57 protein-coding genes and 1 tRNA gene (2 of these 58 only partly in view) are annotated in these 55,732 nt (G+C 60.2%); 24 read left to right on the forward strand and 34 right to left on the reverse strand.

Features of this window, described 5'->3' with window-relative positions:
• On the forward strand, positions 1 to 161 hold the end of the coding sequence (gene lysS, locus AC13Q5_RS27875) for a lysine--tRNA ligase (RefSeq protein ID WP_488503885.1). Its footprint begins 1,336 nt before the window's first position; only the last 161 of its 1,497 coding nucleotides appear in the window; its start codon lies off the left edge, out of view; the stop codon is at positions 159 to 161.
• 37 nt (positions 162 to 198) lie between these two features.
• Positions 199 to 483: a hypothetical protein gene (locus AC13Q5_RS27880; RefSeq protein WP_457878867.1), complete on the forward strand. Its 285-nt coding sequence runs from the start codon at positions 199 to 201 to the stop codon at positions 481 to 483.
• Positions 484 to 524: 41 nt separating this feature from the next.
• Here AC13Q5_RS27880 and AC13Q5_RS27885 read toward each other — a convergent pair whose 3' ends face one another.
• Positions 525 to 1,313, reverse strand: a complete 789-nt coding sequence (locus AC13Q5_RS27885; protein ID WP_425298665.1) for a hypothetical protein — start codon at positions 1,311 to 1,313, stop codon at positions 525 to 527.
• A 243-nt stretch (positions 1,314 to 1,556) separates the two neighbouring features.
• Here AC13Q5_RS27885 and AC13Q5_RS27890 point away from each other — a divergent pair, with 243 nt between their 5' ends.
• Together AC13Q5_RS27890 and AC13Q5_RS27895 are read left to right on the forward strand one after the other, a co-directional pair.
• Complete coding sequence (locus tag AC13Q5_RS27890) at positions 1,557 to 2,465, forward strand: LysR family transcriptional regulator (RefSeq protein WP_075851713.1); 909 nt, start codon at positions 1,557 to 1,559, stop codon at positions 2,463 to 2,465.
• A 66-nt stretch (positions 2,466 to 2,531) separates the two neighbouring features.
• A complete protein-coding gene (locus AC13Q5_RS27895) occupies positions 2,532 to 3,158 on the forward strand; it encodes a 3'-5' exonuclease (RefSeq protein WP_488503886.1) in 627 nt (208 codons plus the stop codon).
• 65 nt (positions 3,159 to 3,223) lie between these two features.
• Here the strand turns inward: AC13Q5_RS27895 and AC13Q5_RS27900 are convergent, their stop codons facing one another.
• Positions 3,224 to 4,171 carry an SDR family NAD(P)-dependent oxidoreductase gene (locus AC13Q5_RS27900; RefSeq protein WP_488503887.1) on the reverse strand — a complete coding sequence of 316 codons (948 nt, stop codon included), beginning with the start codon at positions 4,169 to 4,171 and terminating at the stop codon, positions 3,224 to 3,226.
• A gap of 115 nt (positions 4,172 to 4,286) precedes the next feature.
• On the opposite strand from AC13Q5_RS27900, the gene AC13Q5_RS27905 reads away from it, so the two are divergent.
• The 7 genes from AC13Q5_RS27905 (at position 4,287) to AC13Q5_RS27935 (ending at position 10,994) form a co-directional block, all read left to right on the forward strand.
• A complete protein-coding gene (locus AC13Q5_RS27905) occupies positions 4,287 to 4,838 on the forward strand; it encodes a TetR/AcrR family transcriptional regulator (RefSeq protein ID WP_457878864.1) in 552 nt (183 codons plus the stop codon).
• Between the two features lie 134 nt (positions 4,839 to 4,972).
• On the forward strand, positions 4,973 to 6,133 hold the full coding sequence (locus tag AC13Q5_RS27910; RefSeq protein ID WP_075851716.1) for an ABC transporter substrate-binding protein: 1,161 nt from the start codon (positions 4,973 to 4,975) through the stop codon (positions 6,131 to 6,133).
• Between the two features lie 140 nt (positions 6,134 to 6,273).
• The gene (locus AC13Q5_RS27915; RefSeq protein ID WP_075851717.1) at positions 6,274 to 7,260 is read left to right on the forward strand and encodes an ABC transporter ATP-binding protein; all 987 of its coding nucleotides are present in this window, start codon (positions 6,274 to 6,276) and stop codon (positions 7,258 to 7,260) included.
• Entirely contained in the window at positions 7,257 to 8,231 is a 975-nt protein-coding gene (locus AC13Q5_RS27920) for an ABC transporter permease (RefSeq protein WP_488503888.1), read from the forward strand. Before AC13Q5_RS27915 ends, AC13Q5_RS27920 begins: the two co-directional genes overlap by 4 nt.
• On the forward strand, positions 8,221 to 9,036 hold the full coding sequence (locus tag AC13Q5_RS27925) for an ABC transporter permease (protein ID WP_488503889.1): 816 nt from the start codon (positions 8,221 to 8,223) through the stop codon (positions 9,034 to 9,036). Before AC13Q5_RS27920 ends, AC13Q5_RS27925 begins: the two co-directional genes overlap by 11 nt.
• Positions 9,037 to 9,049: 13 nt before the next feature.
• Entirely contained in the window at positions 9,050 to 10,477 is a 1,428-nt protein-coding gene (locus tag AC13Q5_RS27930; RefSeq protein ID WP_488503890.1) for a gamma-aminobutyraldehyde dehydrogenase, read from the forward strand.
• A gap of 343 nt (positions 10,478 to 10,820) precedes the next feature.
• Positions 10,821 to 10,994, forward strand: coding sequence for a DUF1328 domain-containing protein (locus AC13Q5_RS27935; RefSeq protein WP_075851721.1), 174 nt, complete (start codon positions 10,821 to 10,823; stop codon positions 10,992 to 10,994).
• 32 nt (positions 10,995 to 11,026) lie between these two features.
• On the opposite strand, the gene AC13Q5_RS27940 is transcribed toward AC13Q5_RS27935, so the two are convergent.
• The 11 genes from AC13Q5_RS27940 to AC13Q5_RS27990 all read right to left on the reverse strand — a co-directional run bounded on the left by AC13Q5_RS27940 (position 11,027) and on the right by AC13Q5_RS27990 (position 21,457).
• Entirely contained in the window at positions 11,027 to 11,701 is a 675-nt protein-coding gene (locus tag AC13Q5_RS27940; RefSeq protein ID WP_075851722.1) for a DUF1345 domain-containing protein, read from the reverse strand.
• Positions 11,702 to 11,807: 106 nt separating this feature from the next.
• Entirely contained in the window at positions 11,808 to 12,539 is a 732-nt protein-coding gene (locus tag AC13Q5_RS27945) for an SDR family oxidoreductase (RefSeq protein WP_488503891.1), read from the reverse strand.
• Between the two features lie 90 nt (positions 12,540 to 12,629).
• A complete protein-coding gene (locus AC13Q5_RS27950) occupies positions 12,630 to 13,790 on the reverse strand; it encodes an extracellular solute-binding protein (RefSeq protein WP_488503892.1) in 1,161 nt (386 codons plus the stop codon).
• Entirely contained in the window at positions 13,790 to 14,251 is a 462-nt protein-coding gene (locus AC13Q5_RS27955) for a MaoC/PaaZ C-terminal domain-containing protein (protein ID WP_488503893.1), read from the reverse strand. Before AC13Q5_RS27955 ends, AC13Q5_RS27950 begins: the two co-directional genes overlap by 1 nt.
• A gap of 3 nt (positions 14,252 to 14,254) precedes the next feature.
• Positions 14,255 to 15,328 carry a Gfo/Idh/MocA family protein gene (locus AC13Q5_RS27960; RefSeq protein WP_488503894.1) on the reverse strand — a complete coding sequence of 358 codons (1,074 nt, stop codon included), beginning with the start codon at positions 15,326 to 15,328 and terminating at the stop codon, positions 14,255 to 14,257.
• A 294-nt stretch (positions 15,329 to 15,622) separates the two neighbouring features.
• Positions 15,623 to 15,952 carry an L-rhamnose mutarotase gene (locus AC13Q5_RS27965; protein WP_488503895.1) on the reverse strand — a complete coding sequence of 110 codons (330 nt, stop codon included), beginning with the start codon at positions 15,950 to 15,952 and terminating at the stop codon, positions 15,623 to 15,625.
• A gap of 13 nt (positions 15,953 to 15,965) precedes the next feature.
• Positions 15,966 to 17,078 carry a mandelate racemase/muconate lactonizing enzyme family protein gene (locus tag AC13Q5_RS27970; RefSeq protein WP_488503896.1) on the reverse strand — a complete coding sequence of 371 codons (1,113 nt, stop codon included), beginning with the start codon at positions 17,076 to 17,078 and terminating at the stop codon, positions 15,966 to 15,968.
• A gap of 11 nt (positions 17,079 to 17,089) precedes the next feature.
• Complete coding sequence (locus tag AC13Q5_RS27975; protein ID WP_488503897.1) at positions 17,090 to 18,187, reverse strand: ABC transporter ATP-binding protein; 1,098 nt, start codon at positions 18,185 to 18,187, stop codon at positions 17,090 to 17,092.
• 5 nt (positions 18,188 to 18,192) lie between these two features.
• Positions 18,193 to 19,059, reverse strand: coding sequence for a carbohydrate ABC transporter permease (locus tag AC13Q5_RS27980; protein ID WP_488503898.1), 867 nt, complete (start codon positions 19,057 to 19,059; stop codon positions 18,193 to 18,195).
• Positions 19,060 to 19,061: 2 nt separating this feature from the next.
• Entirely contained in the window at positions 19,062 to 19,955 is an 894-nt protein-coding gene (locus AC13Q5_RS27985) for a carbohydrate ABC transporter permease (protein ID WP_488503899.1), read from the reverse strand.
• Between the two features lie 185 nt (positions 19,956 to 20,140).
• Complete coding sequence (locus AC13Q5_RS27990) at positions 20,141 to 21,457, reverse strand: type 2 periplasmic-binding domain-containing protein (RefSeq protein ID WP_488503900.1); 1,317 nt, start codon at positions 21,455 to 21,457, stop codon at positions 20,141 to 20,143.
• A gap of 180 nt (positions 21,458 to 21,637) precedes the next feature.
• On the opposite strand from AC13Q5_RS27990, the gene AC13Q5_RS27995 reads away from it, so the two are divergent.
• The 4 genes from AC13Q5_RS27995 (at position 21,638) to AC13Q5_RS28010 (ending at position 25,068) form a co-directional block, all read left to right on the forward strand.
• Complete coding sequence (locus tag AC13Q5_RS27995; protein WP_457877966.1) at positions 21,638 to 22,429, forward strand: IclR family transcriptional regulator; 792 nt, start codon at positions 21,638 to 21,640, stop codon at positions 22,427 to 22,429.
• A gap of 65 nt (positions 22,430 to 22,494) precedes the next feature.
• Entirely contained in the window at positions 22,495 to 23,331 is an 837-nt protein-coding gene (locus tag AC13Q5_RS28000) for an amidohydrolase family protein (RefSeq protein WP_488503901.1), read from the forward strand.
• A gap of 32 nt (positions 23,332 to 23,363) precedes the next feature.
• Positions 23,364 to 23,909, forward strand: a complete 546-nt coding sequence (locus AC13Q5_RS28005) for a MaoC family dehydratase (protein WP_075851734.1) — start codon at positions 23,364 to 23,366, stop codon at positions 23,907 to 23,909.
• Position 23,910: 1 nt separating this feature from the next.
• Positions 23,911 to 25,068, forward strand: a complete 1,158-nt coding sequence (locus tag AC13Q5_RS28010) for a CaiB/BaiF CoA transferase family protein (RefSeq protein WP_488503902.1) — start codon at positions 23,911 to 23,913, stop codon at positions 25,066 to 25,068.
• Positions 25,069 to 25,397: 329 nt separating this feature from the next.
• Here AC13Q5_RS28010 and tal read toward each other — a convergent pair whose 3' ends face one another.
• Positions 25,398 to 26,363 (reverse strand): transaldolase, encoded by a 966-nt coding sequence (tal, locus tag AC13Q5_RS28015; RefSeq protein WP_075851736.1) that lies wholly within the window; start codon positions 26,361 to 26,363, stop codon positions 25,398 to 25,400.
• 501 nt (positions 26,364 to 26,864) lie between these two features.
• On the opposite strand from tal, the gene AC13Q5_RS28020 reads away from it, so the two are divergent.
• Entirely contained in the window at positions 26,865 to 27,854 is a 990-nt protein-coding gene (locus tag AC13Q5_RS28020) for a sugar-binding transcriptional regulator (RefSeq protein WP_488503903.1), read from the forward strand.
• 233 nt (positions 27,855 to 28,087) lie between these two features.
• Here the strand turns inward: AC13Q5_RS28020 and AC13Q5_RS28025 are convergent, their stop codons facing one another.
• A complete protein-coding gene (locus tag AC13Q5_RS28025; protein ID WP_075851738.1) occupies positions 28,088 to 28,960 on the reverse strand; it encodes a methylated-DNA--[protein]-cysteine S-methyltransferase in 873 nt (290 codons plus the stop codon).
• A gap of 111 nt (positions 28,961 to 29,071) precedes the next feature.
• Entirely contained in the window at positions 29,072 to 29,575 is a 504-nt protein-coding gene (locus AC13Q5_RS28030; RefSeq protein ID WP_488503904.1) for a DUF2244 domain-containing protein, read from the reverse strand.
• A gap of 22 nt (positions 29,576 to 29,597) precedes the next feature.
• Here AC13Q5_RS28030 and nth point away from each other — a divergent pair, with 22 nt between their 5' ends.
• Positions 29,598 to 30,377 (forward strand): endonuclease III, encoded by a 780-nt coding sequence (gene nth, locus AC13Q5_RS28035; protein WP_488503905.1) that lies wholly within the window; start codon positions 29,598 to 29,600, stop codon positions 30,375 to 30,377.
• A gap of 2 nt (positions 30,378 to 30,379) precedes the next feature.
• On the opposite strand, the gene AC13Q5_RS28040 is transcribed toward nth, so the two are convergent.
• Positions 30,380 to 31,096 (reverse strand): sulfate transporter family protein, encoded by a 717-nt coding sequence (locus tag AC13Q5_RS28040; protein ID WP_488503906.1) that lies wholly within the window; start codon positions 31,094 to 31,096, stop codon positions 30,380 to 30,382.
• Positions 31,097 to 31,349: 253 nt separating this feature from the next.
• Between AC13Q5_RS28040 and AC13Q5_RS28045 the strand changes: the two genes are divergently transcribed.
• Complete coding sequence (locus AC13Q5_RS28045) at positions 31,350 to 32,201, forward strand: MurR/RpiR family transcriptional regulator (protein ID WP_075851740.1); 852 nt, start codon at positions 31,350 to 31,352, stop codon at positions 32,199 to 32,201.
• A 5-nt stretch (positions 32,202 to 32,206) separates the two neighbouring features.
• Here the strand turns inward: AC13Q5_RS28045 and AC13Q5_RS28050 are convergent, their stop codons facing one another.
• The 9 genes from AC13Q5_RS28050 to AC13Q5_RS28090 all read right to left on the reverse strand — a co-directional run bounded on the left by AC13Q5_RS28050 (position 32,207) and on the right by AC13Q5_RS28090 (position 42,037).
• Positions 32,207 to 33,790: an FGGY-family carbohydrate kinase gene (locus AC13Q5_RS28050; RefSeq protein ID WP_488503907.1), complete on the reverse strand. Its 1,584-nt coding sequence runs from the start codon at positions 33,788 to 33,790 to the stop codon at positions 32,207 to 32,209.
• Between the two features lie 20 nt (positions 33,791 to 33,810).
• Positions 33,811 to 34,485, reverse strand: a complete 675-nt coding sequence (locus tag AC13Q5_RS28055; protein WP_075851742.1) for an HAD family hydrolase — start codon at positions 34,483 to 34,485, stop codon at positions 33,811 to 33,813.
• Positions 34,486 to 34,583: 98 nt separating this feature from the next.
• Positions 34,584 to 36,065 (reverse strand): mannitol dehydrogenase family protein, encoded by a 1,482-nt coding sequence (locus tag AC13Q5_RS28060; RefSeq protein ID WP_488503908.1) that lies wholly within the window; start codon positions 36,063 to 36,065, stop codon positions 34,584 to 34,586.
• 146 nt (positions 36,066 to 36,211) lie between these two features.
• Complete coding sequence (locus AC13Q5_RS28065) at positions 36,212 to 37,216, reverse strand: ABC transporter ATP-binding protein (RefSeq protein WP_075851744.1); 1,005 nt, start codon at positions 37,214 to 37,216, stop codon at positions 36,212 to 36,214.
• 11 nt (positions 37,217 to 37,227) lie between these two features.
• Positions 37,228 to 38,070, reverse strand: coding sequence for a carbohydrate ABC transporter permease (locus AC13Q5_RS28070; protein WP_075851745.1), 843 nt, complete (start codon positions 38,068 to 38,070; stop codon positions 37,228 to 37,230).
• A 1-nt stretch (position 38,071) separates the two neighbouring features.
• Positions 38,072 to 38,944, reverse strand: a complete 873-nt coding sequence (locus AC13Q5_RS28075) for a carbohydrate ABC transporter permease (RefSeq protein ID WP_075851746.1) — start codon at positions 38,942 to 38,944, stop codon at positions 38,072 to 38,074.
• Positions 38,945 to 39,091: 147 nt separating this feature from the next.
• Positions 39,092 to 40,408, reverse strand: coding sequence for an ABC transporter substrate-binding protein (locus AC13Q5_RS28080; RefSeq protein WP_075851748.1), 1,317 nt, complete (start codon positions 40,406 to 40,408; stop codon positions 39,092 to 39,094).
• Positions 40,409 to 40,554: 146 nt separating this feature from the next.
• A complete protein-coding gene (locus AC13Q5_RS28085; RefSeq protein WP_075851749.1) occupies positions 40,555 to 41,508 on the reverse strand; it encodes a sugar-binding transcriptional regulator in 954 nt (317 codons plus the stop codon).
• A gap of 73 nt (positions 41,509 to 41,581) precedes the next feature.
• Positions 41,582 to 42,037, reverse strand: a complete 456-nt coding sequence (locus tag AC13Q5_RS28090) for an RbsD/FucU family protein (protein ID WP_457877955.1) — start codon at positions 42,035 to 42,037, stop codon at positions 41,582 to 41,584.
• Positions 42,038 to 42,259: 222 nt separating this feature from the next.
• Between AC13Q5_RS28090 and AC13Q5_RS28095 the strand changes: the two genes are divergently transcribed.
• The 6 genes from AC13Q5_RS28095 to AC13Q5_RS28120 all read left to right on the forward strand — a co-directional run bounded on the left by AC13Q5_RS28095 (position 42,260) and on the right by AC13Q5_RS28120 (position 48,769).
• On the forward strand, positions 42,260 to 42,919 hold the full coding sequence (locus AC13Q5_RS28095) for a response regulator (protein ID WP_075851751.1): 660 nt from the start codon (positions 42,260 to 42,262) through the stop codon (positions 42,917 to 42,919).
• Positions 42,916 to 44,268 carry an ATP-binding protein gene (locus tag AC13Q5_RS28100; protein WP_075851752.1) on the forward strand — a complete coding sequence of 451 codons (1,353 nt, stop codon included), beginning with the start codon at positions 42,916 to 42,918 and terminating at the stop codon, positions 44,266 to 44,268. Before AC13Q5_RS28095 ends, AC13Q5_RS28100 begins: the two co-directional genes overlap by 4 nt.
• A 101-nt stretch (positions 44,269 to 44,369) precedes the next feature.
• Positions 44,370 to 45,296 (forward strand): ROK family protein, encoded by a 927-nt coding sequence (locus tag AC13Q5_RS28105; protein ID WP_488503909.1) that lies wholly within the window; start codon positions 44,370 to 44,372, stop codon positions 45,294 to 45,296.
• Positions 45,286 to 45,996, forward strand: a complete 711-nt coding sequence (locus AC13Q5_RS28110; RefSeq protein WP_075851755.1) for a copper homeostasis protein CutC — start codon at positions 45,286 to 45,288, stop codon at positions 45,994 to 45,996. The genes AC13Q5_RS28105 and AC13Q5_RS28110 overlap by 11 nt, the downstream gene beginning before the upstream one ends.
• 240 nt (positions 45,997 to 46,236) lie before the next feature.
• Positions 46,237 to 47,121: a DUF6030 family protein gene (locus AC13Q5_RS28115; protein WP_488503910.1), complete on the forward strand. Its 885-nt coding sequence runs from the start codon at positions 46,237 to 46,239 to the stop codon at positions 47,119 to 47,121.
• A 196-nt stretch (positions 47,122 to 47,317) separates the two neighbouring features.
• Positions 47,318 to 48,769: a DHA2 family efflux MFS transporter permease subunit gene (locus AC13Q5_RS28120; RefSeq protein ID WP_488503946.1), complete on the forward strand. Its 1,452-nt coding sequence runs from the start codon at positions 47,318 to 47,320 to the stop codon at positions 48,767 to 48,769.
• Positions 48,770 to 48,843: 74 nt separating this feature from the next.
• Here AC13Q5_RS28120 and AC13Q5_RS28125 read toward each other — a convergent pair whose 3' ends face one another.
• The 8 genes from AC13Q5_RS28125 to AC13Q5_RS28160 all read right to left on the reverse strand — a co-directional run.
• Positions 48,844 to 50,394 carry a SpoVR family protein gene (locus tag AC13Q5_RS28125; protein WP_075851757.1) on the reverse strand — a complete coding sequence of 517 codons (1,551 nt, stop codon included), beginning with the start codon at positions 50,392 to 50,394 and terminating at the stop codon, positions 48,844 to 48,846.
• Positions 50,394 to 51,665: a YeaH/YhbH family protein gene (locus AC13Q5_RS28130; protein WP_075851758.1), complete on the reverse strand. Its 1,272-nt coding sequence runs from the start codon at positions 51,663 to 51,665 to the stop codon at positions 50,394 to 50,396. Before AC13Q5_RS28130 ends, AC13Q5_RS28125 begins: the two co-directional genes overlap by 1 nt.
• Positions 51,666 to 51,683: 18 nt before the next feature.
• Complete coding sequence (locus AC13Q5_RS28135; RefSeq protein ID WP_075851759.1) at positions 51,684 to 53,630, reverse strand: PrkA family serine protein kinase; 1,947 nt, start codon at positions 53,628 to 53,630, stop codon at positions 51,684 to 51,686.
• Between the two features lie 337 nt (positions 53,631 to 53,967).
• Positions 53,968 to 54,043 (reverse strand) — tRNA-Phe (locus AC13Q5_RS28140).
• 196 nt (positions 54,044 to 54,239) lie between these two features.
• Positions 54,240 to 54,455, reverse strand: coding sequence for a DNA gyrase inhibitor YacG (gene yacG / locus AC13Q5_RS28145; RefSeq protein WP_075851761.1), 216 nt, complete (start codon positions 54,453 to 54,455; stop codon positions 54,240 to 54,242).
• A gap of 5 nt (positions 54,456 to 54,460) precedes the next feature.
• Positions 54,461 to 55,081, reverse strand: a complete 621-nt coding sequence (locus AC13Q5_RS28150; protein ID WP_075851762.1) for a Maf-like protein — start codon at positions 55,079 to 55,081, stop codon at positions 54,461 to 54,463.
• A gap of 79 nt (positions 55,082 to 55,160) precedes the next feature.
• Entirely contained in the window at positions 55,161 to 55,379 is a 219-nt protein-coding gene (gene infA, locus AC13Q5_RS28155) for a translation initiation factor IF-1 (RefSeq protein ID WP_004117876.1), read from the reverse strand.
• A gap of 143 nt (positions 55,380 to 55,522) precedes the next feature.
• Positions 55,523 to 55,732: the final stretch of an arsenate-mycothiol transferase ArsC gene (locus tag AC13Q5_RS28160; RefSeq protein WP_457877951.1), read on the reverse strand. The gene runs 273 nt beyond the window's last position; only the last 210 of its 483 coding nucleotides appear in the window; the start codon falls outside the window, past its right edge — the gene reads right to left on this strand; it ends in the stop codon at positions 55,523 to 55,525.

Raw genomic sequence — 55,732 nt, forward strand, 5'->3', positions numbered from 1 at the left:
AGAAGGAACTGGACGAGGAATTCCTCGACGCGATCGATCAGGGCATGCCGCCGGCAGGCGGTCTCGGCATCGGTGTGGACCGCCTCATCATGCTTTTGACCAACTCGCCCTCGATCCGCGACATCATCCTCTTCCCGGCCCGTCGCAACAAGGCGGATTGAGACCGGTTCGATCCTTCGAACATAAAAGGTGCGTATCATGACGGATAAAGAGATATCGGCCGCAGATGCCGACAGCGAGCATCAGCGTCGTGCCGACCTCGCGGAGCTTGGCGACATCGATCTCTCGCAATATGCACCGGGAACGTTTGGCTGCCACGAGGCGATGCATACGGCGTCGGTCATGCTCGACATGACCGACGATCAGTTGCTGCTGCATCCGGCAATTCTGGCCAATCCCGACTTCTATCGTCTTGCGGGCGAAGTTCACGAGGCGCTCTTCGCGCTCTACCAGGCTATCGGCGAGAAACATCTGGCGGAATGAGGCTATTGCCTTTCCACCCGATAGCGCAAATCCGGTTTTGGTCAGTTGGTGACGGGCGATCGGCGGTCGGCGGCACCCGTCATGGTCGGGTCTAATCCCGGTGACGGGCTTTTTCCCTTGGCCCCGGCATCGGCTCCGATGAAATCACCGTTTGCATCATAGCCCGGCTGCACATTGCCTGTCGATTTCGGTTCCGGCAGCTGCGGCTTGGCATCGTGCCCCTCCGCCTGATTTGCGGCCGCCTTCTCTTCTGCGGCGATCGCAGCCTTCATCTTGTCCTTCTTGGCGTCGCCGCCATTGTCTGCCGCCAGCGCATTGTCGCAGTCGGCCAGATTCTTCAACCCGGCGATCGCCGCATCGATATCCTGCGGCAGCATGTTGATCTGCTCGCCATAAAACAGGCCGGCATTGCTCGCACCGCCATCATAGTAGCGTGCCGTCAGCGGTGCCTCGGAGCCGCCATCGACAAGCCGGTCGGGATGGGCCACATAGACGACATCGGCGCCAAGCGCCCGACCACGCAGATCGGAACGCAGCGTTGGGCCATTCCTGTCGAGAACCACAACCTGAACGAGATCTGGCTTCTGTTCCTGGTAAACAGCTTTGGCAACCCGGAGCGCGGTCCTGACCCGCGTCAGCCCGTCCGTCGGCTCGGTACGAATATATTTGCGAACCCAGAAACGGTTGTCCTTGCGGATCGTGACGAGATTGACGTCCGTGCACTGAAGCCCGTTGGGAGACGCGGAGGCGAGGCCGAGCAGCCTGTCCTTGCCGACATAAAGCGCCAATACGCCGGAGCAGCCTATGAGAAAGGCCACTCCGCCGATCATGACGACAAATTTCCGGGGTATCCGGAAAATGTGCAGTAAGGCGCTCACGCCAACTGCTCCAGCATAGACCACTCCAAGCCGACAAAAATGATCAACCCTCACGTTAGGGAATTGGCGTTTCGGAATACTTAAAACTGAGGTGAAACTTGTGTTGTCCTCAACATCGTTACCAAAAAAGGTCCAAACTTTCACAGCTATGACGGGCGCTTGCCTTCCGTGCCGCGAACATGCTCTAACCTTCGCATGGCCTTCACCTTGAGACAGCTGCAATACTTCGTTGCCGTGGCGGAACAGGGCTCGGTGACGCGCGCCGCGCAGAACCTGTCCATCTCGCAATCCTCCGTGACCGAAGCCCTCAAGGAGCTTGAAAGCGACCTCGGCGTCGAGCTGTTCGACCGTCATCCGCGCGGGCTGTCCATCACCCATAACGGCCACCAGTTCCTGCGCCATGCGACGAAGATTCTTGCAACCGTTTCGGACGCGCGTACCAGTTTTTCCGGCAAGCAGAATGAGGCCGGCGGTACGCTGAATATCGGGGTAACTTCGCTCGTCGCCGGTTATGTGCTGTCCGATCTGCTGGCGCGCTATCGTCGTGCCTGCCCCGGCGTCGAAGTCAGCGCCATCGAGGACAATGGCGGCTATCTGGAACATCTTCTGGTTGGTGGTGAACTCGACGTCGCCGTCATGGTCATCTCCAACCTGCGGGACCGCATGGCCCTACAGGCCGAGATTCTGGAGACCTCGCCCTATCGTCTCTGGCTGCCGATGGGCCATCCCCTCGTCTCGGCCGATATCATCAGCGTCGCCGACATCAGCCGCGAGCCGCTGATCATGCTCACCATCGACGAAATCGAGGAAAATACCGGCAAGCTTTTGACCGCCCTTGGTGCCCGCCCGCATGTCGCCTTCCGCACGCGCTCAGTCGAAGCGGTGCGCAGCCTGGTTGCGACCGGCGCCGGCGTCGCGCTGCTGCCGGATCTCGTCTACCGTCCCTGGTCGCTGGAAGGCGACCGCATCGAAAGCCGCGACGTCTCCGGCTCGCTGCCGGTGGTGCAGGTCGGCATGGTCTGGCGCAAGGGATCGAGCCTTCCGCAGGCTGCCCGCGATTTCGTCGGCGTCGCCGAAAGCATGCGCTCGGGCCGCCAGCGCTAGCAAGCGCGGCCCTCCATCGCTACGTGGAGAATGCAATCGAAGATTGTTCATCCGGTGAGGCCAGGTATGAAGACCGCAATCATATTCGACTGTGAATTCCTCTGTCTCGAAGGGTCGCAACGCCGGTTCTGGTGCGCCGCCCACGATCCCGATCCGGTCATCGCGCAGCTCGGGGCCGTCAAGCTTAGCCTCGAAGAGGGCTTCCCGATCTTGGACAGCTACAAGGCCTATGTGCGCCCGATCGACAGGTTTGGCGATCAATATGCGCTCGATCCGTTTTTCACCACACTCACCGGCATCACCGAGGGGAGCCTCAAGACAGAAGGCATATCGCTGCAGGATGCCCTTGTCGGCCTGGATCTCTTCTCGAGTGGCGCCCGCTTTTGGTCCTGGGGCAAGGACGAACTGAATATGATGGCGATCAGCTGCTATGTCGCTGGAATTCAGCCCTCCATTCCCGCGCATCGCTTCGACAATGCCGTCAAGCTTCTGCTGGCAGCGGGAATGCCTGTCGAGGATCTGGCGAAGACGCCAAGCAGCGAGCTTTCTCACTACTATGGCGTGCAGCATCCACCACTCCGGGGACACGATGCGCTTGATGATGCCCTTTCCCTCTCCTACGCGCTGCAACATCTCCTGAAGGCTGGAAAGCTGCGGCCAGAGGCTTTCGATCTGGCCCGCATACAGAGATAAGAATCGGAATTTCCCATGTGGTAGCAATGGCAGAGAGCGAAAAAACTTCTCTGGGTCTTCCAGTTTTAAATAGCGTAGGCGATGCCGGTAATCCGTTCCAGGTCATTGAACAGAGCGCGCCAAGCGGAAGGATCATCCGCATAGGAAGCCGTTTTCGCCTCGACAGGATTGCCGCGCAACTCCATGAAGCCGCCAGGTCCGTAATAACCGCCAGGTCGGGCATTCTCCAAAGTTGCAGTCATAAGCGTCGGCCACGCGCCCTTCTCCGAACTTTGCAGTAGAGGATACGTCAAGATGCCGGCAATCTTGGTGCTCAAGGTTGTTGCGGCAAAGAGATTGGTTCGCGCGCCGCCAGGATGGCTAATGGTCGATAGCAGCCGGTCGCCCGCGCGGCGCTGTAACTCACGAGCGAAGAGGACGTTGGCAAGCTTCGTCTTGGCATAAACCCGCATCGGCACGTAGTTGTCCTTGGCCTCAAAATCAGTAATCGGCCCGGGCTTGAACATCTTATGTGTGCCAGACGCGACTGTTACGACACGTGGGCGGTTTGCGCGCAGCAACGCCGGCAAAAGCAAACCAGTCAACCGATAAGGCCCGAAGACATTGGTCGCGAACTGCAGTTCGTGGCCGTCGACGCTAACTTCACGCCGCGGAAGGCCCATTATGCCAGCATTATTGATCAGCATATCAATCGGGCGGCCATCTTCGAGCTGGCTGTCGGCGAATGCTTGAACGGACACAGGATTGGAAAGGTCCAGGACACCCCAGCGCACATTGGCGCGCGGAATAATGTCGCGAATGCGCTTTACCGCGTCCTCGCCTTTGGACTTGCTACGCGCACCGATCGTAACCTGTGCGCCGGCGCGAGCCAATTCGAGCGCGGTATGCCACCCTATTCCGCTGTTCCCGCCTGTAACGATTATTCGTCTATCCGTTTGCGGGGGGATTTCTGCCGGGGTCCAAGCATTGCTCATTTTCGTTGCCTTCTGTCCTTGGAAATTGGCGCGCTGCAACCTTGCTTCCGTAAAGCGATGCATTGTGACAAAATTAACTCTTTATGTCAAAATGATTCAGTAAGAGCCGAAGGTCAAGTGGAAGAACGCAACAACTTGACGAAAAACATTCAATTTGTCACAAATCGCTATGGCACCTAGGATAACCCCAGAAGAAGTTGCTTCACGCCGTGACACCATTTTGAACGCCGCAAAATGGTGCTTCCTCAATTTTGGCTTTGCCAAAACGTCGCTGGACGATATCGCCAAACGCGCCTGCATTTCGCGCACGCTGCTCTACAAAACGTTCAGCAACAAAGAGGACATCTATACCGCCGTGTTTCGGCATTGGCTCATATCCCGGCACCCGCTTGCGAAGGCGGCCGTTGCGGGTGATGGCACGCAGCGGGAGCGCCTCTTCGAGGTTTGCCGGATTATGCTAATCGAGCCTTGGGCAGACATGGTTGGAGCGCCTATGGCCGGCGAGTTCTATGAAGTTTGTGAACGGCTAGACCCAGAAATCGATGCGCTCCATCATAAAATAGCATTCGAGTGCATATCGGCAATTTTAGGGGATGAACTCGCGGCTGATGTATTTATGAAGTCGTTAGACGGTCAGATTGGGGACGATCCTTCTGTTCCCGTTCTTGAGAAGCGAGTCCGATTGCTAATCGATCGCTTCACTTGAAATCGGAATTTCCGATATCGACTTTCTGATAAATGAATTTGCGAATACGGCGAAATCGCGTCACCTTTTCTTCCGGGAACAGAAAGCCAGCCACTGGCTCCACATAATCAAGGCTCAAAAACCGGGAGAGTCCGATGAAGCATCTGCTGAAATCATGCACGGCCGCACTCGCATGCCTAAGTTTTGCCACGCAGGTCATTGCCGCCGAGCCGTTGAAGACGCTCGGCAAAGGTGAAGGCGCCGTCAGCATCGTCGCATGGGCCGGCTATATCGAGCGCGGCGAAAGCGACAAGAACTACGATTGGGTCACGGGCTTCGAAAAGGAGACCGGCTGCAAGGTCAGCGTCAAGACCGCGGCAACATCGGACGAAATGGTCGCCCTGATGAACGAAGGTGGCTTCGATCTCGTGACCGCCTCGGGCGACGCATCGCTGCGTCTCGTGGCTGGCAAGCGCGTCCAGCCGATCAATACCGATCTGATCCCGAGCTGGAAGACCCTTGATGAGCGCCTGAAGAATGCCCCGTGGCATACGGTCAACGGCGTCCACTACGGCGTCCCCTATCTCTGGGGACCGAATGTGCTGATGTACAACACGGATGCCTTCAAGGGTCAGGCGCCGAAGAGCTGGAACATCGTCTTCGAGGAAATGACCCTGCCCGACGGCAAGTCCAACAAGGGCCGCGTCCAGGCCTATGATGGCCCGATCTATATTGCCGATGCCGCCCTTTACCTCATGGCGCACAAGCCGGAGCTTGGCATCAAGGACCCCTACGAGCTGAACGAAGACCAGTACAAGGCCGCACTCGACCTCCTGCGTGGCCAGCGCAAGCTCGTCAGCCGCTATTGGCACGACGCGATGATCCAGACCGACGACTTCAAGAACGAAGGCGTCGTCGCCTCCGGCTCATGGCCGTTCCAGGTGAACCTGCTGCAGTCCGACAAGCAGAAGATCGCCTCCACCTTCCCGGATGAGGGAACGACGGGCTGGGCCGACACCACCATGCTGCATGCCGACAGCGAGCATCCGAACTGCGCCTATATGTGGATGGAGCATTCATTGCAGGCAAAGGTTCAGGGCGACGCCGCCGCCTGGTTCGGCGCCGTGCCCTCGGTTCCCGCCGCCTGCAAGGGCAATGAACTGCTCACCGACAGCGGTTGCGCCACCAATGGCTACGACCACTTCGACAAGATTCGCTTCTGGAAGACGCCTGTCGCAAAATGCACGAGCCAGAGCGAATGCGTGCCCTATCATCGCTGGGTCTCCGACTATATCGGCGTAATCGGCGGCAGATAACCAGCCGCATCGGCCTTCGCCGCTCCGAATGCGGAGCGGCAATCCCGCCGGCCCATTGAAAGCCGGTTCCGTCGCAAACCTGCTCCGGTTGGTTTGGCTGGCATGATATCAAACACCACTGCATATCCCTGGAGAAACCAATGAACGCCGTTCGTTTCCAGCAGGTGTCCCGCCATTTCGGCCAGGTCCGCGCTGTGGACCGTGTCGATCTGGAGATCGCACCCGGCGAATTCTTCGCCATGCTCGGCCCTTCCGGTTCCGGCAAGACCACCTGCCTCCGGCTGATCGCCGGCTTCGAACAGCCGACCGGCGGCCATATCGAGATCTTCGGTGAAACCGCCGAAGGCGTGCCGCCCTATAGGCGCAACGTCAACACGGTCTTCCAGGACTATGCGCTGTTTCCGCATCTCAACATCCTCGACAACGTTGCCTACGGGCTGATGGTCAAGGGCGTCGGCAAGGCCGAGCGGCTGCGTGCAGCCGAGCAGGCGCTGGAGCTGGTGAAGCTGCCGGGCTATGGCGCGCGGCGCCCCGGCCAGCTCTCCGGTGGCCAGCGGCAGCGCGTGGCGCTTGCCCGCGCCCTGGTCAACAAGCCGAAGGTGCTGCTGCTCGATGAGCCGCTCGGCGCACTCGATCTGAAACTGCGCGAGCAGATGCAGGAGGAATTGAAGAGCCTGCAGCGCGCGCTCGGCATCACCTTTGTCTTCGTCACCCACGATCAGGGTGAGGCGCTGTCCATGGCCGACCGCGTCGCCGTCTTCAACGATGGTCGCATCGTCCAGCAGGGCACACCCCACGATATCTATCAGCGGCCGAAGACCCGCTTCGTCGCCGATTTCGTCGGCTCCTCCAACGTCATTACCCCCGAGGTCATGTCGTCGCTCGGCGGCGAACGCCGCTGGGCCAGCCTACGCCCCGAAGCGATCCGGTTGACTGAGGAGAGCGGCGTGGCGGCGACCGTGAAAGCGACGAGCTTTCTCGGTGCCGCTACCCGCCTCTCGGTGGAGGCAAATGGCGCCCGCCTGCATGTGACCGTGCCTGCCGGGCAATCGGCTCCGGATACAGGCGCATCCGTCCGCCTCGCCTGGCTGCCGGCCGATGTGCATTACATGGATGACGCCGCATGAACGCCGCCGCCTTCCCCGCCTCGTCAAGCCAAGCGCCGGCCTCGATCCTGCCGCGCCGCGGCGGTTTCTTCGGCCGCCTATCCGATCTCTTCTGGCGCCGCCCGAAGCTGCTGCTGTTCCTGATGCTGACGCCACCGCTGCTCTGGCTCGGCATCATCTACATCGGCTCGCTGATCGCGCTCTTGCTGCAGAGCTTCTTCTCGATTGACGACTTCTCGGGAATGGTGAACTACGAATTCACCCTCTCGACCTATGCCCAGCTGCTGAACACGGCCAATTTCGACATCATCGTCCGCACGGTCATTATGGCCGCCCTCGTCACCTTGGCCTCCGCCTTCGTCGCATTCCCCATCGCCTATTATGCGGCGCGCCATGCGCAGGGTAAATGGAAGGCGCTGTTCTATCTCGGCATCATGCTGCCGCTCTGGTCGAGCTATCTGGTGAAAGTCTATGCCTGGAAGCTGATCCTCGCCAAGGAAGGCATCCTCACCTGGATCTTCGACAAGCTGCACCTCGGCTGGCTGCTCGATGGCGTGCTCGCCATGCCGATCATCGGCGGCAACTCGCTGTCGGTGAGCTATATCGGCACCTTCCTGGTCTTCGTCTACGTCTGGCTGCCCTATATGATCCTGCCGACGCAGGCCGCTCTCGAACGCGTGCCGGCCAATCTGCTCGAAGCCTCTTCCGATCTCGGCGCAACGCCGAACCAGACCTTCCGCACGGTGCTCCTGCCGCTGGCTTTGCCTGGTGTGGTCGCCGGCTCGATCTTCACCTTCTCGCTGACCTTAGGCGATTACATCATCCCGCAGATCATCGGCTCCTCGCGCCTCTTCATCGGCCAGGCCGTCTATACGCAGCAGGGAACCGCCGGCAACGTGCCGCTGGCCGCCGCCTTCTCGGTCGTGCCAATCGCCATCATGGCCATCTATCTCTGGATCGCCAAGAAGCAGGGAGCTTTCGATGCGCTCTGATCGTGGGCAACGCGCCTCCTTCCCCCTGAAGATCGCCGCTGCTGGCGGCCTGCTCTTCCTGCATCTGCCGATCCTCTTGATCTTCATCTATGCCTTCACGACGGAGGAAAAGAGCTATCAGTGGCCGCCACCGGGCCTCACCCTGCAATGGTTCGGCATCGCCTGGAACAGACCGGATGTCTGGTCGGCGCTTGCGTTGTCCGTTCAGGTCGCAACTATCGCCACCATTATAGCGCTGGTGCTTGGCACGCTCTGCGCCGCCGCCGTCAGCCAGACGAAATTCTTCGGCCGCGAGGCGATCTCGCTGCTCGTCATCCTGCCGATCGCGCTTCCGGGCATCATCACCGGCATCGCACTACGCTCCGCCTTCAGCCTGTTCGATATCCCGTTCTCGGTCTGGACGATCGTTCTTGGCCATGCCACCTTCTGCGTCGTCGTGGTCTACAACAATGCCGTCGCCCGTTTCCGTCGCACCTCCGGCTCGCTGATCGAGGCGTCGATGGATCTTGGCGCCGATGGCTTCCAGACCTTTCGCCATGTCGTCCTGCCGAACATCGGCACGGCGCTGCTTGCCGGCGGCATGCTCGCCTTCGCGCTCTCCTTCGATGAAGTCATCGTCACCACCTTCACCGGCGGCCAGCAGATGACCTTGCCGATCTGGATGCTGGAGGAACTCATCCGCCCGCGCCAGCGACCCGTCACCAACGTCGTCGCCATGGTCGTCGTGCTTGTCACCTTCCTGCCAATCCTGGCAGCCTACTATCTTACCCGCGACGGCGACCAGATCGCCGGCGGCGGCAAATGAAAGGGAGAGAATAATGGATACCCAAATGCTGATCGGCTCCCGCTTCGAAGCCGGCACGGAAACGGAAGAGCGCGTCCTCAACCCGAAGACGGGCGAGACCGTGCTTAACCTGCCCGAGGCATCGCTCGGCCAGATCGACGCCGCCGTCGACGCCGCGGAAAAGGCCTTCACGAGCTGGTCGCAGACGACGCCAAGCCAGCGCTCGACCTATCTCCTCAAGATTGCCGATGCCATCGAGCGCGATGCCGAAGGCTTCGCCGCGTTGGAAGCGTTGAACTGCGGCAAGCCGATCAATGCTGTGCTCAATGATGAAATTCCGGCGATCGTCGACTGCTATCGCTTCTTTGCCGGTGCGGTACGCAACCTGCACGGCCCGGTCGCCGGCGAATATCTGCCCGGCCACACCTCGATGATCCGCCGTGATCCCATCGGCATCGTCGGCTCGATTGCACCGTGGAACTATCCGCTGATGATGATGGCCTGGAAGCTGGCGCCGGCGATATCAGGCGGCAACACCGTCGTCTTCAAGCCTTCGGAACAGACCCCGCTGACGGCATTGAAGATGGCAAAGCTGCTGGCGGATATCCTCCCCGAGGGTGTCGTCAACGTCATCCTCGGCCGCGGCGAAAGTGTCGGCAACGCGCTGATCAACCATCCGAAGATCGGCATGGTGTCCATCACCGGCGATGTCGCCACCGGCAAGAAGGTGCTTCAGGCAGCCGCCAAGACAGTGAAGCGCACCCATCTCGAACTCGGCGGCAAGGCGCCGGTCATCATCTTCGACGATGCCGATATCGACGCCGTCGTGTCAGGCATCCGTACCTTCGGCTACTACAATGCCGGCCAGGACTGCACCGCCGCCTGCCGCATCTATGCCGACGCCAAGGTCTACGATAATTTCGTCGCCGACCTTACCTCGGCCGTATCGAACATCAAGTTCAACCTTGCCGACGATACCGAAAACGAGATTGGCCCGCTGATCTCCAAGCGCCAGCGCGACCGCGTCGAGAGCTTTGTCACCCGCGCCGCCGAACACAAGCACATGGAGATCACGACAGGCGGCAGGATCTCCGGCGAACGCGGCTTCTTCTATGCCCCGACCATCGTCGCCGGCGCCACGCAGGACGACGAGATCGTGCGCCGCGAAGTCTTCGGCCCGGTCGTCTCGGTCACACGCTTCACCAATCCCGACGCCGCCGTCACCTGGGCCAATGACAGCGACTACGGCCTCGCCTCCTCGGTCTGGACCAAGGACATCAGCCGCGGCATGCAGACGGCCGCCCGGCTGCAATATGGCTGCACCTGGATCAACACCCACTTCATGCTGGTCAACGAAATGCCGCATGGCGGCCTGAAGCAATCCGGTTACGGCAAGGATATGTCAGTCTACGCTATCGAAGATTATACCGCCGTGCGACATGTGATGATCAATCACGGGTAGGGAATGGCTGGGGGTAAAACAAAGGTCCTCGCGCTTGCCGCGGCATTATACCCCCTCTATCACTGTCGTGACATCTCCCCCACAAGGGGGGAGATTGTTTGGAGAGCGTCGCCCGCTCTGTAAAAAGCAACGGGCCTTCATTTCAACAGACGCAATCCTGGTTTGGATACGAGGGATCACTGCGGGTTACCAATCTCCCCCTTGTGGGGGAGATGTCACGAAGTGACAGAGGGGAGTGCCACACTCTCCATAATCCCGGAGCTATCGCCAAAACCAAACCACCTTCGGAACAAATTCCCTCCTCCCGCGTCTTACAGAAATACAACGCAGAGGAGATTGCTAAATGCTGAAATGGGCTCTTATTTTCTTTGTGATTTCGCTGATCAGCGGCTTTTTCGGCTTTTCAGGCGTGTCCGCGGCAACCGCAACCATTGCGCGCGTTCTCTTTGCCATCTTCCTGATCATCTTCCTGGTGTTCCTGATCCTGGCCGTCATGGCCGGCAACGCCGTCATGTGACAGTATGAGCCGCAGCTGTCGAAGGGGCGGGCCTAGATCAGGCTCGCCCCGACGTTTATCGCAAGCGCCAGGATGGTCGTATTGAACAGGAACGACAGGATCGCATGCAAAAGCGCCAGCTTACGCATCGAGACCGTGGAAATGCCAATATCGGCGGTCTGCGCCGCGACACCGATGGTGAAGGAAAAATAGAGGAAGTCCCAATAAATCGGCTCTTCGACGGGCTCTGCGAATTTGAGCCCCTGCCCTTTGCCGGGAATACTGTAGAAGCGATGCGCATAGTGGATGGTGAACAGCGTATGCAGGAAGGTCCACGATATAAGGATCGTCACGATCGCCATCATCACGCGGTAGAAGGCGATTTCGGGTGAGGCATCCTTGACGCCAAGCAGATCCAGCGCAATGCCGCCGATGCTGGCAAGAGCAGCAGCGATCGACAGAAACAGGAGGAATCCATCCGAAAAATCGAGATCTGCGGAGCGCTTGCGAATCCGCTGCGGGTCCGCCGTCAGCATCCGATAGAGACTGTATATGATATAGACGACCGCCGTCGTATCCCAGGCAACCAACAGGTTGCCGGCATTGAAATCCCTGGACGTCAGAAGCAGAAAGACGGCAATGCCGGCCAGCACGGAAATCACGATGACATGATGCTTGCGCCATAACACGAGCCATCTGGAATGATGCAAATGTCCCTGCGCATCCATGCCGCTCTCCTGATCGCAAATCGTCCGTCGCAAACCGATTCGCAAACGAGAGTGGCAAATAAAAGGAGGCCTCGCAACACGAAGCCTCCGATCGCGGAAAGAACCCTCAGCCCGTCCAACCACCGTCGATGACGTGGATCTGGCCGGTCGTGAAACCTGCTTCGTCGCCGGCGAGATAGGTCACGAGGGCGGCAATCTCTTCGGCGGTCGCGATGCGGCCCATCGGCTGACGTCCAATGAAGTCCTTCATTGCCTTTTCGTAGTCGCCGGTTGCCCGCAGCCGCTCATGCAGAGAAGGGCTATCGACCGTGCCGGGGCAAATGGCGTTGGCACGAATACCCTTGGCAACGAAATCGGCGGCGATCGACTTGGTAAGGCCGATGACGGCGGCCTTGGAGGCGCAGTAGGCGAAGCGGTTGGGCACGCCTTTCACGCTGGAAGCGACCGACGACATGTTGACGATCGAGCCCTTGCCCTTTTCCAGCATGCCCGGCAGGAAGGCGCGGCAAGTCGTATACATGGCCTTGGCATTGAGGTTGAAGGAGAAATCCCAATCCTTCTCTTCGCAATCGAGGATCGTGCCGGCATGGACGAAGCCGGCGCAGTTGAAGAGCACGTCGATCGGGCCGAGCTCTTCAGCGTAGGCCTTGACCGCAGCACCGTCGAGCACATTCAGCACATGCTTGGTGGCGCCATCCAGCGTCGAGAGCGTCTGCTCGTTGATGTCGGTGGCGTAGACATGCGCGCCAAGCGAGATGAAGCGCTCCGCCGATGCTCGGCCGATGCCCTGCCCCGCCGCCGTGATGACGACCTTCTTGCCTTCCAACCCGTGACCCATAATCCTGATCCTTTCCTCGGGACTATGATCCTATCCATCCGGCCGATTGCATAGCCGGAAACTCGGATAAGATCATGCAATAACAATCAGTTAGCCCAGCCTCTCCGAAGCCTCGAAGGACTGTGCGAAGCGGCGGTTCAGCTTGTCGATGAGGACTGTATGCCGCGTGGCCGTTCGCAGTCCATCGCTAATCACCTCGGATGCGTCGCTTTGAAATGCCATGTAGCCGTCATGCCGCGGCCGCACATAGGCACCCTCCAGCGTCGCGCGCGTGTTGCGATAGAAATCGAGCGCCGGCGTATTGACCGCATCGCTGACCCAGGCGTCTGCGTGACCCGGCTGTCCGTTGCCATCAGCATAAATACCCGCCTGCACCGGCCCGCCGGCGATCCAGCGCGCAAAGGCTTTCGCCTCTTCCGGCGCCTGCGTGCGCGCCGAGACGGCAATGCCTGTGCCACCGAGCGCCGAGCCGTTCGGCGGGCGGCCGTCGATGACGGGCATATCGGCAAAGGCGATCCGCGCCGGCCTGAATCCGGCAAAGGAATAATTCACGTAGCCATAGATGAAGGGTGACGCCACATAGGGACTGTCCGCCTGCGCCATCAGGTCGAACACGGCAATCGGATCCATTTCGTAGCAGCTGATATCCATCCGCGAGACGAGCCGCGCCATCCAGTCGAGCACCGCTTCGCCATCGGCCTTCGCGATGAAATCCGGACCTTCGACGCTGCAGGGCGTGCCGAGATGCGCCGCCAGCGAGATGAAGGTCATCAGCGAATGCGGCGGCCGCATCGGCAGGATCGCCCTGCCCTCATTGGCGAGCGCGACGAACTCGGCAAGGTCCTTGACGGGCGCGCTCAGTCGATCCGGCCGGTAGGCCTGTACCTGCGTTGCCGCATCGAGCGGAAAGGCCCATTGGCGGCCCTGCCAATTGTAGCTTGGATAGGAGCGCCCGACCGTGCCGGCTGCGATCGCCGCCACTTCCTCCGCATGAGCCGCATCATCGAGCGGCAGCAGGCAGTTCTCCCGCGTGATCTGGCCGACATGCGGATGATCGATGACGATGAGGTCGTATTGCGCGGCAAGCTCTTCGACCGGAAAGGTCTCGAAATCCTGCAGCGACCGCTTTTCCCAGCTGATCTCGACGCCGGTCTGTTCCCGCCACTGCTTCGAGCAGGCGATCATCGGATCGTAGCCGCGCGGATGCGACCAGGTCATACCCCTAAGCTTGATCATGGGGAGCTTCACCATCACGCCTTCTCCGCAGTCGGCTTGCGCTCGACGATTAGGATGTGATCGGCAGCGAGTACGACTTCGTCGCGCTGGTTCAGCACTTCGCAACGCTCGACCACGCGGCCGGAGGTCGGTCGCTTCGGATCATCCTCTTTCGCCGAAATGGTGACGCGGGTGCGGATCGTATCGCCGATATGTACCGGGCGGACGAAGCGGAGCCGATCGTAACCATAGGAAAAAGCGACGGGATTGATGAGCGAGGCCGTAAGCCCGACGCCGATCGCAAAGATCATCGTGCCATGCGCAATGCGCTGACCGCCGGGCAAGGTTTTGGCGAATTCCGCGTCCATGTGATGCGGGAAGAAATCGCCGGTATGGCCGGCGTGGACAACGAAATCGGTCTCGGTGATCGTCCGTCCGGTGGTCACCCTGACATGACCGAGTTCATAGTCTTCGAAGTAGATGGTTTGTTCGGACATTCCTCAAGCCTTTGGAAGTTCGGCAATCGGCGTCGCCGGAGCGGCGCTCGACTGATAGGCGGCCTCGACGAGGGCCATGGTCTGCCAGGCATCTTCGACGGAACCGATCAGCTGCTGATCCTCGCCGGATGCGAAGCGCTGCAGGTTGGCCATGCGGTTGACGAAGGCATCCGGGAACCAGGCACCATCGAGCTTCACCTCGACCCAATCGCTGCCACCCTCGGGCCGGATCCACAGCTCGTCCGGCTCGCCGCGCGGATAGTCGAGATTGACGCCGAGTTTGACATAGGCTGCGCCCTTGGTGCCGGCGATGCGAAACTCGCAGGCCTGGAACTTGCGGCCGAAATCATGGTCGTGATTGACCGAGAGCACGCAGCGGACCTTGTCGCCATAATCGAGGATCGCCGCCGTCCGGGTCTGCGCGACATCGTGGTTGGGATGGCCGATGGTCTTGCCGTGGACCCCTTGGGGATTGCCGAGCAGCCCGCGAATGAAATCGAGATAGTGGATCGAATGCATGGCGATCTCGATACGCGGCAGGCCTTTCAGGAAAGGCCACAGACCCCAGGGCGTGGCGAGCGCCAGCCATGCATCGAAATCGACGATCTCGCCGAGATAGCCTTTGTTCACGGCATCATAGAGCGCCAGCATCATCGGCGCGAAGCGAAGCTGGAAATTGACGGCCGCCTTGATGTCGCGCTCGCGGCAGACCCGCAGAATTTCGGAGGCGCCTGTGAGGTCGCTGCCCATCGGTTTCTGGATCAGCGCGAAGGAACCACGCGGCAACTTCGACAGGATCGTGGCATGGGCCGCCGGCGGCGTCGCCAGATCGAAAATGGCGCCTTCGACGGCAAGTGCCTCTGCCTCGGATGTAAAGGCTGTGATGCCCCATCGTGCGGCGAGCGCCGCTGCTTTCTCGGCGTTCGGATCGTAAAGACCAGCGACCGGAAAGCCGCCTTGCTTGTACGCCGGTAGATGCGCGTCACCGACGATGCTGCCGGCTCCGAAGATCACGATCGGACGCGGCTTTGACGGATTCGGCCACCATTGGCGCAGGGATTTGGGATCGAAGGTCATCTCACCCTCCCATTGAGGCGGAGGGTCGGACCAAAGGTCCGGGGTGGGGTGATCTCTCCTCGCACACCGAAGGCAGTGATGTGCATCTCAAGCATCACCCCCGCCCGCGCGTTCCGAGAGCTGCCCCTCATCCGGCCTATCGGCCACCTTCTCCCCGTTTTGACGGGGAGAAGGGGATGGGCGCACTCTCCGTCGCCTCTCACCTTTGCGAGGCTCGAAAGGCTCCGCCAAGGAAGATCGTCCCCTTTCCCCGCCTGCGGGGAGAGGGTTAGGGTGAGGGGCTTATCTTGCAGGTCAGTCATGATGAAAAACCTCCTCCATCATGGCCCACCACTCACCTTGCCTGCGGGTCTCGAGCGGCTTCTGGCAGGGCATGCAGACGGACCACCATTCCTGGTTCTTCGGGCTGGCTGCCATCTTGCGCATATCGGCCTCGAAATCCGTGCCGACATATTCCCAATAGCCGAAGAGCAGGTTTTCCGGCTCCTTCAGGAAGATCGAATAGTTGGTAATGTTGCAGTCCGAGATCAGCGCCAGGATCTCGGGCCAGACGGCCGCATGAAGCGCCTTGTATTCCGCGACCTTGGCCGGCTCCAGGCCGATCACCATACCCATCCGTTGCATGGCACGTTCCTCCTCAGCCGTGGATTTCGCGCGTAAATTCGCCGATCGAGCGCGCCTTTACGGCTTCCCAATCCCAGGCGATGCCGATGCCGGGCTCGGAAGGAGCGAGCGCCTTACCGTCGACGATTTCCATGCCCTTGGTCGTCAGATCGTCGAGCTGCGGGATGTATTCGACATATTTGCCGTTCGGCACGGCACAGGTGAGGCTGACATGCAGCTCCATCAGGAAGTGCGGGCAGACCGGAATATCGAAGGCCTCGGCAGCATGCGCCACCTTCAGCCAAGGCGTGATACCGCCAATGCGGGCAACATCCACCTGCACGATCGAGCAGGCGCCTTTCTGCATATACTCACGGAAATGCCGGATCGAATACATGGATTCGCCAACCGCGATCGGCGTCGGCGTCGACCGGGTCAGTCGGATATGACCGTCGAGATCGTCGGCTGGCAGCGGCTCCTCGATCCAGGCAAGGTCCAGCTCCTTCAGGCGCGCCGCGCGGCGGATCGCCTCGTCAACGGTGAAGCCTTGATTGCAGTCAGTCATGATCTCGAAACCCGAGCCGAGCGCCAGCCGCATCGCCGCCAGCCGATCATAATCCTCCGAGCCATGCGGCTTGCCGATCTTCACCTTCGAGCCGGAAAAGCCCTTGGCCTTCGCCTGCAAGGCGTCTTCGACCAGGGCTTCCTTCTCGATATGCAGCCAGCCACCCTCGGTCGTGTAAAGCGGGCAACGATCCTTGGCGCCGCCAGCAAGCTTCCAGAGCGGCAGGTTCTGCTTCTTCGCTCGCAGGTCCCAAAGCGCTGTATCGACGGCCGCAAGCGCCAGCGCCGTGATAGGCCCAATGGTCGTCGCATGGGTAGCGAATTCCAGTTTATGCCAGATCGCCTCGATGCAATCGGCATCTTCACCGATCAAAAGCGGCACCAGATGGTCGGAGAGCAACCGCATGACGGAGGAGCCGCCGGTGCCGATCGTATAGCTGTAGCCGGTGCCGACAGCCCCGTCGCTGTCGGTGATGGTGACGATCGGCGTTTCCTGGCTGACGAAGCTCTGGATCGCATCCGTCCGCTTCACCTTCGGCGGCAGCTCGACCATCCGCAGTTCAATTTTTTCGATGCGTGCCATGGGGGTAGTCCTTAGATCGCCAGGCTCTTGCCGGTTTCGGTGGAGAACAGGTGTGCCTGGCTGAGATCGAAGCTCATCTTCAGCTGTTCGCCGCTCTTCAATGCGCGCGGATTGAGCATGCGCGTCACCCACTCACGTCCGGCAAATTCGACGAAAACGAGCGTTTCATTGCCGAGCGGTTCGGTGATGGCGACGGGCAGTGTCAGCTCGTGGACGGCAGATTCCGCGCCCGAATGCAGGCCGTGACCCGTCGGGAAGATGTCGTCGGGCCTGAGACCGAAAGCGACCTTCTCGCCTTCCCTGACCTTACCGGCAAACTGGCTCGGCAGCGGTAGACGATCACCATTCTTGAAGGTGAGCTCTCCGCCCTTCAGCGTCGCCTCCTCGATGTTCATCGGCGGCGAGCCGATGAAGCCAGCGACAAAGCGTGTGGCGGGCCGCTTGAACACTTCATCCGGCGTGCCGACCTGCTCGATATGGCCGTCGCGCATAATGACGATGCGGTCGGCCAGCGTCATGGCTTCGACCTGGTCGTGCGTGACGTAAACCACCGTCGACTGCACCTTGGCATGCAGCTTCTTGATCTCCGTGCGCATCTGCGTGCGCAGCTTGGCGTCGAGGTTCGACAGCGGCTCGTCGAAGAGGAAGACTTCGGGTTGGCGCACGATGGCGCGGCCCATGGCAACGCGCTGGCGCTGACCGCCGGAAAGCTGCGCCGGACGGCGATCCATCAGGGCTTCGAGGCTGAGGATAGCAGCGGCTTCGTTGACGCGCTTGTCGATCTCGGCCTGCGGCTGCTTGGCGATCTTCAGCGAAAAGCCCATGTTCTCGCGCACCGTCATATGCGGATAAAGCGCATAGGATTGGAACACCATGGAGATGTTGCGATCGCGCGGCGGCAGGTCGTTGACCACGGTATTGCCGATCTCGATCGTGCCGTCGGAGACGTCTTCCAGGCCGGCGATCATGCGCAGCGTCGTCGACTTGCCGCAGCCGGACGGGCCGACGAGCGCGATGAACTCCTTGTCCGCGATGTCGAGATCGATGCCGTGGACGATTTCCAGAGCGCCATAGCGCTTGACGAGTTTTTTGAGGGAAACCTGAGCCATTAAGATCAACCTTTGACCGCACCGAATGTCAGACCCGACACCAGATGCTTCTGAATGATGAAAGTGAGAGCGAGCGCCGGAATGATCATCACGACAGCAAGCGCGCACATGCCGCGCCAGTCGATGGTGAACTCGGCCGTGTAATCGAGCAAGCCCACGGGCAGCGTCTTGGAATCGACGGAGCGCGTCAGCTGCGAGGCCAAGGCATATTCATTCCAGCAGGTAAGGAAAGCGAAGATGCCGGCGGATGCGATGCCGGGGCCGGCAAGCGGGAATTCCACCTGCCAGAAGGCCTGCCAGCGCGTGCAGCCGTCGATCTGCGCGGCTTCGGCGAGATCCTTTGGCACCTGCCGGAAGAAGCCGTCGATCAACCAAATGGTGAAGGGCACGTTGAGCGCGACATAGGTAAGGATCAGGCCGAAATGCGTGTCGATAATGCCGAGCCGCGCATAGACCATGAAAAGCGGCAGCGAGAGCGCCACGCCGGGCACGGAGCGCGTCAGCATCAGCCCGAGGAACACAGCCGATTTACCCGCGAAACGGAAGCGGGCGAAGGCATAGCCGCCGGACATGCCGATGACGAGCGCAATCGCCGTCGAGGTGATGGAGATAACAAGCGAATTGCGGAAATAATCCCAGACGGGAATGCCGCCCTGCCCCACGCCGCTGAACATGGCGCGATAGGCCTCCAGCGACAGCTCCTGCGGAATCCAGACCGCCGGCTTCGCCATGATTTCCACGGTTGGCCGGAGCGAGCTGATGACGATCCAGAAGCCGGGCAGGCAGATGATGAGCATCGCGAGGAAGAGGCCGATGAGATAGGCGATGTTCCAGAGGCGGCGCTGCAGGCGTTGTTGCGCGTTGCGATCCATGATTACCACTCCGCTCCGATCTGGGTGCGGGCAAGCGCCAGCTTACGGAAGAAATAGACTGTGAAGGCGATCGAAAGAATGATCGAGACATAGGCCATGGCGTTGGCGAGACCCATCTGCGCATCGGCATAGGCGGTGCGTCCGACCAGCGTCCAGATAAGCTCCGTGCGCCGCGCCGGGCCGCCATCCGTCATGATCTTGACGATGTCGTAGGCGCGAGCGACGTCGAGCGAACGGATCGTCATGGCGATGAAGGCAAAGGGCATCAGGAACGGCCAGGTAACGTAGCGGAAGGTCTGCCAGCTGGTGCAGCCATCGACTTTGGCGGCCTCGACCGGCTCCTGCGGCATGGCGAGCAGGCCGGCAAGAATGAGGATCGCGAAGACCGAGGTCGAAGACCAGACTTCGGCGATCACGATGGAAAACAGCGCCAGATTGCCGTCGATCAGCCAGGGAATGGCGGTTTCCGTAATGCCGAGGGATTGCAGGGCATTGTTGATGATGCCGACATTGTCGTTGAACATGAACTTGAACTGGAAGCCGACGAGAACCGGCGAGAACATCATCGGGAACATCATCAGCGTGCGCAGCACGCGCTTGCCATGGGTCGCCTTGTTGACCAGCAGCGCCAGTCCGAGGCCGAGCAGCATTTCCAGATTAAGCGCGATCGTCAGCAACACGACGGTGCGAATGAAGGCGGCAAGAAACACCGGATCCGACAGGATGCGGATGTAATTGCGCAGACCGATGAAAGTGAAGAGCGTGGCCGGCCGCGTCAGGCGAAATGGCGTGAAGCTGGAATAGAAGGAAAGAAGCAGCGGAAACAGCACCACGGCCACAAGGACGATGATCGCCGGAAGAAGAAGCAGGACCGGTGGGGATATCTTTTTGAACATGGTTTGCACCTGTCGGCATTCCTCGGCAGCGTGGCCCGGACTGCTTGGAATGGATTGCTTGGGACGAGACCCGGCACAAAACCGGCAGGCCGACCAGCTCCTTGTAGCGCCGATCAAAAACCATTCTCGAAGTCAGATTACGGAAGTCCCGCGCGCTGAAGTGCGCGGGACTTCTATTCCATCGCTTAAAGGGCGCCTGCGTCCTTCAGGACATCGGTCGCCTTCTGGGCTGCGGCGTCGAGCGCCTGCTTGGAGGTCTTGTCGCCGAGGATGGCGGCTTGAAGCTCCGGATAGACGACGTTCGAGATTTCGATCCATTGCGGCGTGCGCGGAACCGGGAAAGCGTATTTCATCGATTCCTGGAAGGTGCTCAGCACTTCCTTCTTGTAAGGGTCGGAAGCGGCCTGCTGGATGTCCCATTCCCAGACAGCCTTGCGGGTCGGCAGGGTGCCGTTGGCCGCTTCGAGCTTCTGCGAGTCGTCGTTGGTCAGGAACCAGACGAGCGAAGCGGCAGCATCCTTGTGGGCGCAGGCTTCCGTCACCGAGAAGCCGTGATGGCCGGACCAGCCGGTGTGCTTGCCGGAAGATCCCACAGGCTGCACGACGACGCCGACATTGCCGGCAACCTTCGAGGATTTCGGATCGTTGAAATAGGTCGCCCAGCCCGGCCAGTCGAGATCGAGCGCGATCGAACCGGAAGCAAAGCCCGCACCGAGATCATCCCACAGATAGTTGGTCGTGCCGGCCGGAACAGCCTTGGCCTTGTACATGTTGACGAACCAGTCGAGCGCGCGCACGCCGGCTTCGGAGTTGAAGGCAGGCTTGCCATCCTTGTCGAGATATTCGCCGCCTTCCGCGACCAGCATTTCATAGAAGCGGCCGTTGATGGCCTCTTCCTTGCCGGGGAACTGCGTGCCGAAGAAATTCGGCGGGTTCGAGAAGAAGATCGCCTGGTCGGAGACCTCCTTCCAGGTCTTCGGCGGCGCCAGATCATAGCCGTACTTCGCCTTGAAAGCCGTCTTCTTGGCTTCGTCGCTATAGAGGCTCTTCTGATAGTAGAGCGCCGAAACGTCGAACTGGGCGCGCGGCAGCATGATCAGCCGGCCGTCGATGGTCGAGGCCTGAATTGTGGAATCGACAAACTGGCCGATTTCCTCCTTGGGCAACAGCTTGCCGAGGTCGGTGTAAAGGTCGGGATATTGCGGCGCGAAGGACGAATGGTTCGAGCCGACGCACCAGGAAATGCTGCCTGAGGCCATGTCCGACTTGATTTCTTTGTCGAGCTCGAAGTGGTTCTTCTTGGAGAGAATATTGACCTTGGCGCCTGTCTCCTTCTCCCACTCGGCAATACGCGCATAAAGCGGCTCGTACTGCTGGCCGCCAATCAGCTTTGCGTCGATCGTCACACCCGGAAATTTGCCAGGCAGATCGGCGGCGAAAACCGCGGTACCGGCAAGCAATGCCATCGTGCCGGCAACGAGACCGGCCTTCCAATTCCTCATCGAACTTCCTCCCTTAAGCTCGGACCTCTTGTCCGATTGCCCTCTCGACCCAAATATGGATCAATGATTTATAAGTAAACATCTTATTCATTGGCCGTCAAGCCGTGATCGCGCGCTTGTAAAATGCCTTCATTCATATATGAATGACGATTCATGTTTCTTCACATGGGGGACTTGTTGATGAGCATAGAAGACGACAGTGATCGCTACCGCGCGCCGGCGCTTGACAAGGGTCTCGACATATTGGAGCTGCTGGCGACGATCGACGGCGGCCTGACACAGGCCGAAATCGCCAAGGCGCTCAACAAGAGCCCCAACGAATTCTACCGCATGCTCGATCGCCTGGTGCGGCGCGGCTATGTGCAGCGACAGGATGGCGATCGCTTCTACCTGACGCTGAAACTCTTCGGCCTTGCACATTATCACGCGCCGGTTCGCCGCCTCGTCTCCTTCGCAACACCGCTGATGCGCGAATTCTCCAACCGCGCCGAGCAGGCCTGCCATCTGGCGATCTACGACCGCGGCTCCGTCGTCGTCATCGCCCAGCAGGACTCGCCGACCTATTGGGGCATCTCCATCCGTGTCGGCGCCCAGATCAATCTCTACAATACCGGCTCGGGCCACATTCTTCTGGCATTCAAGGATGCAAAGCAGCGCCAGATGATGATCAACGAGCAGCGACGCCAGGAGCAGGATCCGGAGGAACCGCCCACCGATCTCGAGGAGAAGCTCTCTGCAATTCGCGAAAAGGGTTTTGAGACCATGAGCAGCCTGCAGACGAGCGGCGTACACAATATTTCCGCGCCTGTCCTGGCGATGGATGGCAATGCACTGGCGGCGCTGACCTGTCCCTACATCGAGCCCGTAAACTCGAAGGCGCCGACGCGCGAACAGGTGGTCGAATATGTGCGGGAGGCGGCAAAGCAGATCTCCGAAACCGTGGCCGGCACGGTCGACAGAGCCGAGCTATAATTTTTATTTGAATAAACTATTCTTATGTGAGTATATGTTGAGCAAGCAGGTATGGGAGGAACGCCATGCTTTTCGACAGCCATCTGCACATCGTCGACCGGAAACGGCTGGCCTATCCCTGGCTGGCTGATGCCGGCGCGCTTAATCGCGACAGCCTTTACGAAGACTATGCGCGCGAAGCCAGGCGGCTTGGGATCACCGATACGCTTCACATGGAAGTCGATGTTGCCGAGAGCGATATCGAAAGGGAAACTGATTACGTCAAAGGCTTGAGCCGCGAGCCCGGCAACCTGCTGAGAGGTGCCATCGCGGCCTGCCGCCCTGAAGGCGCGGACTTCCCCGCCTATCTCGACCGCGCGCTCGCAGACCCCTTCGTCAAAGGCTTCCGCCGGGTGCTGCATGTCGTGCCGGATAATGTCTCCGAGGGCGCTCTGTTTCGCGAGAACGTGAAGCGGCTCGCGGATACCCGCCTTACCTTCGATCTCTGCGTCCTGCCGCACCAGATATCCAAGGCAATCGCACTCGTCGACCTCAATCCGAATGTCCGCTTCATCCTCGACCATTGCGGCGTGCCGGCCGTCAAGAAGCAGCTCAGCGAGGTCTGGTCCGCCGGGATATCGGACATTGCCAAGCGGCCGAACGTCACTGTGAAGATCTCCGGCGTAGTCGCCTATGCCGATCCAGACAGCTGGACGCCGGAAACGCTGCGTCCCTTCGTCGAACATTGCATCACGAGCTTTGGTTGGGATCGCGTCATCTGGGGCAGCGATTGGCCGGTCTGCACGCTCGGCGGCAATCTCTCTACCTGGGTCGCCGCCACCCATGCCCTGATGCAAGGCGTAAGCGATGGCGAACGCAATCGGCTCTACCATCTGAATGCCAAGCGCCTCTGGTCTCTCTGAGACGAGGCGCCTTTCCACCGAAAGACAATGCCATGACCGCCACCGTCGGCGTATTCAGCACCCATCCGAAGACCATGCCGGCTGACCACGCCGAGATCCCCGTCTGGAACGCGGAAAACTGGTTCTACGAGGATTTCGAGATCGGCCACAAGATCCGCTCGCTGCGACGGACGATCTCGGAGGGCGAGTCCCAGCAGTTCAATGCGCTAGTGCTCGATATGCACCCTTATGTCAGCGATCAGATCTTTGCCGAAACCGAGGGCCTGTTCGGCAAGCGGCTCGTTGCCGGCGCCTTCGTCTTTTCCGCGGGCCTCGGGCTCGTCGCCACGAACTGCGTCAACGCCTTTTCCTATGGCTATGACAAGCTGCGCTTCATCAAGCCCACCTTCATCGGCGAGACGATCTACACCATCCGCACCAATCTGGACAAGCAGCCGAAATATGCCGAGCTCGGCCTGATCCGCTCGTCTTACGAGGTCTTCAAGGGCGAAGGCGAGCTGGTGCTCTATTGCGAGCATATCCAGACCGTGCGCTACAGAAACGGCCGGCCTGCGGATGCGCCGCCGCTGAAAGTCTGACATGACCCAGAATAATGAAGAAGGCCTGCTCTCCGGCATTATCGTGCTGGATATGAGCCAGTTTCTTGCCGGCCCCATGGCCGCCCTGCGGCTCGGCGATCTCGGCGCACGTGTCATCAAGATCGAGCGGCCCGACGGCGGCGATCTCTGCCGCCGGCTTTATCTCAGCGACACGGAAATCGGCGGCGATTCCACGCTCTTTCATGCCATCAACCGCGGCAAGGAAAGCTTTGCCGTCAATATGAAGGACGAGAACGACCTTCAGGAGCTGCGCGCCCTGATCGCCAAGGCCGACGTTATCATCCAGAATTTTCGCCCCGGTGTCATCGAGCGGCTTGGCCTCGAATACGCCTCTGTTGCGGCGATCAATCCCCGTATCGTCTATGGCAGCATCACCGGATACGGTCCCGACAACGAATGGCGCCACTTGCCCGGACAGGATCTGCTGGCCCAGGCCCGCTCCGGCGTCATGTGGCTGAACGGCGAGGCCGATGATGGGCCAGTGCCCTTCGGGCTTGCCGTCGCCGACATGCTGGCCGGCAACCTCCTCGTACAGGCGATCCTCGCCGGCCTCGTGCGGCGCGGCGTGACCGGACGCGGCGTGCATGTGGAAACAAGCCTGCTGGAAGCGATGGTCGATTTCCAGTTCGAAGTGCTGACAACGCACCTCAACGACGGCGGCCGCCTGCCGCAGAAATCCGCCGTGCGCAATGCCCATGCCTATCTTGCCGCTCCCTACGGCGTTTATCGCTGCGCCGATGGCTGGCTGGCAATCGCGATGATGCCGCTCACAAAACTCGCACCGCTGCTCGACCTGCCTGCCCTTGCCGACTTCACGCCGGATGATGCCTTCCAGCGCCGTGACGAGATCAAGACCATGATCGCGAGCCGACTGCGGGAAAAGACGGCGCAGCAATGGGTCGCCCTATTGGAACCCGCCGACATCTGGGCGGCGGAAGTGCTCGACTGGCCGAAACTGCTGCAGAGCGCCGCCTTCCGCCAGCTCGACATGCTGCAGACGGTGACACGCGATGACGGTGCCTCGGTACGAACGACGGCCAGCCCGATACGTGTCAATGGCATCCGTGCCAAGAATAGCCTGGCGGCGCCGACGATTGGTGGGCAGTCGGATAAGGTCAGGGCGGAGTTTCTTCGATAGGATTTTTCATCCTAACATTACGCCCGAGATACCCCCCTCTGTCACTTCGTGACATCTCCCCCACAAGGGGGGAGATTGGTAACCCGCAGCGCTGTTGTCGCAAAACAATCGGCATCATATCCGTTGAGCGATAGGGCCTCATTTTGTGAAGCTAGCGATGCGCCCCAACGATCTCCCCCCTTGTGGGGGAGATGTCCCGAAAGGGACAGAGGGGGGCGCCATAGGCGCGGCGAACGCAAAACTCCACTCGTTTCCAAAACCCAAAAGGGCGCCGCATCCCTGCGGCGCCCTTCTCAAACAACCTTCTCCCGAAGAGAGACGCGATCTCATCAGGCTGCAGCGAGCTGCAGCTCCTTGCTGACCATGGCGCGCAGCGTGCCGAGGTCCTTGGCGAAGGCGCGGATGCCTTCGGAGAGCTTCTCGGTGGCCATTGCGTCTTCGTTCATCATCCAGCGGAAGGTCTTTTCGTCGACGGCGATCTTTTCGACGGAACCCTTGGGCTCCGGCGAGAGCTTGCGCTCCAGCTTGCCTTCATCCTTGGCAAGTTCGTCGAGCAGGTTCGGGCTGATGGTCAGGCGGTCGCAACCGGCCAGCGCTTCGATTTCGCCGGTGTTGCGGAATGAGGCGCCCATGACGATCGTCTTGATGTCGTTGGCCTTGTAGTAGTGGTAGATGTCGCGCACCGAGATGACGCCCGGATCTTCTTCAGCGGTGTAGTCCTTGCCGGTCGACTTCTTGTACCAGTCAAGGATACGGCCGACGAAGGGCGAAATCAGGAATGCCTTGGCATCGGCGCAGGCAATCGCCTGGGCCTTGCTGAAGAGCAGCGTCAGATTGCAGTCGATGCCTTCCTTCTGCAGCACTTCGGCCGCACGGATGCCTTCCCAGGTGGAGGCAAGCTTGATCAGGATGCGGTCGCGCTCGATGCCGCGCTCCTTGTAGGCGGCGATGATGCCGCGAGCCTTGGCAAGCGAAGCTTCGGTGTTGAAGGAGAGATCGGCGTCGACTTCGGTCGAGACACGGCCGGGTACGAGGCCGGAAAGCGCTGCGCCGACCGAGATGGCCAGACGGTCGGCCACCGCCGAAACGACAGCTTCAGAGGCGCCGCCCTGCTTCTTGCCCCAGGCGACAGCTTCCTTGATCGCATCGGCGAACATCGGCGTGCCGAGCGCCTTCAAGACGATGGTCGGGTTGGTGGTGCAATCCACCGGCTTCAGGCGAGCGACTGCCTCGATATCGCCGGTATCGGCCACGACCGTCGTCATGGCGCGGAGTTGATCAAGCTTGGAAGTCATAACAGGTATCCTTGTTGAATGAGGCCCATTGGGATGGGAGATGGCGGACAGCAGATCGGGTCTTTTCGTCGGGCGGGGCCGAAGGCGTCAGCCGTGCAGCCTTCCTTCTCCTATGTTTCGGTAACGGGAAAAAAAGCGCTAGAGTTCCATTTCCGGTGAACGGCCGAGCAACGAGGAGACAACCTTCCGCAAACAAGCTTTTCACCGGCACCGGGCGCCCTATATGGCTCCCTGTCCGGCCTGGCACTTGCTCGCAGCAGCACTCGCACATTGTCCTCCTCGATTGGACAGGACCGAATTCCTCAGCACCGACTATCAGCAATCTCGCATCGAAAAGTCAAGGACATTTGTGCAATTCGATTGACATAAGTTTCATGTCATAGAATATCGGCAGCAGAAGAGCCGATCTCGCCTGCTCCTGTCATCCGCTATCATTGTATCTCGCATCCATGGCGGATCATGACGTTAAACAGCGCATGCGACAATCCTGCCGGAGGACCTGTGGCCAAACTGAGACGCGGAACCCATACCGCCTATTCGGAGACCTCGTCCCTGAGGCTTCGCGCCGCCTGGCTCTATTACAACCAGGGCCTGACGCAGAAGGACGTTGCAGAGCAGCTCGGCATCAGCCGCACCACGGTCATCCGCCTGCTGGATGAGGCAATGCGCCGCGCCGAAGTGCAGATCTGGATCACCGAAGGTATCGACGACTGCGTCGAGCTGGCGATCAAGCTCGAGCGCACCTATGGGCTCGATGAAGCGATCGTCGTTCCCGAGCCGGCCGGCGGCAATGTAAATGCGCAGGCAAAGAGCGTCGGCCTGGCGCTCGGCCAGTTCCTGACTGAGGCCATCCCTGACAACTATACCATCGGCGTCGGCTGGGGCCGGACGATGACCGCTTCGCTCGCAAGCTTCCGCCCGACCCGCCGCGACAATTGCAAGGTGGTCTCCCTGCTCGGCGGCATCGTCGCCGTGCATCAAACCAACCCGATCGACTATACATGGCGCCTTGCGAGCCAGCTCGGCGCCGAATGCTACATGTTCCTGGCGCCGCTCTTAGTCGATTCCGTCGAGACCAAGCGCAATCTCATCGAAAAATGCGGGCTGGAGGCCATCTACAGGCTGGCGGAAAACCTCGATCTCGCCATCGTCAGCTGCGGCGATATCGGCCCGCAATCGACCTCACTGTCCGAAGGCTTCATCTCGAAGCGCGAGTTGGAAGAGTTGATCGAAATGGGCTGCGTCTGCGACACCATGTTCAACTTCCTCGACGCCGACGGCAATTCCGTCGATCACCCGATCAACAAGCGGGTGATGTCCGTCGATCTCGATACGCTGAAGAAAGCAAAGCACATCGTGATCTCTTCCGGCGGCGCCCACCGCGCGCAGGCGATCCGCGCCACCATCAAGCGCATCGGCTGCAATACTTTGATCACGGATGAAAGTGCTGCCAAGGCCCTGCTGCAGATGGCTATGGCGAAGGCGGCTTGAAATATGGACCTGCCGGTCTGACTGAGGGGCCGCCTCGTGGTTCGAGGCCCTGCCGTCTACGCTGCGGCTTCGACGTCAGGGCACCTCACCATGAGGCGGAGAGAGTTGTCGGCCAGGCGCAAATGATCAGACCTCATGGTGAGGCGCGGAGGTCCGCAGGACCGAAGCCTCGAACCACGAGGGCGGGTGATTAGCCGAGTAGCTTTTCAAGCGTGCGCAAACTGCGCAATCCCTCAAGTATCCCCCGATTCCCATCCCAGCATGGCTCGCTTGCGCGTCAGACCCCAGTGATAGCCCGTGAGCTGACCATTCTTCCCAAGCGCCCGGTGGCAGGGCACGACGAAGGAGATCGGGTTACGGCCGACCGCTGCGCCGACTGCCCGCATCGCTGTCGGCTGGCCGATATCTCTGGCGATGTCGGAATAAGTCACCGCACGGCCCATCGGGATCTTCAAGAGGCTCTCCCAGACACGAAGCTGGAAATCCGAGCCGATCAGCACCACCCGCAACGGCTGGTCGCTCGTCCAATTCGAGCGCTCAAAGATGCGGGCCGCGTAAGGCGCCGTCGCATGCGGATCCTCGATGAACTCGGCATTCGGCCACCGGCAGGTCATATCCGCGAAGCACGCCTTTTCATTGCCGGAATCGCTGAAGGCAAGACCCGCAAGACCACGATCCGTGACCATGATCAGGGCGAGACCGAAGGGCGAGATGTGGAACGCATAACGCATCACCAGACCGCTGCCCCTCGCCTTCCATTCACCGGGAGACATCGCCTCGTGCGTCACGAACAGATCGTGCAGCCGGCTCGGGCCGGAAAGACCGACCTCGAAGGAGGTCTCCAGGAGTGGCAGATCCTCCTTGCGCAGCAGCCGCTTGGCATGATCGAGCGTGACGGCCTGAAGGAACGCCTTCGGCGACAGACCGGCCCAGCGCGTAAACGTCTTCTGCAGCTGCGTCGGCGACTGGCCGAGCCGGTCGGCAAGCATCTCCAACGACGGCTGGTCGCGATATTCCTCGGTAATGAGCTCGATGACCTCCCGCACGGTCTCGTAATCCTGACCTTCCGGGGTGATGTCTTTCTTCAGCTGTGCGATCGCATTCATAATCTTTCTCCTTGGAAAGGAGAAAACCACGGCAAGAAGGCTAAAACCACCCGTTTCTTGCGCATATGGTCTCTCTGCGAAAATGTGATGTCGCCGACTTGGACGAGCCGCTCATATCCGCTGCGTCACGGTCGCCAACGCCCGCTTGAATGCCTTGGCAAAGCTCTCGCGATCCTCCGGATTGAGGAACGATCCGACATCGGTGTCATGGCTTCTGTCGCGGACATGCATGGAGACGACACCGATCTCGCTGTGGCGGCGAACCAGGAACCGCGTCCAGAACGGATTGAAGTCGTGCTCCACCATCCGGCCCGTCGGCGAGAATTTGCGGATAGAGACATTGGTTCGCGACACCGTCACCTCCTCGCGCACGCGCCCGGAACGATAATTCAGCCAGAAGGCACCATAGAGCAGGAAGAAATCGGCACCGAAGAAGATGCCGATCGGCCAGGCGCCGCGCGTGACGAAGAGAATGCTGTAGAAGAGACAGAAAGTGCCGGCCAGGGCCAGCATGATCTTGAACCCCTTTCGCGGCAGCGAGCGATGGGGAAACAATTCGGCGGCAAAAACCGGCCTGTTGCCGTCTGCAGCCGTATCGGCGTTGCGTTCCGTCATAGGACTTGAGTATAGGTCGTTTATGGCAAATCCAAAGATCAAATCCAGCGCCCAAACCGCGAAAAAGTCAAATGCGACCGCAGGCCGCAAGCCGGCGGCCAGGAGCCTCTATTCCAAGGCAGACCTGGAAGAGATCTTCCGGCGCTTCTCCATTCAGCGGCCGGAACCGAAGGGTGAGCTGGAGCACGTCAACCCCTTCACGCTCGTTGTCGCCGTGGCGCTATCGGCCCAGGCGACCGACGCCGGCGTCAACAAGGCGACGCGCGCCCTCTTCGCCGTCGCCGATACCCCACAGAAAATGCTCGATCTCGGCGAGGAGCGCATTCGCGAATATATCAAGACGATCGGCCTTTATCGCAACAAGGCGAAGAATGTCGTCGCGCTATCGGAAAAGCTGATTACCGATTTCGGCGGCGAGGTACCGCGGACGCGCGAGGAGTTGATAACCCTGCCCGGCGTCGGCCGAAAGACCGCGAATGTCGTGCTCTCCATGGCCTTCGGCCAGGCGACGATGGCCGTCGACACGCACATCTTCCGCATCGCCAACCGGCTGCTGCTCGCCCCCGGCAAGACGCCTGATGAAGTCGAGCAGCGGCTGATGCAGATCATCCCCGATCAATATCTCTATCACGCGCATCACTGGCTGATCCTGCATGGGCGCTACTGCTGCAAGGCGCGCAAGCCCGAATGCGAACGCTGCGTGATTGCCGACCTCTGTCGCTCGCCGGAAAAGACCTGGGACATCCCCGCTCCCTTGGTCGAATTGCCGGCGCAGATCATCGGGGCGGAAGTCTCAGGCTGAAACTATCGAAGACTCAGGTTCGCTTCCCTGTGCGAGATCAGCTTGTGCAGATGCACCATCATGCCTGCAGCAAAGAGCGGCGTCAGCAGATTGAGAATTGGGACCGCCAGAAAAGCCGCAATGACCAATCCGGCAAGAAAGACCGTGAAGGCGTGCTTGACCCGGAACTGTCGGGCGTCATCCGGTGAGCGGAAGCGCATGGCTGCGAATTCGAAGAATTCCCGACCCAGCAGATAGCCGTTCACCAGAAAAAAGGCGACGAGATTGACGCCAGGAATGAACAGCAGGAACAACGCCACAATATTGCCGACGATGACGACGCCGAGAAACCGCACAGAGCTCTTCATTGCCGCGGCGATCGGCATCGCCGTTCCCGGCGCATCGTCGGGATAGTCGCGTTTTTCTACAACTTCGGCGACATCATCGAGAAAGAGCCCGGCGATCAGGGCCGTGACCGGCGAAATCAGCAGCGCCATCGCCAACGCCAATGCGATGCCGGCGAAGACGGCAAGGAAGAGCGTAAGCCAACCCGTCCAATCCGAGGTGGACGGCATGAAGCCTTGCAGCCAGGGCAATACAAAGGAATTGAAGGCGCCTCGCAGGACGAACCAGAGCACGAGAAGTGCCAGCAATGTGAGGCCCAGAACCTTCCAGAAAACCTTGCGCGTCTCCGGCGCAAAGAGATTTTCAAAGGAGCGGCGGGCAGCAAGGCCAATCATTCGGTCTACCTCTTTTGGTGGTAATCGGACACTTAAGAAGCAGTTGCATCGATATCAATATCCCGTGCAGATATATGAATGTGTCAATTAAAAATTTGAATTATTGTAATACAGTTTGCACTAATATATTCTGTACGCCACATTAAGAACAACAACCGCAACAAGATCGGCGGCCCGATTAAAATTGAATGGCCAATTGACATAGAAATTGGCGCGTTAGAACATCGAAAAGACCATCAAAGAGGCGCGAAACTTGGAAGACCTTAGTCAGAAACTTAGACAATATATAAAGATCGGCACTCCGGCCGAACGAAGAATTGCTAAGTATTTCTCCGAGCATCTGAATGAACTACCATTCGAGACGGCTTCCTCCGTTGCCGACAGGCTGGAATTGAGTCCGATGACGGTAGGACGGTTCCTGCGGTCGCTCGGCTATCACGGTCTGGATGGGATAAAGGTGCATCTCAAGGAAAATGCGCCCAGCCTCACGTCGCAATTGCCCAATATTCTCGAACAGCTTCAAAAGGACGCAAGCGAAGGCCGGCCGCTTGCGACCCAGATTGCCGAACAAGTCGAGATGCTGCAGCATATCTACAATCTCGCCGGCCAGCCGCAATGGCACGACGCAGTCGCGACAATTCTGTCCTCCGGAAATGTCTTCATCACCTCCCATCCCAGTCTGGCGGGGATCGGCCGCTATTTCCGCGACCGCCTGACCTTTGCCCGCGACCAGGTCCTCTTCCTCGACGGCGCCAATGGCAGCTATATCGAGCTGTTCGGCGAGCCATCCGAGGATGGGCTGCTCGTTGTCATCGACTCCCCGAGCTTCGTCGCATCGCGTCTTCTGGCGCGCTCGGCTCGTCGCGCGGGCTGCAAGGTATTGCTGGTAACCGGCCAATTCACGGAATGGGCGCATGAATTCGCAAACTTCACACTGTCCCTGCCGCCGCAACGCGCCAACAGCCGCGAAAACCTTTCGGCCATAATGGCACTGCTGGAATATCTGGCAATTTCAGCCGCTCACGCGGCGGGTGAAGCGGCGGAAATGAGGACGCGCCGCATAGAAGAACTTCAAGGCATGTTCGCGCAGGCGCCGCTGCGCTAAATCGCCTACTCCATGGCATCCAGCTCCGCGCGATGGCGATACATGGCGAGGAAGCGCCGGTAGTCGCGATCGTAGAGCTCTTTCTTTCCGGCATTCGGCAGCCGTTCATGACCCCCCGGGTACATCGCGGCACCGGCTGCGCCCAGGCTTTCATGGAGACCGCAGGAGACGGAGGCGGCAATTGCAGTGCCGAGCAGTACCGTCTCGTTCATCTTCGGGATTACGACCTTGCAGCCGGTCACGTCGGAATAGAGTTCCATCAGCACGGAATTCTTCACATGGCCGCCTGCGACATGCAGCGTGTCGGGCACGTAGCCGTAATCCCGCATCCGCTCCAGGATATGGCGGATGCCGAGCGCAATGCCGACGCTGGTGCGCCAGTATAGCCGGCAAAGGCCATCGAAGGACGCATCCAGCGTCATGCCGCTGATGACGCCCAAGGCATGCGGATCGGCAAGCGGCGAGCGATTGCCGTGAAAATCGGGCAGCACATGGATGCGCCCGCCAAGGGTATCACCCTCTGCAAGCCTGAGCTCCGCGATCCGTCGGACGATACGGTCGTGCAGCGCCGCCGTCGGTGGGCCGCCGGCCGCATGCATGCTGACGATATGATCGAGCAGCGCACCCGTAGCCGACTGCCCGGCCTCGGCAAGCCACATGCCCGGGAAGACGGCCTCGTAATAAGGCCCCCACATGCCAGTGCTGCGCTTGCGCTCGCGGGCGAAAGAGACGACGCAACTCGAGGTTCCGGCAATCAGCGCCAGTTGATGCTCCAGCATGTCAGCATCGCCGGCATGGGCGGCAAGCGCCCCGAGCGCGCCCGCGTAGGCATCGATCATGCCCGCACCGACATGGCAGTTGCGATCCAGCCCCAAGGCCTCGGCCGCTTCCACCGTCAGCGTGCCGATGCTCCTGCCGACGGCGACGCTCTCCTCAGGCAAGCCGCCGCGCTCCCGCAGATCGCCAAGGCCGATCACATTGAGAAAATCGGCCTGCCAGCCCGGTTCGCGATGCGCGAGGTAGTTCCATTTCGCCACCAGTGTCGAGCGCGACCGCGCAAGCGAACCGGTTGCCTTCCAGGTCATGAAATCGGCAAGATCGAAGAAATAACCGGCCTCGGCCCAGCTTTCCGGCAGGTTCTCCTTCAACCACATCAGCTTCGGCATTTCCATTTCCGGCGACATGAAGTCCCCGGAATATTCGAGAACAGCATGGCGCGTCGCCGTGCAGTAATCCGCTTCGGCCAATGCCCGATGATCGAGCCAGACGATGGTGTCGAACCTCTTCTCGCCGCCGGTGGAAACGGTGAGCTGCCCCCCATCGCGACCGCGCACGACGAGCGAACAGGTGGCATCGAAGCCAATGGCACCGACGGCCGAGGCATTGACACCAGACGCTTTCACAGCCGCGCGAACGGCGGTGCAGACGGCAGTCCATATATCTTCGGAATCATGCTCGGCGTGGTTTTCACGCGGGCGGTTCATCAGGATCGGATGTTCGCTTTTGCCCAGCAGTGAGCCGCTCGCCGTGAAGACACCGGCGCGTGCGCTGCCTGTGCCGATATCGACCGCAACCACGTGATCACGCATGCAAAAGAGGTCCCGACCACTTATCTCATGTTGCGGACAAGTTGTATCAATTCCGGCATCGCGTCAAACACGACTTCCGGCGAAAGCTGCTCCAGCTCCGCCCGGTAACTCGGTGAATGCGCATGCGAACCACCGGTGAAGGCGAAGACCGTCATGCCGGCCGCGCGCGCCGCAGTAATGCCCGCCGGGCTGTCCTCCACGACGATGCAATCCTTCGGCGGCACGCCCATCTTTTCGGCCGCATAGAGAAAGAGATCCGGCGCGGGCTTGCCGCGTTTAACCATGCTGGCGCTGAAGATATTCGGCTCCAGTTTATCGAGAAGGCCAGTCACGCCGAGCGAAAGGCGGATGCGCTCCAGCTGGCTCGACGAGGCGACGCAGCGCGGAAGCTTGAGCACATCCAGCGTCGCTGCAATGCCGTCGATCGGCTTCAATTCATGCTTGAAGCGCTCGTAGAGATCGTTGCGGATGCGATCGAGAAATGCCTGGTCGATGAAGACATCGAACTCCGTCTGCATCGTATCGACGAGCGTCGCCAGACTCTTGCCGAGAAAGCGGCTATAGACATCCTCCTCGCTCATCTCAACGCCGACATCGTGCATCGCCTGGATAAGCACGCTGACCGACAGAGGCTCGCTATCCACAAGCACACCATCACAGTCGAAGATTACGAGCCCTTTTCCCGCACCCGTCATCACAGATCCAACCCGAATTCTGTTGTTGTCCCGCCGCCAGATTGACCGGCGCAGCAATGGAAAACGGCCGGAACAGGAGAAGTCCGGCCGTTCGAAAATTATTCCGCGAGTTTGTTGTCCAAGTATAGCTGCAGGGTGACGCGGGTACCCTTTTCCCACAGCGTTTTCAGTGCATGCGCGAAGCGCTTGCGGAAAAGATCCGATTTGGCGACATCGCCGAAGATGTCGTCGAAGACGAGGAAGGCATTCGGATCGTCCTTCGCCTTGAGAGCAGCTTCATGCAGCCGGTCAGCGCTGGCATCGTTGAAGACGATGTCCTTGCCGCTGTCGCTCTTGCCGGCGAAATAACGGCACCAGAGCGCCGAAACCAGAGCGAGGCCGATAATGTCCTCGCCACGGCGAAGACGATCGGCCGTCGACGGCAGGATGAATTTCGGCTGGCGGTTGGAGCCGTCCTGCGCCAGGCGCGGAATGGTGTCGGCGATCTTCGGATTGGCGAAGCGATGTTCGATCAGCTTGAAGTAATCGGCAAGCACCGTATTCGGCACGGGCGGAATGACGGGGATGATCTCGTCGTTTTCGAGCTTGGCGAGGAAGGCGCGGATCAGCGGCTCTTCCATGGCTTCGTGGACGAAATGAATGTCCATCAACGCCGCCGGATAGGCGATCGCCGCATGGCCGCCATTGAGGATGCGGATCTTCATGTGCTCATAGGGGGTGACGTCGGGCACGAAGGTGACACCGACCTTTTCAAGCGGCGGACGACCCGCCGGGAAATTGTCCTCCAGCACCCATTGCTTGAACTCTTCGCAATAGACCGGCCAGTTGTCTTCGATATCGAAAGCGTCCTTCAGGAGATCGATCTCGCGCGCGCCAGTTGCCGGCGTGATGCGGTCGACCATGCCGTTCGGGAAGGCGACGTTCGCGGCGATCCAATCGGCAAAGGCCGGGTCGGAAAGCTTTGCCGTGCCGACGACGGCGGCTTTGGTAACGCCGCCATTGTGGGGGATATTGTCGCAGGACATGACGGTGAAAGGCTGCAGGCCGGCAGCGCGGCGTGCCTTGAGGCCGGCGACGATCAGGCCGAACACCGTCTTCGGCGCATCCGGGTTCTGCCCATCGGCAACGATCGCCGGATGGGCGGGATTGAATTTGCCGGAGGCATCGATGAAGTAGCCGCCCTCGGTGATCGTCATCGAGACGATGCGGATCGTCGGGTCGGCGAGCTTGGCGATGATGGTCTTGGCATCGCCGACCGGCAGGATGTCGACCATCGGAGACGTGACGCGCGCGGCCGTGCGGTTGTTGTCCTGCTCGACCACCGTGGTCAGAAAATCCTGGGCGGCGAGCTTCTCGCGCATGGCCGCATCGGATGGCAGCACACCGGCACCGATGATCGCCCAGTCATGGGCTTCGCCGGTATTGAAAAGGTCATCGAGATAGATTGCCTGATGGGCGCGATGGAAATTGCCGACACCGAAATGCACGATGCCCGCCGAAAGCGACTTCCGGTCATAAGCAGGAATGGCCGCCGTTGCAGCCGCCTCCTGGAGAGTTGCGAGCGATAATTTGCACGTCATGTCTCTGGTCCTTCTGAAAGGTCTCTGGCTCCGGACGGTTGGGGGCCGCGCCGGCTGGTATGCTTGCCCGGCCAACGCAGATCGATGGACGCGAACCGGGACAGATGCGTCGGCCGTGCCCGCTCAAGCGCGCACGACCTTGGCTTCTAGGCTGAGATCGCCAGCCCTTCGGCGTTGAACCGGTGAATATGTGCCTTGTCCGGCGTCAGGTAGACGGTATCCCCGGCCCGGGCCGGAAAGTCGCCCGAACCGCGTGCCGTCACCGTGCCAATCCCGTCGACGTCGATATGGAGGAAGGTGTCGGAACCGAGATGCTCGGCAACCAGCACCTTGCCCTGCCAGTCGCCCGAGCTGGTCGACAGCAACGTGTGTTCCGGTCGTACGCCGATCGTGTCGCCGCCAAGGCTCTGCGCATAGGCGCCCTTGACGAAGTTCATCTTCGGCGAGCCGATGAAGCCGGCGACGAAGAGGTTGCGCGGGCTGCGGTAGAGCTCCAGCGGCGAGCCCACCTGCTCGATATTGCCGCGGTTGAGCACGACGATCTTGTCGGCCATGGTCATGGCCTCGACCTGGTCGTGCGTCACATAGACCATCGTCGTCTTCAGCTGCTGATGCAGCTCGCTGATCTCGAGACGCATGTTGACGCGCAGCGCCGCATCGAGGTTCGACAAGGGCTCGTCGAAGAGGAAGGCCGCCGGCTGGCGCACGATGGCGCGGCCGATGGCGACGCGCTGGCGCTGACCACCCGAGAGCTGGCGCGGCTTGCGTTCCAGATAATCGGTCAGGTTCAGGACGCGCGCGGCATCGGCAACCTTCTTGTCGATTTCGGCCTGTGGCATGTTCGCCATCTTCAGCGGAAAGGCGATGTTCTTGCGCACGCTCATATGCGGATAGAGCGCGTAGGACTGGAACACCATGGCAAGGCCGCGGTCGGATGGCTTCAGATTGGTGCCGTCCTTTCCATCGATGAGGATCTGTCCGCCGGAGACATCTTCGAGACCGGCGATCAGGCGCAGCAGCGTGGACTTGCCACAGCCCGACGGACCGACGAACACGACGAACTCGCCATTATCGATCTCAAGGTCGATGGACGGGATGACCTTGGCTTCGCCGAAGACCTTGGAGACCTGTTTGAGAACAATGCTACCCATGTTTCTCTTCCTTACTTAACCGCGCCGAAGGTCAGGCCGCGAACGAGTTGCTTCTGGCTGAACCAGCCGAGGATCAGGATCGGAGCGATCGCCATGGTCGATGCTGCCGAGAGCTTGGCATAGAACAGGCCCTCCGGACTGGAATAGGAGGCGATGAAGGTGCTCAGCGGCGCCGCGTCTACCGCGGAGAGGTTGAGCGTCCAGAAGGCCTCGTTCCAGGCGAGGATGATGTTGAGCAGCATCGTCGAGGCAAGGCCGGGGATCGCCATCGGCGTCAGCACGTAGATGATCTCCTTGGCGAGCGTCGCACCGTCCATCCGAGCGGCTTCGAGGATCTCGCCGGGGATTTCCTTGAAGTAGGTGTAGAGCATCCAGACGATGATCGGCAGGTTGATCAGCATCAGCACGACGACCATGCCCACGCGACTGGCGAACTGGTTGTTCAAAAGGCCAAAGCTCTGGAACAGCAGGTAGATCGGGATGAAGGCACCGACCGGCGGCATCATCTTGGTCGACAGCATCCACATCAGGACGTCCTTGGTCCGCTTGGTCGGCGAGAAGGCCATGGCCCAGGCGGCAGGCACCGCAACGAGCAGACCGAGAATGGTCGAACCGAAGGCGATGATGACCGAGTTGCCGAAGTGGAGGAAGTAATCCGAGCGCGACTGCACCTCGAAGTAGTTCTCCAGCGTCCAGTGGAAGAAGAGGAACTGCGGCGGCGAGGCGATGGCATCGCCTTCCGTCTTGAAGCTCGTCAGGATGGTCCACAGGATCGGGAAGAAGATGAGAATTGCCACGATCCAGGCGGCGATCGATACGACGATCTTGCGTTGCGTGGTGACTTTGCGTGCCATCTCAAGCCTCCAGATTCTTGCCGACCGCGCGCATCAGGAAGATAGCGACGATATTGGCGAGGATGACGGCGATGATGCCGCCCGCCGATGCGCCGCCGACGTCCTGCGACAGAACGATCTGCGAATAGACGAGATAAGTGAGGTTGGTCGTCGCCGTACCCGGACCGCCATTGGTGGTGACGAGGATCTCGGCGAAGGCCGACAGCATGAAGATCGTTTCGATCAGGATCACCACGGTGATGGCGCGCGCCAGATGCGGCAGGATGATGTGGATGAACTTCGAAACCGGTCCGGCGCCATCCATCTCGGCAGCTTCCTTCTGCTCCTCGTCCAGCGACTGCAGGGCCGTCAGCAGGATGAGTGTTGCGAAAGGCAGCCACTGCCAGGCGATGATGATGATGATCGACAGCAGTGGAACCGTCTCCAGCCAGGTCAGCGGATCAAGCCCGAAAAATTTGAAGAGATGCGCCAGAAGCCCGTTCACCGGGTTCATGAACATATGCTTCCAGATGAGGGCTGCGACCGTCGGCATCACGAAGAAGGGCGCAAGCACCAGCATGCGCACGATGCCCTGGCCGAAGATCGGCTGATCAAGAAGGAGAGCCAGTGCAATGCCGCCGACCACGGTAATCAGCAACGCACCGCCGACAAGCAGCAGCGTCACGATCAGCGAGCTCAGGAAGGCAGGGTCACTGATGAAATATTCGTAGTTGAGAAACCCGATGAAATCATGCGTGCCGGGGTTCAGCAGATTGTAGTTCAGCGTCGAGAAATAGATCGTCATCACGAGCGGGACGATCATCCACGCGAAGAGGAGCAGAACCGAAGGCGCCATCATGACGCGCGCGGTGGAACGGGTGTGCAACGTTGCCATGGCAAGTACCAACCTATCTTTCAAGCGGGAGAGGTGGCCGTGGACCGGCTGAAACGAAAAGGGCCGCCAAGGGCAGTTCGGCGCTCGGCGGCCTAGGGGAAAGCAGTGCTCGAGAGGGGGCGCTGCTTTCCTTAGCTTCGAAGGCCCTTACTTCGGATAGCCGGCCTTCGTCATTTCGCGGGTGGTCAGCTGCTGTGCGGCCTTGAGCGCCTGATCGACCGAGATCTGGCCGGCAAGCGCTGCCGAGAACTGCTGGCCGACAGCCGTGCCGATGCCCTGGAATTCAGGGATGGCGACGAACTGGACGCCGACATAGGGAACCGGCTTCACGGTCGGATGCGTCGGATCAGCGGAGTTGATCGAGTCAAGCGTCATCTTGGCGAAAGGCGCTGCCTTCTGGTAGTCCGCATTCGCGTAGAGCGAGGTACGGGTGCCGGGAGGTGCATTCAGCCAGCCTTCCTTCTGAGCAACAAGGTTGGTGTATTCCTTGCTGGTTGCCCAAGAGATGAACTTCTCAGCGGCTTCGGTCTTCTTCGAGGAAGCCGGGATGGCGAGGTTCCATGCCCAGAGCCAGTTGCCGCGCTTGCCGAGGCCCTTGTCCGGCGCCAGGGCGAAACCGACCTTGTCGGCGACCTTCGATTCTTTCGGATCGGAAACAAAGGAGGCTGCAACGGTGGCGTCGATCCACATGCCGCACTTGCCGGACTGGAACAGGGCCAGGTTCTCGTTGAAGCCGTTGGAGGAAGCGCCCGGAGGGCCGGCGTCCTTCATCAGCTTGACGTAGAAGTCGAGCGTGTCCTTCCATTCCGGCTGGTCGAACTGTGCCTTCCACTTCTCATCGAACCAGCGAGCGCCGAACGAATTCGACATCGCCGTCAGGAACGCCATGTTCTCGCCCCAGCCTGCCTTGCCGCGAAGGCAGATGCCGTAGACCTCATGGTCCTTGTCAGTGATCTTGCGGGCAGCATCAGCGATGAAGTCCCAGGTCGGCGCGTCCGGCATCTTCAGGCCGGCCTTGTCGAACAGGTCCTTGCGGTACATCACCATCGAGCTTTCGCCGTAGAACGGTGCCGCATAGAGCTTGCCGTCGGTCGTCAGACCGCTGCGAATGGCCGGGAGAAGGTCATCCACGTCATAGTTCTTGTCGGCGGAAAGCTTGTCGAGCGAGGCAAGCCAGCCGAGCTTGCTCCAGATCGGCACTTCATAGGTGCCGATGGTCAGCACGTCGTACTGGCCAGCCTTGGTAGCGATGTCGGTCGTAACCTTCTGACGCAATACGTTTTCTTCAAGCGTAACCCATTGCAGATCGATACCGGGGTTCTTGGCTTTGAAATCGTCCGTAAGCTTCTGCATACGGACCATGTCGCCGTTGTTGACCGTCGCAATCGTGAGGGTTTCGGCAGACGCCAGGCCGGCAAACATCAGAGCCGAGCAGGCGCCCAGCAGTAAAGTTTTCAATTTCATATCTTCCTCCCAGAAGATTAAAAATGAGCATTCGCTTTGCTCGTGGGCAATTACTCACTTGTTGCGACAAAATGTCAATGCAGATTCGTTGCTGCATTGCCGAGCAAGCAACCTATCTCTTTGTTTCTATGGGTTAAATTTTTTGCTCAAACCTTGAGCAAAAATTCGGCAACTGCCTCGTCAGTGATCAAACCATTGATCTGCTGTCCGACTACTGCAGCCTTGATCGCCTGGAACTTGCGTCGTCCCTTGGCGATTCCGATGACCGTGCACGTGTCTCGTGACGGCAAGGGCGCACTGGCGACGCGCTCGTTGACATCGTCGGGCATGAGCCTGCCATTGCCGTCGAAGACCCAGCCGCAGATTTCGCCGGCGGCACCCCGATCCATCAAGGCCAGCATTTCGTCCCGTTCGAGAAAGCCGTCGAGACAGAGCGGCGCTTCCACGCCCATCTCGCCGATGCCGACAAAGGTCACATTGGCCTGTGCGCTGATATCGAGCGTCGAGCGCACCAGCGCCTGCGCGTGCAGCAATTCACGTTCTTCGGCTGACGACACCAGCACCGGCAGCGGCATCGGAAAATGCCGCGCCTTGATGACGTCGGCCATGCTGAAGATGACGTTGTAATAGGCGGCCGAACCGTCGGGACCGATATTGCCCGTCAGCGACACCACACGATGCTGCAGACACTCGATGGCCGGCAGCTGATCGACCGCAGCCTTCAGTGTGCGGCCCGTGCCGATCGCCAGCACGATCGGGTCGGCTCGCCGCAGCCAGCGCTCGATTTCGGCTGCCCCCGCTTCGGCAATACCGATCGTGGAAGAGGTGCTGTCCGGATCGCTCGGCACGATATCGACATGGCGCAGATTGAACTTCTTCTTGAGCTCCGCCGCATATTCCAGGCACGCGGCGATCGGGTGATCCAGCCGCACCTTGATCAGCCGTTCGGCGACGGCCAACGACACCAGCCGCTGCGCCGACTGGCGGGATATTCCCATCGCGACGGCGATTTCGTCCTGCGTCCGGCCGGCGACGTAGTAGAGCCATCCGGCCCGCGCCGCATCGTCAAGCCGCCCTTGGGAATCCAGCTTCTTCGCCATCGCCTTCCTTTACCGAAACAGCGCCCTTGCCCGGGATGATCCGGACTATCCGTGCCGGGTCATTCAGTCCGGATCACTCAGCTTCTGGCGGGATGACACCCTTGGTCAAGGTGAAACAACCGTAGAAGCGGCGCTCGCCGGTCTGAATAACGCAAAAGGCATCCTTGGCGCGCTCGTAGAAGGCAAAACGCTCGACGGGTGAGAGCGGCCAATGTTTGCCCTCGGCCTTGTCGATCGCAGCCTGAACCTCACGCTGAACCGACGGCACCTCGTTCGGCGCGCCCACAACTTCCATGCGCGTCGCCGCATCGTCGATGAAGGTATCGAGAGGCATCAGCGACAATATCGCGGCAACCGCATCGGCAGCGGACACATTATCGATGCGCAGCAGTTCGCCCAGAACAGTCTGGCTCGCGATGGCCTCCGCCGGGAAATTCGTGTCGACGACGACAAGCATGTCGCCATGCCCCATCGATTTCAGCGCATAGAGCACGTCCGCATTCAATAGCGGCGAAATTCCCTTCAGCATGACCGAGGCCCTCCGATAGCCTATGGCGGCCATCCCGGGCCGCTTCGTTCTCCGCGCAAACAAGTAACCATCGCGTTCCTGTCTGTCCATAGGCGCCGGGAACGTTTTCGGCGGGTGGCCGAGCCATGAACTGTGTATCCAGCCACGGCTTATTTCAGCCGTTATTGACCCGATAGGTTCGTCGGCATTAACTGAAGTACGTTCAACGGTTGAGAGGTGCAGGTGCGCATTCTTGTGGTGGAGGACGACGAGACGATCGGCGGCGCGGTTCGCGACCATATCGCGGCGGGGCCTCATGCCGTGGATTGGGTCAAGAACCTGACCGATGCAGAGGAGGTCACCCGTGCCGTGCAATACGGCCTCATCCTGCTGGATCTGCAACTTCCGGACGGCAGCGGCATCGATTTCTTGAAACGGCTGCGCCGCAAGCCCGACGAAACGCCCGTCATCATCCTGACCGCGCGCGACCAGATCTCTGACCGCATTGAAGGTCTGAACAGCGGCGCCGACGATTATCTCGTCAAGCCGTTCAACCTTGGCGAACTTACTGCCCGTATCCTGGCAGTCGCCCGGCGCTATGCCGGCAGCCCCCAGCCGACACTTCGCTTTGACGACCTCGAAATCGACCAGCCGCAGCGCCGCGTCAAGCTCGCCGGCAAGGATGTGATTTTGACGGGACGCGAATGGGCCGTACTCGACCTGCTGATAACCCGGCCGGGCGCCATCGTATCGAAGGACAAGATAGAGGAAGCGCTCTATGCCTTCGGCTCCGAAATCGAGAGCAATACGGTGGAAGTCTACGTCAGCCGCCTGCGCAAGAAGATCGGCAAGGACCGCATAAGGACGGCCCGCGGCGTCGGCTATTGCCTGGGTGAACGATGACCGAAGGCAAGCAGCCCAGCCGTGCCAGCATCACCCGGCGTCTGATTACCGCGCTGACCGGCACCGTCGTCGTCTTCTGGCTGATTGCGGTCGGCATCGGCGTCTATGTCGTCAACAAGGAACTCTCCGAGACCTTCGACGGTGCATTGCAGGAAACCGCTGAGCGTCTGCTGCCGCTGGTGCTCGACGATCTCGCCAACCGCGACCATTCCGGCGATCCGCAGAGCCTGGAAGAACTCAACAGGGGGCTGAACCGCGAATATCTGACCTATCAGGTGCTCGATGCGAACGGCAAGGTCATCCTGCATTCCCACGATGCTCCGGCGACCGCCTATGACGTGCCGCTGAAGATCGGCTTCCATAACACCCCACGATACCGGATCTATACCGAATCCTCGGCCGACGGGACGATCTTCCTGCATGTCGCCGATGCCTTCAAGAATCGCCGCGAGGCATCGCGCGAAAGCGGTGTCGCTCTGCTCTGGCCGCTGCTGGCGCTCATTCCCGCCAGCATCATTGCCATCGGCATCATCGTTGGTCGATCGCTGCGGCCGATCGACCGTCTGCGCTCCGAGATCGCCACCAAGGACGGCGGCAACATGGCGCCGCTCGTGAGCGAGACGCTGCCGCTCGAGCTCCAGCCGATCGCTCGCTCCGTCAACCTGCTGCTGGAGCGCCTTCGCCTGGCCCTGGAAGCCGAACGCGAATTCACCGCCAACAGTGCCCATGAGCTGCGCACCCCGATTGCGGGCGCTCTGGCCCAGACGCAGCGGCTGATCGCCGAACTGCCGCAGGGGCAATTGACGGAACGCGCCGGCCGCATCGAGACGTCGCTTTCCAATCTCGGCCGGCTGGCGGAAAAACTGCTGCAGCTTTCCCGCGCCCAGGCCGGCATCGGCACGGGTGACAAGCCCACCGACCTCGTGACCATCATCGAAACAGTCATCGGCGACTACGACCGCGATACCGGCACGGCGGGCCGCGTCTTTCTGGAGAACGAAACAGCGGAGAAGCTGATCCGCAATGTCGATATCGATGCCTTTGCGATTGTCATGCGCAATCTTATCGAGAACGCGTTGATCCACGGCCCGACGGATGACGAGGTGACGGTCAGCGTCGACGACCGCACTGTCCGCGTCATCAATGGCGGCGCGGTGCTTTCCGCGAACGAACTTGCCGGCCTGAAGAAGCGTTTCTGGCGCGGCAAGACGAAAGCGGCGGGCTCCGGCCTGGGACTTTCGATCGTCGAGCGCATCGTCGGCCAGATCGGCGGGCACCTCGATCTGCTGTCGCCGGCGACCGGAAGGACCGATGGCTTCGAAGCCAGGATCACCCTGCCCTCCGCTTGACGGCACTTCGCCGGCGGCGGTTGATCCTAAAGAGGATTAACCTTGCAAAGACCGGCAAAGGGTGCGAGCAAGTGCGCCATGTTTCCAGCAGGTCGGTATCCATGATCGTTTCCTTCGACATCGGCGGCAGCGCCATCAAAGGCGGTATCGCCCGCTCCATGACGGATATCGTACCGCTGGCACGGCGCCCGACGCCGAGGCATGATTTCGCCGAATTCGTCGCTGCCTTGCGCGAGGTGATTGCCGAAGCCGGTGAGAGGCCGGATTGCCTCTCCTTCTCCATCGCCGGCGTTGTCGATCCCGATACGCAGGCGCTCACCTGCGCCAATATTCCCTGCATTCATGGTCGGCATCTTGCCGCCGATCTGGAAGCGGAGCTCGGCTATCCCGTGTTGATCGCCAATGATGCCGATTGCTTCGCCATGGCGGAAGCCATGTCCGGCGCGGGCCGTGGCCATCGCATCGTCTTCGGCGCTATTCTCGGTACCGGCGTCGGCGGCGGTCTCGTCGCGGATGGCCGGCTGGTCAACGCCGCCGGCGGCTTTGCAGGGGAATGGGGCCACGGCCCCATCATCGCCTCTTTTGCCGGCAATCCGCCGGTCGCCATTCCCGCCTATGCCTGCGGTTGCGGCCAGAAGGGCTGCGTCGACACCGTCGGCGGGGCGCGCGGCATCGAACGCCTGCACAAGACGCTCCATGGACTGGAACTCTCCAGCGAAGAGATCATCAGCCAGTGGCTGAAAGGCGAAGACCGCACCGAACGCACGATCGAGGTCATGGTAGATCTGGTCGCCTCGCCCCTCGCGCTCACGATCAACATAACCGGTGCAACCATCGTGCCGGTCGGCGGCGGCCTTTCCAACGTCGAACCGCTCCTGGCACGTCTGGATGAAGCGGTGCGCACCCGCATCCTGCGCAAGTTCGGCCGGCCGCTCGTCGTGCCCAGTGAGTGCAAGCTTGAACCAGGCCTCATCGGCGCCGCCCTGTTGGGCCTGCAATATGCCGGAGAACACACCCATGCTGCTTGAGGTCTGTGTCGAGGACATTGCCGGCCTCAAGGCGGCCATCGAGGGCGGCGGCGATCGCATCGAGCTTTGCAGCGCGCTTCCTCTTGGCGGATTGACGCCGAGTGCCGGACTGATGGCCGCCGCGGCGAGGATGCCTGTCCCGGCCTATGCCATTGTCCGCCCGCGTGCCGGCAGCTTCGTCTACTCGGGCGATGAACTTGACATCATGAAGCGTGACATCGATGCGGCACGGGCCGCCGGGCTGCCGGGCGTCGTACTCGGCGCCTCCCTGCCGGACGGCCGACTGGATATTGACGCTCTCGCCGCCCTCGCCGCCCAAGCGGAAGGTCTCGGCAAGACATTGCACCGCGCCTTCGATCTCGTGCCCGACGTCGAGGAAGCGGTCGATGCCGCGATCTCCCTCGGCTTCGAGCGCATCCTGACGTCCGGCGGCGCAAGGACTGCGGCCGAAGGCGTTGCCATGCTCGAGCAGGCGATTGCCTCAGCCGCCGGCCGCATCTCCATCATGCCTGGTTCCGGCGTGACGCTGGCGACGGTCGGCCAGCTTTGGCCGCGCCTGGAGATCAGCGAGATCCATGCCTCCTGCTCCGCAACCGTCTCGGAGACGGATGAGCGCGTCATTGCCCTTGGCTTCTCGACACCGTCGGTCCGCCGCACGGATGCCGCCACCGTCAGGGCACTCAAGGCATATTTCGACTAGGGCAGACTGCATCATTATGGGCGCGACACCGCGACAAAGACGTGCAAAAAGCCAGAAGCCCGAAACGGAGAAACCGGTTGCGGGGGATCGTGATGCGCCTTGGGCAACATCATGAATTGACAAAGAAACATTAGAATGATCAATCGTTCATAAACGCATATGCTGTAGCCATGGATAGGCTGCGCAACATACAGTTATTGCAGCAAGCGTGTTTCCTCGGGAGTAGCTGTGATCTGAATCATGTCGGTGGCGCCACCTCGCAAGAAAAGCAGGGCTGTCTTTTGGATTGCAGCTGTTGTCATCGGTTCGATCATCCTGGCGACCGCGCTCCTTGCCAACGATATGCGCAATCTGAGAGCGCTGGATAGTCGCTATCATCTCAATCTCTTCCCGAAGCCGGAGCAGCACACAGCAGCGCCCGCCGCACCTGTACAGGAACAACAACAACCAGCCCATACGGCCGAGCCTCCGGCAGCGCCGACGACGACGTCAGCCCCAGCAGCCAGGAACGTCCGCGTCAAGCCGGCAAGTGTCACTGCAAAGCCGCCCGTCAAGAAAAGATCCCATCTGCTCGACGAACCCGTCGATGCACTTCTGAGCGCCTTCGTACGCAGCTGGCGTATATCCGGCGAGACGCTTTGTGCCGACCTTGCGAAGTTCGGCCTATCCGTCGGGGAGTGGCGACAGAGCGAATTGGGCACCGGCACCTCCGAATGCAGCTATGCCATCCAGAAGGGCGCCTATGGCGATGCAAACGCAGCCTCCTTCTTCATCATCGCTCGGGGCAAACCATCAGGCGAACTCGAGACCATCCGCATCAAGGTCATCATGCCCGACAATGCCGATGGCAAGGCGATTGCCGGCACCTTCGTCGATACCGTGGTGCTCCTGCTGAACGAGACGCACTGGCTGGATTTCCAGGCAGCACTCGATGCGATCGGTGGGCTGCGGGACGTGACGCTACAGGCTTTCGGCGCCAAGCTCGCCTTCTTCAAGGAATTCCAGAGCAACAACAGTTTCAATCTTCAGCTGGAATTACGCAGAACGGCGCCGGAGCAGATCCGCACGGCGATCGTCTTCGACAAGGCGCGCTGGACACTGCCCTCCCCCGCCTCGACCAACTAGTTCCGACATCCAGGGGCTTGGTTTTTGTTGCACCGCGCCATGGATGGTGCTCATATAGGCGACGATTCCGAAGGTCGGCGGATCACCGGCCGCCAGCACCATGTTTCCCGAGAGCACGAGGCGGTTTCCGAAGGGATTCATGCAAATCGTCAAACGCGCCGGTCCCCAGCCGGACGTTGGAAAGCCATTTCATTTCATGGATTCGATAGATCCCAATCCGCAAGGCCAGACTTTTGCGGTCGAACGCAACCCTCGCCTGCGCTACATCATCCCCGCCGTGGTCGCCGTCGCCTTCCTGATGGAACAGCTGGATTCGACCATCCTCATCACCGCCGTTCCCGATATCGCCAAGAGCCTCGACACGACGCCGGTCCGCATGAATCTGGCTGTCACGACCTATATTCTGACGCTCGCCATGTTCATTCCGGTGAGCGGCTGGTTCGCGGATCGCTTCGGCGCGCGGCGCATCTTCGCGCTTTCCCTCTTCATCTTCACGATCGGCTCTATCCTGTGCGGCCTTGCAACCAGCCTGCCCATGCTGATCGCCACCCGCGCGCTGCAGGGCTTCGGCGGCGCGATGATGACGCCGGTCGGGCGCCTCATTCTCATCCGCAGTTTCCCGCGCAGCCAGCTGGTTACGGCCATGACCTATATGACCCTGCCCGCCGTCATCGGGCCGGTGATCGGGCCTGTGCTCGGCGGCTTTCTGACGACCTATCTTTCCTGGCGCTGGATCTTCTGGGTAAATCTGCCCTTCGGCCTGATCGGCATGGCCATGGCGCTGCGCTATGTCGAGGACACCGAGCGCGACGAGACGATCAAATTCGATTTCCCGGGCTTTATCATGGTTGGCCTCGGCTGCGTGCTGCTGCAGTACGGGATCGAGAATATCGGCCGCCCGACGATTCCGGTCTGGGCGATTTTTCTCACACTCGCCGCCGCGGGACTGCTGCTGATCGGCTTCATCCGTTATGCAAGAACGGCGGAATCGCCGGCCGTGGATCTCACCCTCTTCAAACTGCGCACCTTTCGTATCGGCACGCTTGCCGGCGGCGTCTGTCGTGTCGGCCTGAACGGCGTGCCCTTCCTGCTGCCTCTGATGCTGCAGGTAGGCTTCGGCTTGAGCCCGATCGTCTCGGGCACGCTGACCTTCGTCAGCGCCTTGAGCGCCCTTGCCGTGCGGCCGGTCTCGGCAAAACTGCTGAAGCTCTATGGCTTCGACCGGATGCTCACCTGGAGCGCCGTGTTCGGCGCCGCCGTCGTCGCGGGCTTCGCATTGATTACGCCGGATACGCCGCACTGGTTCATCATCGTCTATGTCTTCATCTTCGGACTGGCACGTGCCGGACAATTCATGACGTCAAACACCCTGTCCTATTCCGACACGCCAGCCGCCCAGCTCAGCCGTGCGACGAGCCTCGGCGGCATGCTGCAGCAATTGAGCGTCAGCTTCGGTATCTCCGTTGCCGCGATGCTGCTCGATCTGGTGACGCTGGATGGATCGCCACTGACACCAGAGAAATTCCATCTGGCCTTCCTGCTGATGGCGGTCATCCCGCTGCTCGGCATACCCGGCTTCCTCAAGCTGCAGCCGGAAGACGGCGCACAGGTAAGCGGCCATCAGCGACAACCGAAAAAGCAGTCTTAGCGCGTGATGCCGAAAAGTGTAGGCGGCTTTCGGAAGACATCACGCTCTACTTCTTTGATGCTAGAGCGGAGCGCTTACGCCGCAAGTGCCGAAGCGCGTGGATGAACGAGGTGATCGCGAAGCACCGCGCCGGAGCGGTCGACTTCCTGCATCAGCACGTCGTAGCTCCAGAGATCGGCCAGGTGCTGCAACACGCGCTTAGCATCCATATCGTCGAGCATCGCGCCATTCAGCACGGTGTGCTTGACCAGTAGCCGCCGGTCGCCGGCAAGATCGACATCGACGATCTCGATATGCGGATCGATCCAGCCGACATCATATTGCCGCGACAGCTCGCGTCGGATGCGCCGGTAGCCGCGCTCGTCATGAATGGCAGCGACCCTCAGCCCCTCTTCCTCCTCCGGATCGTCCGTCAGCTGGAACATGCGCATCTTGCGCATCAGGTGCGGACTGAGGAACTGCGCTACAAAGCTCTCGTCACGATAATTCGCCCAGAGGTCACGCAGCACCGCCATCGCATCGCCGGTGCCGGCAATCTCGGGGAACCACTGGCGATCCTCCTCTTCCGGCTTCGTCACGATGCGTTCGATATCCTGCATCATGGCAAAACCGATCGCATAAGGGTTAAGGCCGGAATAGCGGGGATCGTTGAAGGTCGGCTGGAAAACCACATTGGTATGCGATTTCAGGAATTCCAGGAAATCGCCGTCGCCAATGCCGCCAAGCTCGTGCAGCCGCGTCATGATGCGATAGTGCACATAGGTCGCCGTGCCCTCGTTCATCACCTTGGTCTGGCTCTGCGGATAGAAATACTGCGCCACATGCCGCACGATGCGGATGATTTCGCGCTGCCAGGGCTTCAGACGCGGCGCCATCTTTTCCAGGAAATAGAGGATGTTCTCCTGCGGCAGACCGGCCAGCGAGCGTCGCCGCTCCAAGTCGAGATCGAGGGTCTTCTTGCCATGTCCGGTCGGAACCGTGCGCCAGAGATCGTTGAAGATCTTCTCATCATATTCGCGCCGCTCGCGCTCACGCTTCTCCTCGTCGCGCAGGTCCGGCGTCTTCTTGCCGGCATAGCGATGAACCCCATGCGACATCAGTGCATGCGCGGCATCCAGCGTACGCTCGACGGCGGCGTGGCCATAGCGCTCCTCGCAGCGCGCGATATAGCTCTTGGCGAAATTAAGGTAGTCGAGAATGCCTTCGGCATCGGTCCAGAGCTTGAAGAGGTAATTGTTCTTGAAGAAGTGATTGTGGCCAAAGGCGGCATGGGCGATGACCAGCGCCTGCATCGTCGCGCTATTCTCCTCCATCAGATAGGAGATGCAGGGCGAACTGTTGATGACGATCTCATAGGCAAGCCCACGGAGGCCCTTGCGGTAGAAAGCCTCATGATGAGCGAAGTGCTTGCCGAAGGACCAATGCTTGTAAAAGAGCGGCATGCCGATCGAGGAATAGACGTCGAGCATCTGCTCGGCGGTGATGATCTCGATCTGGTTGGGATAAACGTCGAGGCCAAGCTCGTTGATGGCGATCTTCTCGCAGGCATCGTGAATTCGCTGTATGGTGGTGAAATCCCAGTCCGCACCGTCGAAAAGCCGCTCCATCGATGCCTTTTTCGCCATCATCCGCTCCTTGTTTCCGCCGTCCGGCGCTGGAAGAGATCGTGGAAGACCGGATAGATCTGGCTGCGATCGCTGACACGCCGCATGGAAAGCACTGGCCAGCCCGCCTGCATCCGCTCGTAGAGCGACCAGATCGCCGAACCGGACGAAATCGCAACGCTGCGCGATTCCCCCACTTCGAGATAGGCGAAATACTGGCAGACCGGCAGGATCTCGCTCGTCATCAGCGCTGCCGTCGTCGCATTGTCGGAATAGGCATTGTCGCCGTCCGACGCCTGCGCCGCATAGATATTCCAGTCGGATGCCGGGAAGCGGTCGCGCACGATCCGCCGCATGGCCTCGAGCGCGCTCGAAACCTGGGTCCCGCCGGTCGCCGGGCTACGGAAGAAGGTCTCCTCGTCCACCTCTTCCGCCACATCAGTATGCCGGATGAAGACGATCTCGACGCGGCGATACTGCCGGGTCAGGAAGATGTAGAGCAGCATGTAGAAGCGCTTGGCGAGATCCTTCATGTGCTCCGTCATCGAGCCGGAGACGTCCATCAGGCAGAACATGACAGCCTGGGCCACCGGCTTCGGTTCATTCTCGAAGCGGCGATAGCGTATGTCGATCGGATCGATATAGGGAATGCGCCGGACCTTCGATTCCAGCCGCTTGATCTCGTCTTCGAGCTGTGCCCGGCGCTTCTCGTCGGTGCACTCCTCCGCCTCCTCGATGAGCTTTTCGACCGTCTCCGGTTTCGGACGATGCAGCGCGACGCGACGCATCATGGCGAGCCGCATCGTGCGATTGATGGCGAGATTGGCGGGTGATCCCGTCACCGAATAGCCTGAACGCACCGGATTAATCTGGTCGGCCGACATCAGGCGGCGCTTGGCAAGATCGGGCAATTCGAGATCGTCGAGGAAGAGATCGAGGAACTCGTCCCGCGTCAGGATGAAGCGGAAGGCATCCTCGCCGGATCCATCGCCGCCGGCGCGGGATTTGCCGCTACCGCCTTCGGGCCGCGGCAGAATATCACCTTCGATGAAGTCTTTGTTACCGGGAAGAATATGTTCCTTCAGCCCTTCCGGGCCGCGATGGAACCGAGGCTCCTCGGTTCCATCTAGGGGAATGCTGATTTCGCCACCCTTCAGAATGTCCTGAATGTCGCGATTTTGAGAGGATTCATAGACCGCTCTCTGCACCAGCGCTTTTGCTCTTCGCAAAAATCGTTGACGATTTTCTAGACTTTTTCCGCCTGGGTTCAGGCGTCTGTCAACAATGTGCATTCCTTCTTCCTTGGTGGCTCATCCCGCCTGTTTCACACGCATGTACCATTCCACAAGCCGCCGGACTTGACGCTCGGTATAGCCCCGCGCGACCATCCGTTCGACGAATTCACCATGTTTCTTCTCCGTCTCGCCATCCTTCTTGGATCCGAACGAGATGACGGGCAGAAGGTCCTCGACCTGGGAGAACATCCGCTTTTCGATGACCTCGCGGATCTTCTCGTAACTGGTCCAGGACGGATTCTTGCCGCCATGGCTCGCCCGTGCCCGCAGGCAGAACTTGACGACCTCGTTGCGGAAATCCTTCGGGTTGGCGATACCAGCCGGCTTTTCGATCTTTGTGAGTTCCTGATTCAGAAGCTCGCGGTCGAGAAGCTGGCCCGTGTCGGGATCCTTGAAGTCCACATCCTCGATCCAGGCGTCAGCATAGTCGACATAGCGATCGAAAAGGTTCTGGCCATAATCCGCATAGGATTCCAGATAGGCTTTCTGGATCTCGTTGCCGATGAACTCCGCATAGCGCGGCCCCAGTTCGCTCTTGATGAATTCGATATAGAGCTTCTCGGTTTCAAGCGGCAGCTGTTCCCGGCGGATCGCCTGCTCCAGCATGTACATCAGATGCACCGGATCGGCGCCGACCTCAGTCGTGTCGTAGTTGAAGGTCGCCGCCAGCACCTTGAAGGCAAAACGGGTGGAAGCTCCGTCCATGCCTTCGTCGACACCGGCCGAGTCGCGATATTCCTGCACGCTGCGCGCTCTCGGATCGGTCTCCTTGAGGCTCTCGCCGTCATAGACCCGAAGCTTGGAGAAGGCGGTCGAATTCTCGTGCTTGGAAAGCCGCGTCAGAACCGTGAAGCGGGCGAGCGTCTCCAGGGTCGACGGCGCGCAGGGCGCGTCGCTGAGTTCGGATTCCTCGATCAGCTTCTCGTAGATCTTCTGCTCTTCGGTGACCCGCAGGCAATAAGGCACCTTCACGACACAGATGCGGTCGATGAATGCCTCATTGTTTTTGTTGGCCTTGAATGTCTGCCATTCCGACTCGTTTGAGTGAGCTAGTATGATGCCCGAGAAGGGTATTGCACCGATGTTTTCCGTACCGATGTAATTGCCTTCCTGCGTCGCCGTCAGCAGCGGGTGCAGCATCTTGATCGGCGCCTTGAACATTTCGACGAATTCGAGAATGCCCTGATTGGCGCGGTTCAATGCACCGGAGTAGCTGTAGGCATCCGGATCGTTCTGCGCGAGACTTTCGAGCTTGCGGATATCCACCTTGCCGACCAGCGAGGAGATGTCCTGGTTGTTCTCGTCGCCCGGTTCCGTCTTGGCGACGGCAATTTGCCGCAATCTTGAGGGTTGCAGCCTGACGACGCGGAAGCGCGAGATATCGCCTTCGAACTCTTCCAGCCGCTTCAGGCACCAAGGGCTCATGAGCCCGGTCAGACGCCGGCGGGGAATGCCGTAGCGCTCCTCGATCATCGGCCCCATGGTGACCGGATCGAACAGACTGAGCGGACTTTCAAAGACCGGGCTCAGCTCGTTGCCAGCCTTGAGGACATAGATGGGATGGACTTCCATCAATGATTTCAATCGCTCAGCAAGCGATGACTTGCCGCCGCCGACAGGCCCGAGCAGATAGAGGATCTGCTTGCGCTCCTCCAGCCCCTGGGCCGCATGGCGGAAGAAGGCGACGATGCGTTCGATCGTCTCTTCCATGCCGAAAAAGCCCGAAAAAGCTGGATAAGTCCGGATGGTCCGGTTCATGAAGATACGCCCAAGCCTAGTGTCCTTGGCCGTATCGATCAGCAGCGGTTCACCCATGGCTGCCAGTAGCCGCTCCGCCGCATTGGCGTACATGAGCGGGTCATCCCGGCACGCTTCCAGGTATTCAGAGAATGACATCTCGACTTCGCGCCGTGCTTCAAAAGTACGGGCGAACGTGTTGAACAGAACATCGTTGTTTAACATGGCGCCTCGGTTAGCTTGCTATTGCAATAAACGCCGGCTTTTACGAGATCACTTTATCCCGCTGTATCTAAAGTGCGGTATGACTCGCTTCGAATCAATAGGTGATCTGTCAATAATTCGTACGCTTGATTCCAAATGTCATCAATATCTTGATGGGGTCATGCACCGAATTAATGAAACGCAACCTTAGGATTGTTGCGACCACGCAACACACGCTATTGGTTACACAACCTCCGCCGACGCGTCAGCCGCGTATTCTTGCAAATACACGATCTCGGCGAAGAATTGGTCGAAGCCAGCGTCAGGCTTCATTGTCCGCATGAATGGGGAGAAAAGATGGTGCCCAGAGCCGGAATCGAACCAGCGACACGCGGATTTTCAATCCGCTGCTCTACCAACTGAGCTATCTGGGCATCCGAGCTTCGCGTCAAAGGAAGAGCCTTGAGAGGCGCTGGGCGGTTGGTTCGCCCCGGAAGCGAGCGGGGTTATAGCATCTTGTTCGGCCATGTCCAGCCGCAAATGACTCTTTTTTGACAGGAAATCGAATTTTGCCAATTCGCGAACAAAATGAAAGGCTTCGCGAGACAGAGCCCCTCTGGAAAAGCACATTCAGTCCTGATCCGAGCCGTCGGCCTTCGTCTCATCCTCGGTGACGGGGATGGCATAGGAGCCATTGAGCCACCGCGAGAGATCGACGGAGCGGCAGCGATCCGAGCAGAATGGATAGTGTTCACGCAATGAAGGACGGCCGCATTCCGGACAGGGACGCGTCTTGCGCAGCGGCTCGACCTTCGAACCGACCTTGATCTCTTCAGCCTTCGTCATGAGCTTTATCCTTCCTGCCATCCGGCGTGGACATCGAATCCTTCGCCTGCGAGCAGCAGCATGGTCTCATAAAGCGGCAATCCGACGACGTTGGTGTAGGAGCCGACGAGCTTCTGCACGAAGGAGCCGGCAAGGCCCTGAATGCCATAAGCGCCCGCCTTGCCGCGCCATTGGCCGGAGGCGAGATACATTTCGATATCGCGGCCGGAAAGCCGCTTGAAACGCACCTTGGTTTCCACGACCTTCTGACGGGCCTTGCGATCCGGCGTAATCAGGCAGATGCCGGTATAGACGACATGGCCGCGGCCGGAGAGCAGATGCAGAGCCGCAGCCGCCTCATCGACGAACTCCGCCTTCGGCAGGATGCGCCGTCCGACGGCGACGACCGTATCGGCCGAAAGGATATAGCTCCCCTGCCAGGCGGCATCGCTCTTGATCGCCGCGAATGCCGCATCGCCCTTCTCGGCCGAAAGCCGCCGCGCCAGCGAGCGCGGATGCTCCGATTTTTTCGGCGTCTCGTCGATATCCATCGGCATGAGACGCGCGGGCTCGATGCCTGACTGGTGCAGGAGCTCAACGCGACGCGGCGATCCGGAGGCCAGTATCAGCTTGTGTTTCAACGCCATCAGACCTCGACCTGTCATGCGGGAATGAGAACCGGCTTTAGAGCATGACCGACGATCGGCAGCTCCAACGAGCGGCTGATTACTTGAAACGGTAGGTGATGCGGCCCTTGGTCAGGTCGTAAGGGGTCATTTCCACCAGCACCTTGTCGCCGGCCAGAACGCGGATGCGGTTCTTGCGCATGCGGCCCGCGGTGTGGGCAATGATCTCGTGCTCGTTTTCCAGCTTCACGCGAAAGGTCGCGTTCGGCAGGAGTTCGGTGACGACACCGGGAAATTCGAGGACTTCTTCTTTCGGCATTAAAGCTTCTTTTCCTGTCGGTTGGGACCGGCGCCCATGCCAAAAAAGCGGGGGTCGCCGGAAATTTGCGCGGAAACTACACAATCATCGCGGTTTTGTGAACCTCGTTGATAAGGGTTTCTGCATTTGTTTCATTCGCAGCTCTAAAGCGAGCCGCGATGTTCCACCAGCCTGCTCTCGATCAGGCCGAGAAGATAGTCCCTCACGCCACGATAGGCGTCCAGAACCTGCTCGCGTGTTCCGTCCGTCGCGGAAGGGTCCATCGTCGGCCAATAGATGACATCGACGGCGTTCGCCCGCGTCAATTCAAGGGCGGCATGATGCGCCTCGGGAGACAGCGTGATGATGACATC

This window comes from Martinezella sp. CNPSo 3964 (assembly GCF_057784375.1).

Excerpts from the sequence above, each read along its gene's own strand:
- AC13Q5_RS27950 (WP_488503892.1), bottom strand. The coding sequence starts at position 13,790 with ATGGTGAAGCTCCCCATGATCAAGCTTAGGGGTATGACCTGGTCGCAT.
- AC13Q5_RS28125 (WP_075851757.1), bottom strand. The coding sequence starts at position 50,394 with ATGGCGAAAAAGGCATCGATGGAGCGGCTTTTCGACGGTGCGGACTGG.
- infA (WP_004117876.1), bottom strand. The coding sequence starts at position 55,379 with ATGCCGAAAGAAGAAGTCCTCGAATTTCCCGGTGTCGTCACCGAACTC.
- AC13Q5_RS28025 (WP_075851738.1), bottom strand. The coding sequence starts at position 28,960 with ATGAATGCGATCGCACAGCTGAAGAAAGACATCACCCCGGAAGGTCAG.
- AC13Q5_RS27975 (WP_488503897.1), bottom strand. The coding sequence starts at position 18,187 with ATGGCTCAGGTTTCCCTCAAAAAACTCGTCAAGCGCTATGGCGCTCTG.
- AC13Q5_RS27930 (WP_488503890.1), top strand. The coding sequence starts at position 9,050 with ATGGATACCCAAATGCTGATCGGCTCCCGCTTCGAAGCCGGCACGGAA.
- AC13Q5_RS27935 (WP_075851721.1), top strand. The coding sequence starts at position 10,821 with ATGCTGAAATGGGCTCTTATTTTCTTTGTGATTTCGCTGATCAGCGGC.
- AC13Q5_RS28060 (WP_488503908.1), bottom strand. The coding sequence starts at position 36,065 with ATGACGTGCAAATTATCGCTCGCAACTCTCCAGGAGGCGGCTGCAACG.
- AC13Q5_RS28075 (WP_075851746.1), bottom strand. The coding sequence starts at position 38,944 with ATGGCAACGTTGCACACCCGTTCCACCGCGCGCGTCATGATGGCGCCT.
- AC13Q5_RS28090 (WP_457877955.1), bottom strand. The coding sequence starts at position 42,037 with ATGCTGAAGGGAATTTCGCCGCTATTGAATGCGGACGTGCTCTATGCG.
- AC13Q5_RS28105 (WP_488503909.1), top strand. The coding sequence starts at position 44,370 with ATGATCGTTTCCTTCGACATCGGCGGCAGCGCCATCAAAGGCGGTATC.
- AC13Q5_RS27885 (WP_425298665.1), bottom strand. The coding sequence starts at position 1,313 with ATGATCGGCGGAGTGGCCTTTCTCATAGGCTGCTCCGGCGTATTGGCG.
- AC13Q5_RS28005 (WP_075851734.1), top strand. The coding sequence starts at position 23,364 with ATGACCGCCACCGTCGGCGTATTCAGCACCCATCCGAAGACCATGCCG.
- AC13Q5_RS28150 (WP_075851762.1), bottom strand. The coding sequence starts at position 55,081 with ATGGCGTTGAAACACAAGCTGATACTGGCCTCCGGATCGCCGCGTCGC.
- AC13Q5_RS28110 (WP_075851755.1), top strand. The coding sequence starts at position 45,286 with ATGCTGCTTGAGGTCTGTGTCGAGGACATTGCCGGCCTCAAGGCGGCC.
- AC13Q5_RS28085 (WP_075851749.1), bottom strand. The coding sequence starts at position 41,508 with ATGGCGAAGAAGCTGGATTCCCAAGGGCGGCTTGACGATGCGGCGCGG.
- AC13Q5_RS27910 (WP_075851716.1), top strand. The coding sequence starts at position 4,973 with ATGAAGCATCTGCTGAAATCATGCACGGCCGCACTCGCATGCCTAAGT.
- AC13Q5_RS27955 (WP_488503893.1), bottom strand. The coding sequence starts at position 14,251 with ATGTCCGAACAAACCATCTACTTCGAAGACTATGAACTCGGTCATGTC.
- AC13Q5_RS28055 (WP_075851742.1), bottom strand. The coding sequence starts at position 34,485 with ATGACGGGTGCGGGAAAAGGGCTCGTAATCTTCGACTGTGATGGTGTG.
- AC13Q5_RS28130 (WP_075851758.1), bottom strand. The coding sequence starts at position 51,665 with ATGCACATTGTTGACAGACGCCTGAACCCAGGCGGAAAAAGTCTAGAA.
- yacG (WP_075851761.1), bottom strand. The coding sequence starts at position 54,455 with ATGACGAAGGCTGAAGAGATCAAGGTCGGTTCGAAGGTCGAGCCGCTG.
- AC13Q5_RS27995 (WP_457877966.1), top strand. The coding sequence starts at position 21,638 with ATGAGCATAGAAGACGACAGTGATCGCTACCGCGCGCCGGCGCTTGAC.
- AC13Q5_RS28135 (WP_075851759.1), bottom strand. The coding sequence starts at position 53,630 with ATGTTAAACAACGATGTTCTGTTCAACACGTTCGCCCGTACTTTTGAA.
- AC13Q5_RS28010 (WP_488503902.1), top strand. The coding sequence starts at position 23,911 with ATGACCCAGAATAATGAAGAAGGCCTGCTCTCCGGCATTATCGTGCTG.
- AC13Q5_RS27990 (WP_488503900.1), bottom strand. The coding sequence starts at position 21,457 with ATGAGGAATTGGAAGGCCGGTCTCGTTGCCGGCACGATGGCATTGCTT.
- AC13Q5_RS28080 (WP_075851748.1), bottom strand. The coding sequence starts at position 40,408 with ATGAAATTGAAAACTTTACTGCTGGGCGCCTGCTCGGCTCTGATGTTT.
- AC13Q5_RS27985 (WP_488503899.1), bottom strand. The coding sequence starts at position 19,955 with ATGTTCAAAAAGATATCCCCACCGGTCCTGCTTCTTCTTCCGGCGATC.
- AC13Q5_RS28030 (WP_488503904.1), bottom strand. The coding sequence starts at position 29,575 with ATGACGGAACGCAACGCCGATACGGCTGCAGACGGCAACAGGCCGGTT.
- AC13Q5_RS28070 (WP_075851745.1), bottom strand. The coding sequence starts at position 38,070 with ATGGCACGCAAAGTCACCACGCAACGCAAGATCGTCGTATCGATCGCC.
- AC13Q5_RS28065 (WP_075851744.1), bottom strand. The coding sequence starts at position 37,216 with ATGGGTAGCATTGTTCTCAAACAGGTCTCCAAGGTCTTCGGCGAAGCC.
- AC13Q5_RS27945 (WP_488503891.1), bottom strand. The coding sequence starts at position 12,539 with ATGGGTCACGGGTTGGAAGGCAAGAAGGTCGTCATCACGGCGGCGGGG.
- nth (WP_488503905.1), top strand. The coding sequence starts at position 29,598 with ATGGCAAATCCAAAGATCAAATCCAGCGCCCAAACCGCGAAAAAGTCA.
- AC13Q5_RS27940 (WP_075851722.1), bottom strand. The coding sequence starts at position 11,701 with ATGGATGCGCAGGGACATTTGCATCATTCCAGATGGCTCGTGTTATGG.
- AC13Q5_RS28040 (WP_488503906.1), bottom strand. The coding sequence starts at position 31,096 with ATGATTGGCCTTGCTGCCCGCCGCTCCTTTGAAAATCTCTTTGCGCCG.
- AC13Q5_RS27895 (WP_488503886.1), top strand. The coding sequence starts at position 2,532 with ATGAAGACCGCAATCATATTCGACTGTGAATTCCTCTGTCTCGAAGGG.
- AC13Q5_RS27960 (WP_488503894.1), bottom strand. The coding sequence starts at position 15,328 with ATGACCTTCGATCCCAAATCCCTGCGCCAATGGTGGCCGAATCCGTCA.
- AC13Q5_RS28115 (WP_488503910.1), top strand. The coding sequence starts at position 46,237 with ATGTCGGTGGCGCCACCTCGCAAGAAAAGCAGGGCTGTCTTTTGGATT.
- tal (WP_075851736.1), bottom strand. The coding sequence starts at position 26,363 with ATGACTTCCAAGCTTGATCAACTCCGCGCCATGACGACGGTCGTGGCC.
- AC13Q5_RS27890 (WP_075851713.1), top strand. The coding sequence starts at position 1,557 with ATGGCCTTCACCTTGAGACAGCTGCAATACTTCGTTGCCGTGGCGGAA.
- AC13Q5_RS27965 (WP_488503895.1), bottom strand. The coding sequence starts at position 15,952 with ATGCAACGGATGGGTATGGTGATCGGCCTGGAGCCGGCCAAGGTCGCG.
- AC13Q5_RS28100 (WP_075851752.1), top strand. The coding sequence starts at position 42,916 with ATGACCGAAGGCAAGCAGCCCAGCCGTGCCAGCATCACCCGGCGTCTG.
- AC13Q5_RS28050 (WP_488503907.1), bottom strand. The coding sequence starts at position 33,790 with ATGCGTGATCACGTGGTTGCGGTCGATATCGGCACAGGCAGCGCACGC.
- AC13Q5_RS27970 (WP_488503896.1), bottom strand. The coding sequence starts at position 17,078 with ATGGCACGCATCGAAAAAATTGAACTGCGGATGGTCGAGCTGCCGCCG.
- AC13Q5_RS27925 (WP_488503889.1), top strand. The coding sequence starts at position 8,221 with ATGCGCTCTGATCGTGGGCAACGCGCCTCCTTCCCCCTGAAGATCGCC.
- AC13Q5_RS28000 (WP_488503901.1), top strand. The coding sequence starts at position 22,495 with ATGCTTTTCGACAGCCATCTGCACATCGTCGACCGGAAACGGCTGGCC.
- AC13Q5_RS27915 (WP_075851717.1), top strand. The coding sequence starts at position 6,274 with ATGAACGCCGTTCGTTTCCAGCAGGTGTCCCGCCATTTCGGCCAGGTC.
- AC13Q5_RS28120 (WP_488503946.1), top strand. The coding sequence starts at position 47,318 with ATGGATTCGATAGATCCCAATCCGCAAGGCCAGACTTTTGCGGTCGAA.
- AC13Q5_RS27920 (WP_488503888.1), top strand. The coding sequence starts at position 7,257 with ATGAACGCCGCCGCCTTCCCCGCCTCGTCAAGCCAAGCGCCGGCCTCG.
- AC13Q5_RS27980 (WP_488503898.1), bottom strand. The coding sequence starts at position 19,059 with ATGGATCGCAACGCGCAACAACGCCTGCAGCGCCGCCTCTGGAACATC.
- AC13Q5_RS27880 (WP_457878867.1), top strand. The coding sequence starts at position 199 with ATGACGGATAAAGAGATATCGGCCGCAGATGCCGACAGCGAGCATCAG.